The following is a 56855-nucleotide window of genomic DNA, read 5'->3' on the forward strand; positions in this document are numbered from 1 at the left end:
TCTGGCGGGCGCCCCCGCCGCGGCGGGCGGGGGGGGGGGGGGCGGGGGTCGGCGCGGGGGGTGTCGGGTGTCCGGCCCGTCGAGGTGGGGCCGCGGAGCCCCCCCCCCCCCCCCCCCCCCAGGACTCCCCAGGGGGCCGGAAGGTTGTACGGCCGGTGTCGGAAGAGGGTCGCGGGCGGTGTCGCCGATGCCGGTCTGGGGGCTCGGAGCCTCTGGCCGGGGGCGAGGGCGTGGCGGAGTCCGCCACGCCCTCACCCGATCTCCCGGGAGATCGCAGGGTCGTACGTGTCGCGCCCGGGATTCAGGCGACGCTGTTGAACTTCGTGCCCTCGCCCGCGTACAGCGACGTCGACTGACGGCTGAGGGGCGCGGTGGTGGAGCCCGTCGAGCGGTAGACGTACGTGCCGGCCGAGCCGTACCCGATCAGGTCGGGGCGGCCGTCGCCGGTGACGTCTCCCGCGCCGACGAGCTGGGAGAAGCCGCCCCAGCCGCCGCCGATCCTGATGCGGGGCGCGAAGGTGCCGTTGCCGTAGCCCAGGTGGAGCCACAGCACGCCGGCGGTGTCGCGGGCGACGAGGTCCCCGGCGGCGGCGCCGGCGATGTTGCCGGTGGCGGTGATCTGGTTGTAGACGCCCCAGCCGCCGCCGACGCGGACGCGCGCGGCGAAGGGCGCGGTGGCGGAGCCGGTGCCCTTGTAGAACCAGAGGACGCCGGCGGCGTCGGTGGCGAGGAGGTCGGACCGGCCGTCGTTGTTGAGGTCGGAGCCGCCGGTGAGCTGCTTGTAGCCGCCCCAGCCGCCGCCGATCCGCACGCGGGCGGGGAGGGTGCCGTCGCCCTTGCCGAGGTAGTGGTAGAGCGTGCCCGAGCCGTCCAGGGCGATCAGGTCGCCGTGGGAGGTGCCGGCGATGTCGCCGACGGCCTCGATCTGCCGGTAGGTCCCCCAGCCCGTGCCGATCTTCGTCCGGCGGGCGGGCTTGGCCTGCCCGCCGACCGGCTGGTCGAAGAGGTCGTCCCGCCACAGGGCGCCGGAGGCGTCCCGGGCGATGACGTCGGTCGAGCCGTTGTCGTTGAGGTCGTGCGCGTTGGCCCGGCGCACGACCTGGAAGCTGCCCGAGATGCTCGCCGGGCCGCCGACGCCGTCGGTCGGTGCCGCGGTGGCCTTCCAGGTGTAGCTGCCGTTGGGGGCGCTGATGCCGTCCAGGATGCCGTCCCAGGCGAAGGCGAAACGGTTCCCCGGGAGGGGGGTGCCCAGGCGCTTGGTGAGCTTCCTGCCCGTGGTGACGTGCGTGAGGGTGACGTCCACGGTGGCGTTGCCCCGCGACAGGGTCCACTCCATGGGGAGCGTGGTGCCGGCCTTCTCGAAGTCGACGTGGGTGGCGACCCGGGCGTCGGCGAACCCCACGGCCATGACCCGTCCGGTGGTGACCTCCAGCGTGACCGCCGGGCGGGCGCCGCCGCTGCCGGAGATCCTGAAGAGACCGTCGCCGTCCGGGCCGAAGCCGCGTACGAGCAGGGAGCCGTCGGGGGCGTGGGCCACGCTGGAGAAGTTGTCCAGGACCTTGTACGGCTGGGCCGCCGCGTCGGTCAGGCTGCGCGCGTACAGCGGTCCGGGCGTCTCCGCGGTGGCGGTGCCCGGGACGCCGTAGAGGACGGTGTCCCCGACGATGCCCGCGACGACGGCCCGGGTCAGCGCGCCGGTCAGGGGGATGCGCGTGGTCGTGCCGGCGCCGAGCCGGTGTGCGCCGATCTCCCGGCCGCCGTCCTGTGCCGTGCGGACCCACGCCTCCCAGGAGGAGGTGAGGGCGCCGGTGGACGACTGGTCCCACTCGGGGGTGCCCGAGCTGCCGCCCCAGTCGAGGACGGAGCCGCTGCCGACGTTCGACCTGGCGTACCAGTACACGATCCGGTCGGTGGGGATGTACGGCTCGCGGACGCTGCCCAGGACGACGAAGTCGTTGCCGGCGGAGGCGACGACCTTGTAGGCGATGTTCTTGGGACGGGAGGAGAGCTTGTTCTTCCTGGTGACGCCGTTGGCCTTCGAGAGCTGCCACAGCTCGTGGTAGTCCCCGGTGGTCGACACGCTGACGAAGAGGTTCTCGCCGACCACGCCGACGAGCTCCGTGCTGCCGGACGGGAATTCGGCCCCGATGTTGAAGGACGCGCGCCAGGCGCCGCCGTTCCTCATGTCCCGTACGGAGAGGATGCCGCCGTCGCCCGTCACGAGGAGGTCGGAGTGGGTGTCGTAGCCGACGATGCCGGTGCCGACCGACGTCACCGATCCGTCGGCGTACGTGTGCCATTCCAGGATCGCGGTTCCGGCCGCGTCCTTCCGGGAGGTGAGGTAGCCGGTGTCACCGGCGCTGACGACCTCGGCGTCGACGGGCAGGTTCGTCGCCGTGGCGCCGGTGGCGCCCGCCACCACCGCCGGGACGGCCGCGACGGCCGGGACGGTGACGAGGGTCCCCGCCACGGCGGTGACCGTGGAGAGGGTGAGGACGGCGGCCGCGAGACGACGGCCGGAGGTGCGGGTGTGCTTCACGTTCGCTTCCCTGTTCGCTGTGCCCGGAAGAAGGACTGGGGTGTCGCCCGAAAGCGGGGCCATGCTCAGAAGACCGAGTTGAACGAGGCCGCGTCCGAGTGCACCGAGGTGAAGACCCCCGGCTTGAACGGGGCGGTCGCGCTGCCCGTGCCCGAGTAGAGCCGGGAGCCGGACGCCCCGACCGCGTACAGGTCGTTCAGGCCGTCGCGGTCGAGGTCGCCGGCGCCGACGAGGGACGTGAAGGAACCCCAGCCGCTGCCGATCCGCACGCGGGCGGCGAAGCCGCCGCTCCCGTTGCCCTGGTGGAGCCAGAGGACGCCCGCGGTGTCGCGGGCGACGAGGTCGCCGTGGGCCGAGCCCGCGATGTTCCCGACGGCGGTGATCTGGTTGTAGGCGTTCCAGCCGCCGCCGACCCGGACCCGGGCCGCGAACGCGCCGTCCCACTTGCCCGTTCCCTTGTAGAACCACAGGACGCCGCCGGTGTCGACGGCGAGGAGGTCGGGCCTGCCGTCGCCGTCGAGGTCGCTGCCGCCGGTGATCTTGTTGTACGCGTTCCAGCCGGCGCCGATCCTCGTGCGGGCCGCGAAGGTGCCGTCGCCCTTGCCCAGGTACTGCCACAGGACACCGGAGGCGTCGCGGGCGACGACGTCCGCGGCCGGGCCGCCCGCGATGTTGCCGACGGCCTCCAGCTGGTTGTAGATCTGCCAGCCGGTGCCGATCCGGGTCCGCCCGGACGAGTAGACCTCCGAGGAGGACGGGGTCTTCACGGTGTCGTCGCGGAACAGCCCGCCCGCGGCGTCGCGCGCGAGCAGGTCCGGGCTGCCGTTGTCCGTGTGGTCGTGCAGGCCCGTCTTGCGCAGGACCTTGAAGGTGCCGGTCCGGACGAGGTCCGGTCCGATGCCGTTGAGGGGCTTGGCCCTCAGCTCCCAGACGTAGGCGCCGCTGGGCGCGAAGCCGGCGGAGTCGCCGACGTTCTGGGTGACGAGACCGCCCCAGTTCATGGTGACGGTGCTCGTCGCCCTGACCTGACCGTCGTAGCCGGAGAAGGCCAGCTCCGCCTTCTTGCCGGTGGCCACGTGACGCAGGGTCGCGGTGCCCTGGGCGTTGGACCGGTTCAGGGTCCAGGCGAGCGTCGCCCGGCCGCCGGAGGCGTCGAGGTCGACCGTGCCCGGGACGAGCGCGGACGTGACGTCGAGCTGCGTCTTCCTGCCGGTGGTGGCGACGAGGGAGGCGACCGGGGTGCCGGACCCGTCCGGGGCGATCCGGTAGACGCCCTCTCCGGCCGCCACCGAGCCGCCGCGCACGAGGACGGACCCGTCGGGGGCCGTCACCATCGAGTCGACGTGGTCGAGGAGCCTGACCTGGGTGTTCGGGGAGGTGAGGGAGCGGGCGGTCAGCGGGTACTGCGTCGACGGGTCGGTGGCGCTGCCGCCGCCCGGCTGCCCGGTCACCGCCCAGCCGCCCACGAGGGCGAGGTCGAGCGGGGCTCCCTGGATCGTCGCGCCGAGCGGCACGGTGGTCCGGTCGCCGCCGCCGCGCGGGACGGTGACGAGCTGCGCGCCGGTGCCGGTCGTGTTCTCGACCCAGGCGAACCGGTCGGCCGTGAGGTAGACGCCGGTCCTGGGCGCCTTGGTGCCCACGGGGACCGTCTCCGTGATCGTGCCGGTGGCGAGCTCGACGGCGGCGAGGTGGAACTCGGCCTCGGCACCGGTGCCGCGCCGGTACTGGAGCAGCGCCGTGCCGTCGAGGGTGGCCGCGACGCGCACGTCCCGCGCGTCGAACGGGAGCGCCACGTCACGGGTGGTCGGCGAGGTCGAGTAGCCGCTGGGCCGGCTCATGAGGAAGGCGTCGAGCGCCCCGTTCGAGTCGACGGCGGTCATGACGAGGGACTGCCCGGACACCCCGGCGAGGGAGTAGCGGGAGTCGCCGTTCGTCAGCCCGATCGGCCGGGCACCCGGATCGGCCATGTCGTACAGCGTGTAGCTGGACTCGGTGTCCTTGCGGCCGACGACGTAGTCCGAGCGGCCGCCGGAGTACTGGGTCCGGCCGTCCAGGATCTTCGTGGTGCCGTCCGCGTAGCTCGTCCAGCGGTACTCGGACGTGAAGTCGGGGAAGGTCCGCCGGCTCAGGAAGCCGGTGCTGCCCGCGCTGACGAGGCGGATGTCGTCCGCGACGGTGACCGCGGTCGCGGAGGCCGCGCTCGTGGACGCGCCGACGGGCGCGGGGGCGGCGGTCGCCGGGGCCGTGGTGAGGGCCGCGCCCGCCGTGACGGCGAGGACGACCGTGACGGCGGCGGTGAGACGGCGCCGGGGAACGTGGTTCAGAGACACGTGCGAGTCCTTCGAAGGAGGGCGGACGGACGGGGCGCGCCTGTGGCGGGGCACCCCGGTGGTGCGTCTGCTCGTGCGACGTCGGAAGGCGTCGGAAGGCGTCAGGAGGCGTCGGACGGCGCGCCGGGAGACGTCGGAAGGCACCGGAAGGCGTGACGAGGCGTCGGTGACGTCAGGCGGCGGGGCCGTACGGGCCGGTGGTGCCCGTCGGGATCGCGCCGGCCCGTACGGCCGCGAAGGCGTCGTGGAGCGTCACGACCTTGACGACGGCGACGGAGCGGGCGTCGCCGCTCGCCGGGAAGCCGGTCTTCGCCGTGGCCGGGCCGTGGCGGTGGGTCGTGTGCGTGGTGCGTGCTGCGTTCAAGGTCTTCCCCCGTGAGAACCGAACGTCGCACACGCGCTCGCGTGTGCGACGTTCGGTCAGACACTCGAAGGGATCAAGAGGTTGTACGCCGGGACGCCGAAATCCCGTCGGGAGAAGCGGGGCCGTCCGTTCCGTTCCGCCCGCCGCCGCGGCGGCCTGACCGGCCGGATCGTCCTACCGTCCCCGACGCTCCACCACGCCCCGTACGAACGCCGCCTGCCCCGCGTGCTGGAGGTCGTCCGCGATCACCGACACCAGGCGGACACCGAGGGTCACGGGCGGGTCCCAGCGGGTGTCGACGACACGGTCCAGGTCGGCGTTCGTGACCCCGTGGACCAGCTCCTCGGTGCGGGCGTGCACCGCGTCGTGGTAGCCGAGCAGCAGCTCCGCCGGGACGCGGACCGCGTCGACCTGCGCCCTCGTCTGCCCGTAGCCGGTGGCGTGCTCCGGGAAGGGCAGCCCGAAGCGGTCCGCCCAGCCGTCCGAGGTCCACACCTGCTCCGTACCGAAGGCGTCCGCGACGTGGTCGTCCTGGACGCGGGTGAGGTGCCAGACGAGCCAGGCGACCGAATTGGCGTCGGGATCGACGCGGGCGGCGAGCTCCTCGTCGGCGAGTCCCTCCACGGCCTCGTGGACGACCTCGCGGATCCGGCCGAACGCGTCGACCAGCAGACCGGCACTGTTCACGGCTGGTTCCTCTCCGCTCGTCCCCCCGCCTTCCACCGCTCCACCTCGGCCTCCACGTCGAACGGCCTCAGGTTCAGCGGGGGACCGGCCGGCGGCCGGGCGAGGGCTTCGGCGATCCTGGTGTTGATCTCCCCGAGGACGCGGCGGACCTGGCTCTCGGAGACCGCCGCGGCGACCGCCGCCTCCGCGTCCTCGGCCGCCTTGCGCAGGGCCAGGGAGGGTGGCAGCACGGACGCGCCCTCGCGGTGCATCTTGCCCTTGATCCACCAGAGCTCGTCGTACGGGGCCGAGTCGTCGGGGAGGGGCTTCCCGAAGCCGGACAGGGCGCGGAACTCGCCGCGCTCCGCCGCCTCGCGGATCTGTTTGTCGACGAACGACTCGAAGCTGACTCCGGGCGGCTTGCGTTCGGTCATGTGTCCAGCGTACGGAAAGGGCAGGAGCCCCGCTCGTGCCCTGGGGCACGGAGCGGGGCTCCTTGGGTACTGCTCTAGTCGTGCGCGTTCGCCGACCCGGGCAACTTAGGCCGGGGAGACGTTCTCCGCCTGCGGGCCCTTCGGGCCCTGCGTGACGTCGAAGGTCACGAGCTGGTTCTCCTCGAGCGAGCGGAAGCCGTTCGCGTTGATCGCGGAGTAGTGGACGAAGACATCCGGGCCGCCGCCGTCCTGGGCGATGAAGCCGAAGCCCTTTTCAGCGTTGAACCACTTCACGGTTCCGGTAGCCATGAGCCCTCCTATGGGCCAAAGGGTCGCCCTGCTCCAGAACCTGCAAACAAGTCTGAAAACTACAAAAGCCTGCGGGTCACATGCTCCGCAGGCTCTGTACTGCAAGGGAAACCAAACTGCAACTTGCGTTGAGCGTAGCACGCAGGACGCTCGGGGCGGTAGAGGGAAAGATCACGTCACCCGCATGTTTGATTCCGCTCCGTGTGCTGACACGTGTGCCCCGCCGATGCCCACACCGTGAGACGGGTCTAGCCTCGCGATGTGGACAAAGCAACCGACGACCACCAGCGCAGCCGGCCCCGCGTCGGACACATCCAGTTCCTGAACTGCCTGCCCCTCTACTGGGGCCTCGCCAGGACCGGGACGCTCCTCGATCTCGAGCTCACCAAGGACACCCCGGAGAAGCTCAGCGAGCGGCTCGTGCGGGGCGACCTCGACATCGGGCCCATCACCCTCGTCGAGTACCTCCGCAACGCGGAGGACCTGGTCGCGCTCCCCGACATCGCCGTCGGCTGCGACGGCCCCGTCATGTCCTGCGTGATCGTCTCCCAGCGCCCCCTGGAGGAGCTCGACCGCGCGCGCGTGGCCCTCGGCTCCACGTCCCGCACCTCGGTCCGCCTCGCCCAGCTGCTGCTGGCCGAGCAGTACGGGGTCGAGCCCGACTACTACTCCTGCCCGCCGGACCTGGGCCTGATGATGCAGGAGGCGGACGCCGCCGTCCTCATCGGCGACGCCGCCCTCCGGGCCTCCCTGCACGACGCGCCCCGGCTCGGCCTCCAGGTCCACGACCTGGGACTCATGTGGAAGGAGTGGACGGGCCTGCCGTTCGTCTTCGCCGTCTGGGCGGCCCGCAAGGACTACCTGGCGCGCGAACCGGAGACCGTCCACGAGGTCCACCAGGCGTTCCTGGCCTCCCGCGACCTCTCCCTCGAAGAGGTCGCCAAGGTCGCCGAGCAGGCCGCCCGCTGGGAGACCTTCGACGCCGAACTCCTGGAGCGGTACTTCCGCACGCTCGACTTCCGATTCGGCCCCGAGCAGCTCGCGGGCGTACGGGAGTTCGCCCGCCGCACCGGCCCCACGACCGGCTTCCCCGCGGACGTCAGGGTGGAACTCCTGCCGCCCCCGGTGCGATAAGCGGCACGGCCGCACGGAATGGTGCGGGAAAGAAATACCGGTAGGTCCTCCCGCGCACCGGGCGGGCCTTTTCGGGTCGCTCCCGTTAATAGGGGGCGGCCCGGCCCCGGCGGACGGGTCCCGGACCGCCGGGGGACCGGCAAGCGGGCCGCGCCCGGAATTCACCGGATATTCGCCGGAGGCCCGTACGGACACCCTGCGGAAGCCGCCGGAAGCCCTGGCGTACGCTGGTTCGGTCGATCAGAACCCCTCCGAAAGGGACGCACCCGGTGACCGAGAAGGCCGAACTCCAGTCTGTTCTCGACCGCGCCGCCGCGGGTGGCCGGATCACCCCCGAGGAGGCGCTCGACCTCTACCGCTCGGCGCCCCTGCACGCGCTGGGCGCCGCCGCCGACGCCGTGCGCCGCCGCCGGTACGCGGGGACCGAGCACATCGCGACGTACATCATCGAGCGGAACATCAACTACACGAACGTCTGTGTGACGGCGTGCAAGTTCTGCGCGTTCTACGCCGCCCCCAAGGACACCAAGAAGGGCTGGACCCGGGACCTCGACGACATCCTGCGCCGCTGCGCGGAGACCGTGGAGCTCGGCGGCACCCAGATCATGTTCCAGGGCGGCCACCACCCGGACTTCGGGGTCGAGTACTACGAGAAGCACTTCGCCGCCATCAAGAAGGACTTCCCGCAGCTGGTCATCCACTCCCTCGGCGCCTCCGAGGTCGAGCACATGGCCCGCATCTCCGGCGTCTCCGTCGAGGAGGCGATCACCCGCATCCACGCCGCCGGTCTCGACTCCTTCGCGGGCGCCGGCGCCGAGCTGCTCCCCGAGCGGCCGCGCAAGGCCATCGCCCCGCTCAAGGAGAGCGGCGAGCGCTGGCTGGAGATCATGGAGATCGCCCACAAGCTGGGCGTCGAGTCCACCTCCACCATGCTGATGGGCACCGGCGAGACCAACGCCGAGCGGATCGAGCACCTGCGCATGATCCGTGACGTGCAGGACCGGACGGGCGGCTTCCGGGCCTTCATCCCGTACACGTACCAGCCCGAGAACAACCACCTCAAGGGCCGCACGCAGGCCACGCTCTTCGAGTACCTGCGGATGATCTCGATCGCCCGCCTCTTCCTCGACAACGTCGCCCACATCCAGGGCTCGTGGCTCACCACGGGCAAGGAGATCGGCCAGCTCACCCTGCACTACGGCGCGGACGACCTCGGCTCGATCATGCTGGAGGAGAACGTCGTCTCCTCCGCGGGCGCCAAGCACCGCTCCAACCTGCGCGAGATGATCGACATGATCCGCACGGCGGACCGCGTCCCGGCGCAGCGCACCACGACCTACGAGCACATCGTGGTCCACGACGACCCGGCGAACGACCCGGTCGACGAGCGCGTCGCCTCGCACATCTCCTCCACGGCGATCGAGGGCGGCACGGCACACCCCGAGCTGAAGCTCCTCGACGCCCGCTGAGACGCGCGTGCCGACCCTCCACGTCGCCGAGGCGACGCCCGGGCTCGCCGTCCTGGTGGACGGCCCGCTCGTCGCGGCCGTCGGCCCGTACGACGAACTGGCCGAGGCGCACCAGGACGCCCGGCTGCGCCGCTGGCCGGGCATCCTCACGCCCGGCCTGCTCAACCCGTACGCCCCCGAGCTCCTGGAGCGGACCTACCACCCGGACCCGCGCGAGGCCGACACGTACGGCACCGCGCCGGTCACGGGGGAGCGGGCCGCGGAGATCCTCCGCGCCGACCCCGCCCGGCTCGGCGCGAGCGCGCGGCGCGGGGTCCAGCGGATGCTGGCGCACGGCACGGTCGCCGTCGCCGGGGAGCTGCGCGCCCGGGGCGCGGTCGACGCGGTGCGCCGCGCGGGCCTCGCGGTCGGCCGGCGTCCCGAGGTCCTCCCGGGACCCCCGGCGCTGTCGCCCGTACCCCTGATCCTGCTGCCGCGCCTGGCCCCCGGCGGCCCGGCCCGCTTCGCCGTCTTCGACGTCCCCGACACGGCGGCGCTGGTGCGCCGGGGAGCGTCGACGTGCGTGGCGACGGTGATCGACGGGCGGCTGGTCTACCGGTCGCGCTGAGCCCCCTCGCGGGGGGCCGTCCGGTCCCGCGCCGTGCTCCGCCGGGCGGGCCCGCTCCGGGCGGCCGGGGCCCGCCTGCCAGAATGGGCGGATCCGTCCGCACCCGATCTTGCGAGGCCGAACGCCGGTGACCCGAGCATCCCTGGACAAGCAGCCGCACGAAGTCGCCTCCATGTTCGACGACGTGGCGGCCAACTACGACCTGACCAACGACGTGCTCTCGCTCGGCCAGGACCGGCGCTGGCGCAAGGAGGTCGCCCGGGCGGTCGACGCGCGCCCCGCGCAGAAGATCCTCGACCTCGCGGCCGGTACGGCCACCTCCTCGCAGCCCTTCGCCCGCGCGGGGGCGTACGTCGTCCCGTGCGACTTCTCCCTCGGGATGCTGAAGGTCGGCAAGAAGCGGCACCCCTGGATGCCGTTCACCGCGGGCGACGGCATGCGGCTGCCCTTCAGGGACGACGTCTTCGACGCCGTCACGATCTCCTTCGGGCTGCGCAACATCCAGGACACCGAGCAGGCGCTCCGCGAGCTGTACCGGGTGACGAAGCCCGGCGGCCGGGTGGTGATCTGCGAGTTCTCGCACGCCACCTGGGCGCCCTTCCGGACGGTGTACGAGGAGTACCTGATGCGCGCGCTGCCGTCGGTGGCCCGGGCGGTCTCGTCCAACCCCGACGCGTACGTGTACCTCGCCGAGTCCATCCAGTCCTGGCCGGACCAGCCCACGCTCGCGGGCCTCCTGCGGAAGGCCGGCTGGTCGAACGTGGCCTGGCGGAACCTGACCGGCGGCATCGTCGCCCTGCACCGCGGCTTCAAGGCCTAGGGAGTGTCGTGTCGGACGGGCCGGGCTCGCGCGCCCGGCCCGATCGACAGGACACCCTCCCCCGGCGACTACTTGGCGTACATGCCGTAGCCGCCGACGCCGGTGTACACCGAGTCCGCCACCTTCCGGTGGACGAAGGCGCCGCTCAGCCGGTCCGTCGGCGGGGTGTTCACGACCGGGCCCGTCGCCGTCCGCGTCACCAGGGTGGTGGAGCCGCCGCCGTCCAGGTTGATGGCGTCGATGATCCCGAGGTCGGGGTCGCTCAGGAGGGTGGCGAAGTCCCGCAGGTAGGCGCCGTCCTCGTTGGCCTCCTTGTACACACCGTCCTCGGTGGTCTCGCCGCTGAGGGTGGCGAGCACCGGGCGGCCGTAGACGTTGGTGCCGAGCGCCGTGCGCGAGTCGATGCAGATCTGGGTGGTGCCGTTCCTGCCCGTCCGCTCCTCGCTGCACGACTGGGGCAGCTCCGTGGGGATCGCCCCGTTGCGGAGCAGCTGGTGGAAGGAGCTGACGACGTCGACCGAGTCGTCCAGCGGGATGTCGCGGTCCAGGGTGACGTCGTGGAGCTTCTGGTCGATCGTCACGCGGTCGTCGACGGCGAGCCGGTCGCGGAGCCACTGCGCCCCGGTGCCGATGCCCTGGATGATCCGGCCGCCCGCCGGGACGACGGTCCCGCCGCGGCCCTCGCGGACCTTGGTGACGACGCCGTGCGCGTCGATGGCGACCTCGAAGCCGGCGTCGGTGGTGGCGACGACCTTCGGGTCGGTGCCGGGCCTGGGCACGGGAAGGCCGTAGTCGTCGGTGAACACGACGATCTCGTCGGGGTCGGTGTAGACGTACGGCTTCGCGCTCACCAGGGTGTCCTCGGCGTCGCGCGCGCAGTGCGTGGGCCGGCCCGGGGTCCGGTTGAAGTCGTCGATCCGTACGGTCTCGCCGGAGGGCCCGATCAGCTTCAGGTCGGTGCGGAGCTTGGTGATGTACGGGGTGCCGTACTGGATCACCGCACCGGTGCTGCCCTTGCCGCCGGTCCAGCAGCTGGAGCTGTGCAGGACGCCGTCGGTGGCCGAGACGCTGGAGTGCACCGGGATGTCCGCGCCGGAGCCGGCGGGTTCCAGCTGGAACAGGCCGCCGTTGACGCCCGCGTACGGGTGGCGGGTCGGGGCGGAGACCTGGGCGAGCTGGTCGATCACCTTCTCGGCCGCTCCGTCGCTCGCTCCGACGGTGCTCTCCAGGGTGAGGGCCCCGGCGGTGGGATCGATCTCGACGATCTGGAGGATGCGGGGCCTGACGCGGTTGTCGGGGCTCGTTCCCGTCTGGAGGTCGACCTTCTCGGTCCAGGTGGTGCGGGTGACACCGGCGGCGATCCTGACCGTGGAGGTCTTCGTCCACAGGGCGAGCGGGTCGGCCGCCGGCTGTTCGGCGTTCGCGGCGGGGGAGGTGAGGGTGAGGGCGGCGCCGAGCGCGGCGGCCACGGCCGCCCAGGGCCGGAGGCGGTTCCTGGTCACTGGCATTCCGCCGTTCCGTTGACGAGCTCGTGCGACTGGACGGTCCTGACGAACGGCTCGGGGATGGTGGTGCTGTCGCCGCGCAGGACGACGTACGCGCCGTACTTCCTGGAGTCGGCCGGGTCGGTCCAGCTGCCGGTGAACGTCGGCTCGGGGTAGAAGCAGACGTGCTTCCGCGTCCGGTTCCAGACGGACTTGGGCGCGGCCGCGGCGCCGTAGCTGTTCCCGTAGTTCTGGGTGGCCGCGTCGGTCTTCGGGAGGTGGACGGTCATCGGGCCGCGGCCGTTGGGTCCGGTGAACGTGCAGACCCGGTTGTCGGGGCAGCGCTCGTAGCCGGTGAAGCAGCGGGCGCGGGCCGGGACCAGCTTGTGGGAGCGGACGGCGCCGGCCTCGTAGGCGTCCTTGTTGGCCGGCTTGACGGTCTGCAGGACGCCGCCGTACTGGGGGTCACCGTAGACGCAGGCCCAGAGGGCGGTGTTGTTCTTCGCCGAGAGGGCCTTGCCGTCCCAGGCCGGGTCGTAACTCTCCAGACTCTGCCGGTCGGTGAAGTCCCGCCGCTCGCCGGTGCCGTCGGCGCCGGAGTAGAGGCAGAACGTGGCGGCCGGGCAGTCGTCGAAGGGGAGCGGATCGGCGTTCGCGGGGAGGACGAGGAAGGCCGCGCTGAGGAGGGCGAGGACCGCCGTCACCAGAGAGCCCCGTCGTATGTGTGCGCGAGTAAGGGTCACGGAAGGTGATCTTGCAGTGAGGGGTGGCCCTCCGGCCAGTAGATTCCAGGCCCCCATAGACTGCCCGGGTACGTCCGTACCGCCCCCTGCCGTCGAGTCTCCGGGAGATCCGCCGTGACCGAGAAGCCCCTCTCCGAGCACAGCGCTGATGTGATCGTCGTCGGGGCGGGCCCGGCCGGCTCCACCACCGCGTACTACCTGGCCAAGGCCGGACTCGACGTCCTGCTCCTGGAGAAGACCGCGTTCCCCCGCGAGAAGGTCTGCGGCGACGGCCTCACCCCCCGCGCCACCAAGCAGCTCGTCTCCATGGGCATCGACATCTCCGAAGAGGCCGGCTGGCTGCGCAACAAGGGCCTGCGGATCATCGGCGGCGGAGTCCGGCTCGAACTGGACTGGCCGGAGCTCGCCTCGTACCCGGACTACGGACTCGTCCGCAAGCGCGACGACTTCGACGAGCAGCTGGCCCGCCAGGCGCAGAGGGCCGGCGCCCGGCTGTACGAGCGCTGCAACGTCGGCGCGCCGGTCATCGACGACCGCACGGGCCGGATCACCGGTGTCCACGCGAAGCTGGGCGAGGAGAAGCGCGAGGTCACCTTCCACGCGCCGCTCGTCGTCGCCGCCGACGGCAACTCCACCCGGCTGTCCGTGGCGATGGGCCTGCACCGGCGCGAGGACCGCCCGATGGGCGTCGCCGTGCGGACGTACTTCACCAGCCCCCGCCACGACGACGACTACCTGGAGTCCTGGCTGGAGCTGTGGGACCGGCGCGGCCCGCAGGACCGGCTCCTGCCCGGCTACGGCTGGATCTTCCCGATGGGCGACGGCACGTCCAACGTCGGCCTCGGCATCCTCGACTCGTCCTCCGCCTTCAAGGAGCTGGACTGGCGCGAGGTCCTGAAGGCCTGGTGCGCCTCCATGCCGGAGGACTGGGGCTACACCCCGGAGAACATGACGACGCCGATCCGCGGCGCCGCCCTGCCGATGGCCTTCAACCGCCAGCCGCACTACACCCGGGGCCTGCTGCTCGTCGGTGACGCGGGCGGCCTCGTCAACCCGTTCAACGGCGAGGGCATCGCCTACGCGATGGAGTCGGGCCAGATCGCGGCCGACGTCATCGTCCAGGCGCACGCCCGCGCGACCCCGGCCCAGCGCGAGCTGGCCCTGCGGAACTACCCGCAGATCCTCAAGGACACCTACGGCGGGTACTACACGCTGGGCCGCGCGTTCGTTAAGCTCATCGGCAACCCGAAGATCATGAAGCTGGCGACCCAGCGCGGTCTGACCCACCCGCTGCTGATGAAGTTCACGCTGAAGATGCTGGCCAACCTCACCGACCCCACGGGCGGCGACGCGATGGACCGCATCATCAACGGCCTCTCGAAGGTGGCCCCGAAGGCCTGAACGACCTGCGGTGGTCCGTCGGGGACACCCCGACGGCGCGGGTGAAGTGGCGGCGCAGGTTGGCCGCCGTACCGAGTCCGGTGTGGTCGCCGATCTGCTCCACGGGCAGGTCGGTCGACTCCAGGAGCGTCTGCGCGCGGGCCACCCGCTGCTGGAGCAGCCACTGCAGTGGGGTGGTGCCGCAGGCCTCCTGGACCCGTCGGTGGAAGGTCCGCGGGCTCAGCCGGGCCCGCCGGGCCAGCAGGTCGACGGTGGGCCTGGCCTCCGGCACGATGGGCCGGCACGACCAGGCGGCGGGCGAGCTGTCCGGCGACGCCCGCGCCGAGGTCCTTGCGGACCAGGTGCAGACAGAGGTCGAGGGCGGCGGTGGCCCCGGCGCTGGTGAGGACCGTGCCCTCGTCGGTGTAGAGCACCGCTCCTCGGCCTCATGTGGTCGGTCTTCGGCGGCTGGCGTCCAGGTGGCGACCATCGGCCATCTGCTGCACGCGGGTGAGGTGCGGGGCGTCGACGGGCGGCTGCCGCGGCTGCACCTGGAGCTGATGCGGAGCGCGGTGGAGGCGGGTCACGGCGGCGACAGCTACGCCCGGATCATCGAGGTCTTCCGCACGTAGGGCAGAACGCCCCCGAAGGGGCGGACAGGGCGAAAGCCGTCACTCCCCCGAGGAGTGACGGCTTTTCACCGTGAAGGCGCAATCAGAGGATGCGGACCGCGCCGGAGGGCGTGTCCCAGTCCATCGTGTGCTCGACGACACCGCTGGACGGGTTCTGCGCGCCGACGTACTTGCCGCCGCCGACGTAGATCGCGACGTGGTACGAGCCGCTGCGGCTGCCCCAGTACAGGACGTCGCCGGGCTGGAGGTCGCTCAGCGAGACGGAGGTGCCCATGCTCGACTGCTCGTACGAGATGCGCGGCAGGTCGATGCCGGCGGCCTTGTAGGCGGCCTGCACCAGGCCCGAGCAGTCCCAGGAGTTGGGGCCGGTGCCGCCGGAGACGTACGCGTCGCCGATCTGCGCCCTGGCGAAGGCCACGATCGCGGCGGCGGAGCCGGAGGGGGCCTGCGTCCGGCTGTCGTTCTGCGAGGCGGTGGAGCCGCTGTCCGACGACGAGGAGCCGCTGTCGTTCGACGTGCTCGTGCTGGAGAGCTGGGTGCGGGCGGAGTCGCGGGAGGCGCGCTCCTCGGCCTCCTTGCGCTCCTGCTCGGCCTTGAGGCGGGCCTTCTCGGCACGCTCGGCCGCGGCCTTGCGCTCGGCCTCGGCCTTGGCCTTCTTGGCCTCCTTGGCGGCGCTCTGCAGCGCCGTGTCCTCGCGGGACTGGAGGCTCTGGTCGAGGGCCTCCTGCTGGGAGGCCTCGGCGGAGGCGGCGACGGCGCTGGCGAGGCCGGTGACGCCGTCGAGGGAGCCCAGGGTGGGCATTTCGATGGTCTCGGTCACCGGCTCGGCATTCGCCGGCCCGGCAGCACCGGCCACCGCGATGGTGCCGAGGACGCCACCGGCAACTCCGGCGCGGAGCGCGAGCTTCGAGGCGCTGCGGCGGGGCTTCCGGTGGCTGGGTATGTGAGCGGTGTGGGACATGGGTACAACCGCTATCAGGGCATCACGGTTCCCTTCAAGAAACGTGGGTTGCGCCACAGTTACGTTCGGAGTCTGTGAATCCGCTTCCGTGGCAGCCTTATTGACGCCGTAACGGGCAAATCGGGCACGGCTCATCCGGCCCTTGATCACGGGTTTTCGTTGAAAAGCCCGAATTGCCCGACGCTTACCACCTCTTGACACCGATGGCCAAGCTCTCTTCTTTTGGGCTTCCCGTGAAGTGACGCAGGTCACATCCGCGTCTCGCGCGAGCTCGTGAAAGCGCGCACGCGTCCACCTCTGTACGCCGGACCCCCCGACCGGGCGACGGGCGGATCCTTTATCACCCGGGTGCGTCCATCGCCAATTTGCCTGTAGTGGCCAACACTTGATAGTGCGACACCCCCTCCGAGCAGCGATTTCCGGTCCGGATGTCACATCTGGTGATCACCTGGGTGCTTCGCGCAACAAGATCACCGCTCATCCGACTTCATGATCCTTCGTCAGGTGGCGGAGATCACAAAGTCCTTGCTGTACCCCGTGTCGCAGATCACAGAGGGGCGGGCATAAGATGCGGGGCAGCCGGGCTTGTGAACTGCCTCACATGGGGGCGATCTTTCATGGCCCGGCGGTGCGGTCCAACGGTCAAGGACGACTGGAAGGAGCGAGGAGCGTGAATGCGTACGCGCCCGTCCTCGTGCTCGGTGCCCTGGGTGCGGGGTTTGCGATCTTCTCCGTGGTCATGGCCACGCTTATCGGGCCAAAGCGGTACAACAGGGCAAAGCTTGAGGCGTACGAGTGCGGCATCGAACCGACGCCCACTCCCGCCGGAGGCGGTCGCTTCCCGATCAAGTACTACCTGACGGCGATGCTCTTCATCGTCTTCGACATCGAGATCGTCTTCCTCTACCCCTGGGCCGTCACCTTCGACGCCCTGGGGCTTTTCGGGCTCGTGGAGATGCTGCTCTTCGTGCTCACCGTCTTCGTCGCCTACGCGTACGTGTGGCGGCGCGGCGGCCTGGAATGGGACTGAGGGGCTGAGGGGCACCTATGGGACTCGAAGAGAAACTCCCGAGCGGCTTTCTGCTGACGACGGTCGAACAGGCCGCGGGCTGGGTGCGCAAGGCGTCCGTGTTCCCCGCGACCTTCGGCCTCGCCTGCTGCGCCATCGAGATGATGACCACCGGAGCAGGCCGGTACGACCTGGCCCGCTTCGGCATGGAGGTCTTCCGCGGCTCACCGCGCCAGGCCGACCTGATGATCGTGGCCGGCCGGGTCAGCCAGAAGATGGCGCCCGTCCTGAGGCAGGTCTACGACCAGATGCCCAACCCCAAGTGGGTCATCTCCATGGGCGTCTGCGCCTCCTCGGGCGGCATGTTCAACAACTACGCGATCGTGCAGGGCGTCGACCACATCGTGCCGGTCGACATCTACCTGCCCGGCTGCCCGCCGCGTCCGGAGATGCTCCTGGACGCGATCCTCAAGCTCCACCAGAAGATCCAGTCCTCGAAGCTCGGCGTGAACGCCGAGGAGGCGGCCCGTGAGGCGGAGGAGGCGGCGCTCAAGGCACTGCCGACCATCGAGTTGAAGGGTCTGCTCCGGTGAGTGACGAGACACCCAACCCCGAGAAGGAGCTGAGCGGGCAGAACCTGCCCGGCCAGCGCGGGGACCACGGCGAGGAGGTCCGCGTCCAGCGCGGCATGTTCGGCGCCGACAAGGGCGGCGACACCTCCGGCTACGGCGGACTCGTCCGCTCCGTCCGGCTCCCCGGCCCGGCCGCCCGCCCGTACGGCGGCTGGTTCGACGAGGTCGCCGACGAACTCGAAGGCGCGCTGGAGGAGCAGGGGCTCCTCCCGGAGAACGCCATCGGGAAGACGGTCGTCGACCGCGGCGAGCTCACCTTCCACATCGAGCGCGAGCACCTGGTCCGCGTGGCCCGCACCCTGCGCGACGACCCGGCGCTCCGCTTCGAGCTCTGTACCGGCGTCTCCGGCGTGCACTACCCCGGCGACAAGGGCCGCGAGCTGCACGCCGTCTATCACCTGCGCTCGCTCACCCACGGGCGGCTGATCCGCCTGGAGGTCTCGGCCCCGGACAGCGAGCCGCGCATCCCCTCGCTCGTCGCGGTCTACCCGACGAACGACTGGCACGAGCGCGAGACGTACGACTTCTTCGGCATCGTCTTCGACGGCCACCCCGCCCTCACCCGGATCATGATGCCGGACGACTGGCAGGGCCACCCGCAGCGCAAGGACTACCCCCTCGGCGGCATCGCCGTCGAGTACAAGGGCGCCCAGATCCCGGCTCCGGACCAGCGGAGGTCGTACAGCTGATGTCCACCGAACACGCGTCTCCGCGGGAGACCACAGAGGGCGCCGTCTACACGGTGACCGGTGGCGACTGGGAAGAGGTCGTCCAGTCCGCCGCCAAGGCCGACGACGAGCGCATCATCGTCAACATGGGGCCCCAGCACCCGTCCACCCACGGCGTGCTCCGCCTCATCCTGGAGATCGACGGCGAGACCGTCACCGAGGCCCGCTGCGGGATCGGCTACCTCCACACCGGCATCGAGAAGAACCTCGAGTTCCGGACCTGGACGCAGGGCACCACCTTCGTCACGCGCATGGACTACCTCACCTCGTTCTACAACGAGACGGCGTACTGCCTCGGCGTGGAGAAGCTCCTCGGCATCACCGAGCAGATCCCGGACCGCGCCAGCGTCATCCGCGTCCTGCTCATGGAGCTCAACCGGCTCTCCTCGCACCTGGTGTGCATCGCCACCGGCGGCATGGAGCTCGGCGCCACCACGATCATGATCTACGGCTTCCGGGACCGCGAGATGATCCTGGACCTGTACGAGCTGATCACCGGCCTGCGCATGAACCACGCGTTCATCCGCCCCGGCGGCCTCGCCCAGGACCTCCCGCCCGGCGCCGTCGACGCCGTGCGCGAGTTCGTGAAGACCATGAAGAAGAACCTGCCGGAGTACGACAAGCTCGCCACCGGCAACCCCATCTTCAAGGCCCGCATGCAGGACGTCGGCTACCTCGACCTCACCGGCTGCATGGCCCTCGGCGCCACCGGACCGATCCTCCGGTCGGCGGGCCTCCCGCACGACCTGCGGAAGACCGACCCGTACTGCGGCTACGAGAACTACGACTTCGAGGTCCCGACCGCCGACACCTGCGACTCCTACGGACGCTTCCTCGTCCGCCTGGAGGAGATGCGCCAGTCCCTCCGGATCGTCGAGCAGTGCCTCGACCGCCTGGAGCCCGGCGACGTCATGGTCGGCGACAAGAAGATCGCCTGGCCGGCGCAGCTCGCCCTCGGCACCGACGGCCTGGGCAACTCCACCGACCACATCGCGAAGATCATGGGCACCTCCATGGAGGCCCTGATCCACCACTTCAAGCTGGTCACCGAGGGCTTCCGGGTCCCCGCCGGCCAGGCCTACGCGGCCGTGGAGTCCCCCAAGGGGGAGCTCGGCGTGCACGTCGTCTCCGACGGCGGCACCCGCCCCTACCGGGTCCACTTCCGCGACCCGTCCTTCACCAACCTCCAGGCCATGGCCGCGATGTGCGAGGGCGGCCAGGTCGCCGACGTCATCGTCGCCGTCGCCTCCATCGACCCCGTGATGGGAGGCGTCGACCGATGACCGACCAGATCAGTCTGGGCATGCCCCAGCTCCCCGCCCCCGCGTACCCGGCGGACGTCCGCGCCCGCCTGGAGGAGGACGCCCGGGAGATCATCGCCCGCTACCCGGACTCCCGCTCCGCGCTCCTGCCGATGCTGCACCTCGTGCAGTCGGAGGAGGGGCACGTGACCCGCACCGGCATGCGGTTCTGCGCCGAGCTCCTCGGCCTGACCACCGCCGAGGTCACCGCGGTCGCCACCTTCTACACGATGTACCGGCGCAAGCCCTCCGGCGACTACCAGGTCGGCGTCTGCACCAACACGCTCTGCGCGGTCATGGGCGGCGACGCCATCTTCGAGGAGCTCAAGCAGCACCTCGGCGTCGGCAACGACGAGACCACCGAGGACGGCAGCATCACCCTCGAACACATCGAGTGCAACGCCGCCTGCGACTTCGCGCCCGTCGTGATGGTCAACTGGGAGTTCTTCGACAACCAGACGCCCGAGTCCGCCAAGAAGATGGTCGACGACCTGCGGGCCGGACGCACCGTCGAACCCACCCGCGGCGCCCCGCTGTGCACCTTCAAGGAGACCGCCCGCATCCTCGCCGGCTTCCCCGACGAGCGCCCCGGCGCCGTCGAGGCCACCGGCGGCGCGGGCCCCGCCTCCCTCGTCGGCCTCCGACTGGCCAAGGGCGAGACCCCGAACCACCGAATCGTCCACCCGCGCGGTGAGGCAGCCAGTCAGGAGGGGGAGTGATGACCTTGGCCGCCGAGATCAACAACAGCAGCCCCGAGAAGCTGCTCGCACCCGTCCTCTCGGCCTTCTGGGACCAGCCCGACTCCTGGACCCTGGAGACCTACGAGCGGCACGAGGGCTACCAGGGCCTCAAGAAGGCCCTCGCGATGAGCCCCGACGACCTCATCGCGTACGTCAAGGAATCCGGCCTCCGCGGACGCGGCGGCGCCGGCTTCCCCACCGGCATGAAGTGGCAGTTCATCCCGCAGGGCGACGGCAAGCCGCACTACCTCGTCGTCAACGCCGACGAGTCCGAGCCCGGCACCTGCAAGGACATCCCCCTCCTCTTCGCCAACCCGCACTCCCTCATCGAGGGAATGATCATCGCCTGCTACGCGATCCGCTCCGAGCACGCGTTCATCTACCTGCGCGGCGAGGTCGTCCCCGTCCTGCGCCGCCTCCACGAGGCCGTCCGCGAGGCCTACGCGGCCGGCTACCTCGGCCGGAACATCCTCGGCAGCGGTCTGAACCTCGAACTCACCGTGCACGCCGGCGCCGGCGCGTACATCTGCGGCGAGGAGACCGCCCTGCTCGACTCGCTCGAAGGGCGCCGCGGCCAGCCCCGGCTGCGCCCCCCCTTCCCCGCGGTCGCCGGTCTGTACGCCTGCCCCACCGTCGTGAACAACGTCGAGTCCATCGCCTCGGTTCCCGCGATCCTGAACAAGGGCAAGGACTGGTTCACCTCGATGGGCAGCGAGAAGTCCCCCGGCTTCACGCTGTACTCGCTCAGCGGGCACGTCGCCTCGCCCGGCCAGTACGAGGCCCCCCTCGGCATCACCCTGCGCCAGCTCCTCGACATGAGCGGCGGCATGCGCCCCGGCCACCGCCTCAAGTTCTGGACGCCCGGCGGCTCCTCCACCCCCATGTTCACCGACGAGCACCTCGACGTGCCCCTCGACTACGAGGGCGTCGGCGCCGCCGGATCCATGCTCGGCACCAAGGCGCTCCAGTGCTTCGACGAGACCACCTGCGTCGTCCGGGCCGTCACCCGCTGGACCGAGTTCTACGCCCACGAGTCCTGCGGCAAGTGCACCCCCTGCCGCGAGGGCACGTACTGGCTCGTCCAGCTGCTCCGCGACATCGAGGCCGGCAAGGGCAAGATGTCCGACCTCGACAAGCTCAACGACATCGCCGACAACATCAACGGCAAGTCGTTCTGCGCCCTCGGCGACGGCGCCGCCTCGCCGATCTTCTCCTCGCTGAAGTACTTCCGCGACGAGTACGAGCAGCACATCACGGGCAAGGGCTGCCCCTTCGACCCGGCCAAGTCGACCGCCTGGGCGGACAACCACAAGGAGGTGACCGCATGACCGTCATCGCGTCCACCCCCAGCGGCGGCGGCAGCGCGCCCGTACCGCCCGAGGACCTCGTGACGCTGACCATCGACGGCGCCGAGATCTCCGTCCCCAAGGGGACGCTGGTCATCCGCGCCGCCGAACAGCTCGGCATCGAGATCCCGCGGTTCTGCGACCACCCGCTCCTCGACCCCGCCGGCGCCTGCCGCCAGTGCATCGTCGAGGTCGAGGGCCAGCGCAAGCCCATGGCCTCCTGCACCATCACCTGCACCGACGGCATGGTGGTGAAGTCCCAGCTGACCAGCCCCGTCGCCGAGAAGGCCCAGCACGGCGTGATGGAGCTGCTGCTCGTCAACCACCCGCTGGACTGCCCCGTCTGCGACAAGGGCGGCGAGTGCCCCCTGCAGAACCAGGCCATGTCCCACGGACAGGCCGAGTCCCGCTTCGAGGGCGTCAAGCGGACGTACGAGAAGCCCGTCCCGATCTCCACCCAGGTGCTGCTCGACCGCGAGCGGTGCGTCCTGTGCGCCCGCTGCACCCGCTTCTCCAACCAGGTCGCGGGCGACCCCATGATCGAGCTCATCGAGCGCGGCGCGCTCCAGCAGGTCGGCACCGGCGAGGGCGACCCCTTCGAGTCGTACTTCTCCGGCAACACCATCCAGATCTGCCCCGTGGGCGCCCTCACCTCGGCCGCCTACCGCTTCCGCTCCCGCCCCTTCGACCTGGTCTCCTCGCCGTCCGTCTGCGAACAGTGCGCCGGCGGCTGCGCCACCCGCACCGACCACCGGCGCGGCAAGGTCATGCGGCGGCTCGCCGCCGACGACCCCGAGGTCAACGAGGAGTGGATCTGCGACAAGGGCCGCTTCGGCTTCCGGTACGCCCAGCAGCGCGACCGGCTGACCACCCCGCTCGTCCGGAACCAGGAGAACGGTGAGCTGGAGCCCGCCTCCTGGCCCGAGGCCCTGGAGGCCGCCGCCCGCGGACTCGTCCGCGGCCGGACCGGCGTCCTGACCGGCGGCAGGCTGACCGTCGAGGACTCCTACGCGTACGCCAAGTTCGCCCGGGTCGCCCTCGACACCAACGACGTCGACTTCCGGGCCCGGATCCACTCCGGCGAGGAGGCCGACTTCCTCGCCTCCGCCGTCGCGGGCCGGGGACGCGACCTGGACGGGTCGGGTGTCACCTACACCTCCCTGGAGGCCGCCCCGGCGGTGCTCCTCGTCGGCCTGGAGTCCGAGGAGGAGGCCCCCGGCGTCTTCCTGCGGCTCCGCAAGGCCTGGCGCAAGCACGGCCAGAAGACCTACGCCGTCGCCCCGTTCGCGACCCGCGGCCTGGAGAAGTCGGGCGGCATCCTGCTGCCCGCCGCCCCCGGCACCGAGACCGAGTGGCTCGACGCCCTCACCTCCCGGGTCGGCCTCTCCGAGGACGGCGCCGCCGCGGCCGAGGCCCTCCGCCAGGAGGGTGCCGTCCTCGCCGTCGGCGAGCGGCTCGCCGGCGTGCCCGGCGCGCTCACCGCCGCCCTGCGCGCCTCCGCCGCCACCGGCGCCCGCCTCGTGTGGATCCCGCGCCGCTCCGGCGAGCGCGGCGCCGTCGAGGCCGGCGCGCTCCCGGCGCTCCTGCCCGGCGGCCGGCCCGCGACCGACCCCCGCGCGCGGGAGGAGGTCGCCGCCGTCTGGGGCGTCCGCGAACTCCCGCACCGCTACGGCCGCGACACCGGCCAGATCGTCGAGGCCGCCGCGGGCGGCGAGCTCGGCGCGCTGCTCGTCGCCGGCGTCGAGGTCGCGGACCTGCCGGACCCGGCCCGCGCACGCGAGGCCCTCGACGCGGCCTTCGTGGTCTCCCTGGAGCTGCGGCCCGGCGAGGTCACCGACCGGGCCGACGTCGTCCTGCCCGTCGCGGCCGTCGCCGAGAAGCCCGGCACCTTCCTCAACTGGGAGGGCAGGGCCAGGCTGTTCGAGGCCGCGCTGAAGCCCGAGCAGATGACCCGGCCCCTCGCGCCGACCGACGCCCGGGTGCTCCACATGCTGGCCGACGCCCTCGACGTCCACCTCGCCCTGCCCGACCTGCGGTCCGCGCGGCGGGAGCTGGACCGGCTCGGCGGCTGGACCGAGGAGCGGGCCTCCGAGCCCACCGCGCACGCCGTGCCCGCGCCCCGGCCCGGGGACGGGGAGGCCGTCCTCGCCGGACACCGCCTCCTCCTCGACCTCGGCAGGCTCCAGGAGGGCGACACCGCGCTGGCCGGCACCCGGCACGCGGCGGTCGCCCGGCTCTCCGCCGCCACCGCCGCCGACACCGGCGTCAAGGACGGCGACGTCCTGGAGGTGACCGGCCCCGCGGGCTCCGTCACCTTCCCGCTCCAGGTCACCGAGATGCCCGACCGCGTCGTCTGGCTCCCGCTGAACTCGGCCGGCCGCGGCGTCCTCTCCGACACCGGCGCCCACCCCGGCGACCTGGTCCGCATCGGCCCGGCGACCCCGCAGGAGGTGCAGGCATGACCACGCCGCTCGCCGCCGAAGACCTGTCCATGTTCGGCACGGACCCCTGGTGGCTCGTGCTGATCAAGGCCGTCTTCTGCTTCGCCTTCCTGATGGTCACCGTGCTCTTCTCCATCGTGTGGGAGCGCAAGGTCGTCGCCTGGATGCAGCTGCGCATCGGCCCCAACCGGCACGGCCCCTGGGGCATGCTCCAGTCCCTCGCGGACGGCATCAAGCTGATGCTCAAAGAGGACGTGATCGTCAAGAAGGCCGACAAGGTCGTCTACGTCCTCGCCCCGATCATCGCCGCGATCCCCGCCTTCATGGCGATCGCCGTGATCCCCTTCGGCCCGGCCGGCAACGAGGTCTCGATCTTCGGCCAGCGGACCGCGATGCAGCTCACCGACCTGCCGATCGCGATGCTGTACGTCCTCGCGGTCGCCTCCGTCGGCATCTACGGCATCGTCCTCGCGGGCTGGTCCTCCGGCTCCACGTACCCGCTGCTCGGCGGCCTCCGGTCGTGCGCGCAGATGATCTCGTACGAGATCGCGATGGGCGCGGCCTTCGCCTCGGTCTTCCTCTACTCCGGGTCCATGTCGACCTCGAAGATCGTCGAGGCGCAGGCGGACCGCTGGTTCGTGATCCTGCTGCCGGTCTCGTTCATCATCTACATCGTCACGATGGTCGGCGAGACGAACCGCGCCCCGTTCGACATGCCGGAGTCCGAGGGCGACCTCGTCGGCGGCTTCAACACCGAGTACTCGTCCATCAAGTTCGCGATGTTCATGCTCGCCGAGTACGTGAACATGGTGACGGTCTCGGCCGTGTCGGTGACGCTCTTCCTCGGCGGCTGGCGGGCCCCGTACCCGGTCTCCACCTTCTGGGAGGGCGCGAACCACGGCTGGTGGCCCATGCTCTGGTTCGTCATCAAGGTGCAGCTGCTGCTGTTCTTCTTCATCTGGCTCCGCGGCACCCTGCCCCGCGTCCGCTACGACCAGCTGATGAAGCTCGGCTGGAAGGTCCTCATCCCGGTCGCCGTGGTCTGGCTGATGCTGGTCGCCACCGTCCGCGCGCTGCGGAACGAGAACATCGCGTTCTCCAACATCGTGCTGTACGTGGCCGGTGCCGTCCTCGCGCTGCTGCTGCTGTCGTTCCTGGTCGACGTGTTCCGCGACCGGAAGACGAAGGCGGCCGGGGCGGGCGCCGCGGAGGAGACCTCCTTCGACCCGATGGCCGGCGGCTTCCCCGTACCGCCCAAGCCCGGACAGTCCCTGCCGGCCGTGCCCCGGCGCAGGCCCCGGCGCGACCGGGACCTCGTTGTCAGCGGCGCCCCCGATACTGCTACTGCGAGTGATGGAAAGGAGACGGACGGTGTCTGATTTCCAGAATCCGGTGGCCGGCTTCGGCGTGACCTTCAAGGCCATGTTCAAGAAGCGGCTGACCGAGCAGTACCCGGAGCAGCAGAAGACGACGGCGCCCCGCTTCCACGGCCGGCACCAGCTCAACCGTCACCCCGACGGTCTGGAGAAGTGCGTCGGCTGCGAGCTGTGCGCCTGGGCCTGTCCCGCCGACGCCATCTACGTCGAGGGCGCGGACAACACCGACGAGGAGCGCTACTCGCCGGGCGAGCGGTACGGCCGCGTCTACCAGATCAACTACGCCCGCTGCATCCTCTGCGGACTGTGCATCGAGGCGTGCCCCACGCGCGCGCTGACGATGACGAACGAGTTCGAACTGGCCGACTCCTCCCGCGAGAACCTGATCTACACCAAGGAGCAGCTCCTCGCGGGCCTGGAGGAGGAGATGGTCGACTCGCCGCACGCGATCTTCCCGGGCATGACCGAGCAGGACTACTACCGGGGCCTGGTCACCGGGGCCGCACCCGGCACGGTCCGTCAGGTCGCCGTCTCCAAGGGGGAGAAGGGCGAGCCGGAGGGGGCGGAGGCATGAGCGCGAACCTCGCGGCGTACACGACGTCCACCGGTGAGGCCTTCCAGTTCTGGGTCCTCGGCACCGTCGCCGTCGTCGGCGCGCTGTCCACGATCCTGATGAGGAAGGCCGTGCACTCGGCGCTCTCGCTCGCCGGGACCATGATCGTCCTGGCGGTCTTCTACCTCGCCAACGGCGCGTACTTCCTCGGCATCGTCCAGATCGTCGTCTACACCGGCGCGATCATGATGCTCTTCCTCTTCGTCGTCATGCTGGTCGGTGTCACGGCCGCGGACTCGCTGAAGGAGACCATCAAGGGGCAGCGCTGGTGGGCCGCCGCCTGCGGCCTCGGCTTCGGCATCCTGCTGGCCGCCGGCATCGGCAACGCCTCGCTGACGGAGTTCGCCGGCCTCGGCGCGGCCAACAGCGCCCACGGCGGGAACGTCGAGGGACTCGCCGCCCTCATCTTCACCAAGTACGTCTTCGCCTTCGAGATCACCGGCGCGCTGCTCATCACGGCGGCCGTCGGCGCGATGGTGCTCACCCACCGCGAGCGCACCGAGCGGGCCCGCACCCAGCGCGAGCTCTCCGAGCAGCGCGTGCGCGAGGGCTCGCACGTGCCGCCGCTGCCCGCCCCCGGCGTGTACGCCCGGCACAACGCCGTGGACATCGCCGGTCTGCTGCCCGACGGCACCCCCGCCGAGCTCACCGTCATGCAGACCCTGCGCAAGCGGGGCCAGATCCGGGACGTGTCCACCGAGGCGATGGCCGACCTCAAGGCCCTGGAGCAGCGCTCCGAGGAGCGGCTCGGCCGGGACCGGGACGAAGAGGAGGCCACCCGGTGAATCCCGTCAACTACCTGTACCTCGCCGCCCTGCTGTTCACCATCGGTGCGGCCGGGGTGCTGATCCGGCGCAACGCGATCGTCGTCTTCATGTGCGTGGAGCTCATGCTCAACGCCTGCAACCTCGCGTTCGTCACGTTCTCCCGCATGCACGGCAACCTCGACGGCCAGATCATCGCGTTCTTCACGATGGTCGTCGCCGCCGCGGAGGTCGTCGTCGGGCTCGCGATCATCGTGTCCGTCTTCCGTGCCCGCCACTCGGCCTCGGTCGACGACGCCAGCCTGATGAAGCTGTGAGGGGCTGACCGTGGAAAATCTCATTGCGCTGCTCATCGGCGCGCCCCTGCTCGGCGCGGCGGTGCTGCTCCTCGGCGGGCGGCGGCTCGACCGGTACGGGCACTGGATCGGCACGGCCCTCGCGGCCGTCTCGTTCGCGCTCGGCCTGGCGCTCTTCGCCGACATGCTCGGCAAGAGTGCCGACGACCGGGCCCTGCACCAGATGCTCTACACCTGGATCCCCGTCGAGGGCTTCCAGGCGGACATGGCCTTCCAGCTCGACCAGCTGTCGATGACCTTCGTCCTGCTGATCACCGGGGTCGGCACGCTCATCCACGTCTACTCCATCGGCTACATGGAGCACGACGAGCGCCGCCGCCGGTTCTTCGGCTACCTCAACCTGTTCGTCGCGGCGATGCTCCTGCTCGTCCTCGCCGACAACTACCTGCTGCTGTACTTCGGCTGGGAGGGCGTCGGCCTCGCCTCGTACCTCCTGATCGGCTTCTGGCAGCACAAGCCCACCGCGGCCACCGCCGCGAAGAAGGCCTTCCTGGTCAACCGGGTCGGCGACATGGGCCTCTCGATCGCCATCATGATCATGTTCACCACCTTCGGCACCTTCGCCTTCGGGCCGGTGCTCGCGGCGACCGACCAGGCCTCCGAGGGCAAGCTGACCGCGATCGGCCTGATGCTGCTCCTCGCCGCCTGCGGCAAGTCGGCCCAGGTACCGCTGCAGTCCTGGCTCGGGGACGCGATGGAGGGCCCGACCCCGGTCTCGGCCCTCATCCACGCGGCCACGATGGTGACCGCCGGTGTCTATCTGATCGTCCGCTCCGCCGACATCTTCAACGCCGCGCCGGACGCGCAGCTCGTCGTCACCGTCGTCGGCGCGGTCACGCTCCTCTTCGGTGCGATCGTCGGTTGCGCGAAGGACGACATCAAGAAGGCGCTCGCCGGTTCGACGATGTCGCAGATCGGCTACATGATCCTGGCGGCCGGCCTCGGCCCCATCGGCTACGTCTTCGCGATCATGCACCTGGTGACGCACGGCTTCTTCAAGGCCGGGCTCTTCCTCGGTGCCGGATCCGTCATGCACGGCATGAACGACGAGGTCGACATGCGGAAGTACGGCGGCCTGCGGAAGTACATGCCGGTCACCTTCATCACCTTCGGCCTCGGCTACCTCGCGATCATCGGCTTCCCGGGCCTGTCCGGCTTCTTCTCCAAGGACAAGATCATCGAGGCGGCCTTCGCCAAGGGCGGCACCGAGGGCTGGATCCTCGGCTCGGTCACCCTGCTCGGCGCGGCCATCACCGCGTACTACATGACCCGCGTGATGCTGATGACCTTCTTCGGCGAGAAGCGCTGGCAGCCCGACGAGAAGGGCGAGCCGCCGCACCCGCACGAGTCGCCGAAGTCCATGGTGATCCCGATGGTGCTCCTCGCCGTCGGCTCGGTCGCCGCGGGCGCGCTCTTCGAGTTCGCCGGGTTCGTCGAGTGGCTGGAGCCGGTCACCGGCTTCGAGCACGGCCACGCGCCGATCAGCGCCGCGGCCGTCACCACCGCCACCGTCGCCGTCATGGTGATCGGCGTCGGCCTCGCGTACCTCCAGTACGGCCGCAAGCCCGTCCCCGTGGTCGCCCCGCGCGGCTCGCTCCTCACCCGGGCCGCCCGCCGCGACCTGCTCCAGGACGACTTCAACCACGCGGTCTTCGTCACCGGCGGCACGCACCTGACGCGCTCGCTGGTCTATGTCGACCACAGCCTGGTCGACGGCGTCGTCAACGGCACCGCGGCCGCGGTCGGCGGACTCTCCGGCCGGCTGCGCAAGCTCCAGAACGGCTACGTCCGCTCGTACGCGGTCTCCATGTTCGGAGGTACGGCGGTGCTGATCGCCGCGACCCTGCTGATGAGGGCGGTGTAACCACCATGTCCTTCCCGCTCCTTACGGTGACGGCAGCGGTGCCGGCGGTCGGTGCGATCCTCACCGCCGCCGTCCCCGCGGCTCGCCGCACCGCAGCCAAGTGGCTGGCGCTGACCGTCTCGCTCGCCACGCTGGTCCTGGCCGGGGTGGTCTGGGCCCGGTTCGAGCCCGGCGGCGACCGCTACCAGCTGGTCGAATCCCACTCCTGGATCAAGGACTTCGGCGTCCGGTACGAGCTCGGGGTCGACGGCATCGGGGTGGCGCTCATCGCGCTCACCGCCCTGCTGATCCCGTTCGTCGTCCTGGCCGGCTGGCACGACGCCGATCCGCTGGAGACCTCCTCGAAGCGGTGGCGGCCGACGCAGGGCTTCTTCGCCCTGATCCTCATGGTCGAGGCGATGGTGATCCTCTCCTTCGAGGCCACCGACGTCTTCCTCTTCTACATCCTCTTCGAAGCCATGCTCATCCCGATGTACTTCCTCATCGGCGGCTTCGGCGACCGCGCCCACAGCGGCTCCGACGAGAACGCGGCGGCCCAGCGCTCCTACGCGGCGGTCAAGTTCCTGCTCTACAACCTCGTCGGCGGCCTGATCATGCTGGCCGCCGTCATCGGCCTCTACGTGGTCGCGGGGAACTTCTCGCTCACCGAGATCGCCGAGGCCCGGGCCAACGGCTCCCTGGAGATGGCGACCAGCACCGAGCGGTGGCTGTTCCTCGGCTTCTTCTTCGCCTTCGCGGTGAAGGCGCCGCTCTGGCCGCTGCACACGTGGCTGCCGAACGCGATGGGGGAGGCCACCGCCCCGGTCGCCGTCCTCATCACCGCCGTCGTCGACAAGGTCGGCACCTTCGCGATGCTCCGCTTCTGCCTCGGCCTCTTCCCCGAGGCGAGCAAGTGGGCCACCCCCGCGATCGTCGTCCTCGCGCTCATCAGCATCGTGTACGGCGCGCTGGTCGCGGTCGGCCAGCGGGACATCAAGCGCCTGGTCGCCTACGCCTCGATCTCGCACTTCGGCTTCATCATCCTGGGCATCTTCGCGATGACCACCCAGGGCCAGTCCGGTGCCACGCTCTACATGGTCAACCACGGCATCTCGACGGCCGCGCTGATGCTCGTCGCCGGCTTCCTGATCTCCCGGCGCGGCTCGCGGCTCATCGCCGACTACGGCGGCGTGCAGAAGGTCGCCCCGGTCCTCGCCGGAACCTTCCTGATCGGCGGCCTCGCGACCCTGTCGCTGCCCGGACTCGCGCCGTTCGTCAGCGAGTTCCTGGTCCTGGTCGGCACGTACGCCCGGTATCCGGTGGCCGGGATCATCGCCACCACCGGCATCGTCCTCGCCGCGCTCTACACCCTCGTCCTGTACCAGCGGACGATGACCGGGCCGGTGAAGGAGGAGGTGCGGGCGCTGCCCGACCTGAAGGCGCGCGAGCTGGCCGTGGTCGTCCCGCTGATCGCCGTCCTCATCTTCCTCGGGGTCTTCCCGAAGCCGCTGACGGACGTCGTCAACCCGGCCGTGGAGCACACCATGTCCGACGTCCAGCAGAAGGACCCCCAGCCCCAGATTCAGAACGTGGAGGCGGCCAAGTGAGTTCCATGGCTGTCCACAGCTTGTGGACGACAGCTGCCGAGCCGCTGGACAAGATCCCGGCGCCCCACATCGAGTACACGCAGCTCTCGCCCGTGCTCATCGTGCTCGGCGCCGCGCTCGTCAGCGTCCTCGTCGAGGCCTTCGTGCCCCGCAGGGGCCGCTACCACAGCCAGGTGTTCCTGTCCGTCCTCGCGCTCGTCGCCGCCTTCGCCGCCATCGTCGGCCTGGCGGCGGGCGGATACGGCTCCACCAAGGCCCACATCGCGGCCATGGGCGCCATCGCCGTCGACGGACCCGCCCTCTTCCTCCAGGGCACCATTCTGCTCGCCTCCCTGGTGGCGGTCTTCACCTTCGCCGAGCGCAGGCTCGACCCGGCCGACCACGGCCACAAGGTCGACTCCTTCGCCGCCGAGGCCGCCGCCGTCCCCGGCAGCGACCAGGAGAAGGCCGCCGTGAAGGCCGGGTTCACCACCACCGAGGTGTTCCCGCTGGCGCTCTTCGCGATCGCCGGCATGCTGGTCTTCCCGGCCGCCAACGACCTCCTGACGCTCTTCGTCGCCCTGGAGGTCTTCTCCCTCCCGCTGTACCTGCTCTGCGCCGTCGCCCGCCGCAAGCGGCTGATGTCGCAGGAGGCGGCCGTCAAGTACTTCCTGCTCGGCGCCTTCTCCTCGGCCTTCCTGCTCTTCGGGATCGCCCTGCTCTACGGCTACGCGGGCTCCGTCTCGTACGCCACCATCGCCCGTGTCGTCGACGGCTCCATCGGCTCCGTCGACCCGGCGCTCGCCGACACCATGGGCAACGACGTACTGCTGCTCATCGGCTTCGCGATGGTCCTCATGGGACTGCTCTTCAAGATCGGCGCCGTGCCGTTCCACATGTGGACCCCGGACGTCTACCAGGGAGCCCCGACCCCGGTCACCGGCTTCATGGCCGCCGCCACCAAGGTCGCCGCCTTCGGCGCGCTGCTCCGCCTGCTGTACGTGGTGCTCCCCGGCCTCACCTGGGACTGGCGGCCGGTCATGTGGGGCGTCGCCGTCGTCACCATGCTCGGCGGTGCGATCGTCGCCATCACCCAGACCGACATCAAGCGCCTCCTGGCGTACTCGTCGATCGCGCACGCGGGCTTCCTGCTCGCCGGTGTCATCGCCGCCACCCCGAGCGGGATCTCGTCCGTCCTCTTCTACCTGGGGGCGTACTCCTTCGTGACGATCGGCGCCTTCGCCGTCGTCACCCTGGTCCGGGACGCGGGCGGCGAGGCCACCCACCTGTCCAAGTGGGCCGGTCTCGGGCGTCGTTCGCCGCTCGTCGCGGCGGTCTTCGCGGTCTTCCTGCTCGCCTTCGCCGGCATCCCGCTGACCTCCGGCTTCTCCGGGAAGTTCGCGGTCTTCAAGGCGGCGGCGGACGGTGGCGCGGGCGCCCTCGTCGTGGTCGGTGTGATCTCCTCGGCGATCGCCGCCTTCTTCTACATCCGGGTCATCGTGCTGATGTTCTTCAGCGAGCCGAAGGCGGACGGCCCCACGGTCGCCGTGCCCTCGCCCCTGACGGGCATCACGATCGCGGCGGGCGTCGCGGTCACCGTGGTCCTCGGCCTCGCCCCCCAGTACTTCCTGGACCTGGCGAACCAGGCGAGCGTGTTCGTGCGGTAGCGCGGACCGCGCGCGCGAAGGGGCCCGGCTCGGGGGCGAGCCGGGCCCCTTCGCGGTCCTGACACGGCGCGCGGGGCGTGGCATCGTGGACGCGCCTATTGGTCTGTACCTCTTGGGGAGGGGGTCCTGTGCGCGGGACCACGGTCTTACCCGGGGCGCCCAGCGCCGTGCCCCGGGACGGAGAGCCGCCGGTGCACCGGCTCGAACTGCGACGCCCGGGCCAAGTGCCCTTCGCCGCCGGGGGATTCGACGCCATGGGGCCGATGTCCCGGGCCGACTATCCGCACCGGCACACCTTCTACGAGATCGTCCACGTCGTGGACGGCACGGGCACCCACGTGCTCGACACCGAGCGCCACCCCGTCCGGCCGCCGCAGCTCGGGGTCATCCTCCCCGGACAGGTGCACCGATGGGAGGGCGTACGCGGACTCGAAGGGTCGCTGGTGCTCTTCACCCCCGAGTTCCTCGTGGGCGGGGTGGGCGACGAGGAGCTCCTCCGGCGGCTCGGGGACCGGCCCTGGGTGGGACTCGACCTCGCCGCGCACGAACGGACCTCCCGGCTGATGGAGGAGCTGGCCGACGAGTACCGGCGCGGCGACGACGGCTTCGCGGGGGTGCTGCGGTCGCTGCTGCACGTGCTGCTCGTGCGGGCCGCCCGGGTGCCCGGGGAGCGCGCGGCGCCCGCCCCGCCGCGGGGGCTCGCCGAGGAGTTCCTGGCCCTCGCCGGCCGGGCCGCCGCCGAGGGGGTGTCCGTACGGGAGTGCGCCGGGCGGCTCGGAGTGTCCGCGGGACATCTGAACGAGGCCGTGCGGTGCGCCACCGGCCGGACGCCCGCCGCACTGCTGCGGGAGGCGCGGGCCCGGGAGGCGCAGCGGCTGCTGGTCTCCACGCGCCTGTCCGTGCGGCAGGTGGCCGCGCGGGTCGGCTTCGACGACCCCGCCTACTTCTGCCGCTTCTTCCGGCGGGAGGTCGGGCACAGTCCGGGCGACTTCCGAAAACACCACGACCGCCCGGTTCCGTCCCTCGAAGGCGGCGGCGGGGGCTCGTAGGTTCGTGCCGATCCCAGCCCCCCACCCGAGGAGCCAGGCACATGGACAGCGAGACCAGCACCGGGCACGTCACCCGCAAGGCCGTGCTGAGGGCCGCGGTCGCGGCCGGCATGGCCGTACCCGCCGTACTCATGGGCGTCCCCGCCCTCGCCCGGACCCTGACCGACGGCGCGGCGCCCCTCGACCTCACCCCGGACTGCGACGACGGCGACGACCCCACCCCGCCGCAGATGGAGGGGCCCTACTTCAAGCCGTCCTCCCCGCTGCGCAGCAGCCTCCTGGACGGCCCCGGCACGCGGCTGACCGTCAGCGGCTACGTCTTCGGGCGGGCCTGCCGGCCGATATCCGGGGTCCTGCTGGACTTCTGGCAGGCCGACACCAACGGCGCCTACGACAACACCGGGTTCAAGTTCCGCGGGCACCAGTTCACCGGCGCCGACGGCGGCTTCACCCTCACCACGATCGTCCCCGGGCTCTACCCGGGCCGCACCCGCCACCTCCACGTCAAGGTGCAGGCGCCCGGACGGCCGGTGCTCACCACCCAGCTGTACTTCCCGAACGAGCCCCGGAACAACACCGACTCGCTCTTCGACGCGCGGCTGCTGATGACCGTCCGGGACGGCGGCGGCGGCCGGGAGGCCGCCTTCGACTTCGTGCTCGACGTCCCGCAGGACCCGGGCCCGACGCCGACACCGACGTCGACCGCGACCACCGCCCCGCCCGGCGGTACCTGGACCGCCGGACGGGCCTACAAGGCCGGGGACGCCGTCACCTACGGCGGCCGGGGCTACGCGTGCCTCCAGGCGCACACGGCCCAGGCCGGCTGGGAGCCGCCGAACGTCCCCGCCCTCTGGCGGGCCGTCTGAGGCTCAGGCCGAGGGCACGATCCGGCCGCGGACCTCACCGAGGGTCACCCGGGTGCCGTCCGGACCCGGGGCCCAGGCGGTGAGGACGACCTCGTCGCCGTCCTCCAGGAACGTCCGCTTACCGCCCGGCAGTTCGAGGGCGTCGCGGCCGTTCCAGGTGAGCTCCAGGAGCGAGCCGCGCTGGTTGACCTCGGGCCCGGAGACCGTGCCGGAGCCGTACAGGTCGCCCGTGCGGAGCGAGGCGCCGTTCACCGTCATGTGGGCGAGCTGCTGGGCCGCCGTCCAGTACATGGAGGAGAACGGCGGCTCGGCCACCACCTCGCCGTTGATCTCCACGGAGATCCGCAGGTCGAAGCCGCCCGGCTCCTCCTCGGCCGCGTCGTCCAGGTACGGCAGGAGGGGGAGGTCCCGGGCGGGCGGTGCCGTGCGGGCCGCGTCCAGGGCCTCCAGGGGCGTCACCCACGCCGAGACCGAGGTCTGGAACGACTTGCCGAGGAACGGGCCCAGCGGCACGTACTCCCAGGCCTGCACGTCCCGCGCGGACCAGTCGTTGAGCAGCGTCAGACCGAAGACGTGGTCCCGGAAGTCCGCCAGCGGGACCGGCTTCCCGAGCTCCGACGGGGTGCCGACCAGGAAGCCGACCTCCGCCTCGATGTCCAGCTTGACCGAGGGGCCGAAGACCGGGGCCGGGTCGGACGGGGCCTTGCGCTGCCCCGAGGGGCGCACGACGTCGGTGCCGGACACCACGATCGTGCCCGCACGGCCGTGGTAACCGATCGGCAGGTGCTTCCAGTTGGGGGTGAGCGCGTCGCCGTCGGGGCGGAAGATCTTCCCCACGTTCGTCGCGTGGTGCTCGCTCGCGTAGAAGTCGACGTAGTCCGCGACCTCGTAGGGCAGGTGCAGCGTCACCGCGTCCAGCGGGTGCAGCAGCGGCTCGATGTCCGCGCGGTGCGCGGGCACCGTCACCCAGGCCGTCAGCGCCCGGCGGACGTCGCGCCAGGCGGTCCGCCCGGCCGCGAGGAGCGGGTTGAGGCTCGGCTGCGCGAGCAGCGCCGCGTACGGGGAGCCGAGCGCGTGCGCCGCGGCACCGGCGTCCAGGACGTGCCCGCCGATGCGGACGCCGAGCCGGCGCCGCCCGGGCTCGTCGGCGGTGGAGAAGACGCCGTACGGGAGGTTGTGCGGGCCGAAGGGATCGCCCTCGGCCAGGTCGAGCGGGCTGTGCTCGGACATCGGTGCGTGCCTCGCTTTCCACGTGTGTGGGGGACACGTTACGGGTCGGGCCGCCGGGCGCGGATGACATGGATCACACAGAAAGTGCGGCCTCCGTGGGCAACTGTCCACGTATGGGGGGGTTGTGTCGCGAGAGCGTCCGGAACACCCCCGCGAGCTGCGGAAACAGGGCTGCCGTCGGCCTGATTCCGGCCCTACGATCACGGTGGTGTCGCGCCGCGTGAAGGAACCGCGGGCGCGCGCCCACCACATTCTTCGCAGTCTTTCTCTGACCAGGAAAAGGTCCACAACGTGAAGATCCGTCGCATTCTGGCGACCGCCGTGGCCGCAGCCGTGACCACCCCGGTCGTGTTCCTCTCGGCCGCCCCGGCGTTCGCCGACACCAAGCCGACGTCCGCGCCCTCGCAGAAGCCCGCGGGCCACGAGGACGACCCCGAGGACGACATGCCGTCCCTCGATGAGCTGAAGGCCGCCGTCGCCGCGGCGCAGAAGGCGTACGACGAGGCCGTCGCCGAGGTCGCCGCGGCCAAGGCCGACATCGAGGCCCGGGAGAAGGCCGACCACCCGCTCAGGGTCGCCGCCGACGCCGCGAAGAAGGCCGCCGACGAGGCCGCCGCCGCGAAGACCGCCGCCGACGAGGCGCTCGCCAAGGCCGAGAAGGCCGTGGCGGACCTGCCCGAGACGGCGACCGACGAGGACAAGAAGGCCGCCGCCGACGCGGTCACCGCCGCGAAGAAGACCGCCGACGAGGCCGCCGCCGCCAAGACCGCCGCCGACGCCAAGGCCAAGGAGGCCCAGAAGGCCCTGGCGGACGCCGACGTCGAGGCGTGGCGGGTGCTCGGCCTCGCCCAGAAGGTCGAGAAGGCCGCCAAGAAGGACCTCGACGACGCCAAGGAGGAGCTCGCCTTCTACGAGGAGATCGGGGAGGAGTGCACGGAGGACCCCGCGGTCAAGGTCAAGCTGACCGGACCGAAGCAGGTCACCGCCGGCCAGCCCACCGTCTTCTCGCTCCGCGTCACCAACACCTCCGACCACGCCCTGGACGTCGTCAACGCCTACGCGAACGCCATGCGGCAGCCCGCGGCCGGCGAGGAGATCGACGAGGACACGGACTTCTCCAAGCTCGTCCTCCCGCTCGAGTGGTCCTCCGCCGACGCCCCGGAGTGGACCCGGTTCACCGAGGAGTTCGACTCCATCGAGGTCGGCAAGCTCGCCAAGGGCGCCAGCTACGACGTGAAGCTCCGCCTCACGGTCGACGCGAAGGCCGCCGCCGGCAAGGGCATGGTCTTCGGTTACGGCGAGTACGAGAACAACGACGGCAGCTGCGGCGTCGGCGACGACTTCGCGAACGTGACCTTCGACATCCTCGCCGCCGACAAGGGCGACAAGCCCACGCCGAAGCCGTCGGAGACGACCGCGACGCCGACCCCGGCTCCGAGCGCCACCACCGGTGGCAACGCGAACACCACCCAGCAGGGCGGTTCGTCGAACACCCCCGTGAACGGCACCCTCGCCGCCACCGGTGCGAACGACACCCTGCCGCTCGGCTACGCCGCGGCCGGGGCCGTCGCCCTGGGCGCCGGCGCGCTGGTCGTCGCCCGCCGCCGCAAGGCCGGCGCGCAGGCGTAACCCCTGACCGGTCCCCCGTACGGCGTGAGTTCAGCCCGCCGTACGGGGGATCCTCTTTTCCCAGGTCCGGTGGAAGACGACCTCGCCGCCCTCCTTGCACACCACCTCGTTCTCGGTGAGGAAGGCGTCCGCGTCGCAGGAGATCTCCGAGCGGGTGTCGATCGTGACGTCCCAGGCGAGCTCGGGGCGGTGCAGCCGGACCGACCACTCCGAGCGGGTCCGGGCGGACAGCGGGCCGCTCTCGTCGATCGTGTACGTCTCCACGGCGTCCTCGGTGAACTCCAGGCCGTCCGGGTACACGCGCGTGCCGCCGTACTTCGGGTCGACCTCCAGGGTCCACTCGCCCCTGGCCACGTCCCGGACCACCACGCGCTCCGGGCGCGGCTCCTCCAGGGTCCGCGGGTAGACCACCCCGAGGGGCGGGGACTGCTCCGGCTCCTCCCACGTGACGGCGTCCTCGGTGGGCGCGCGGACCGGGAGGGTGAGGGACGAGCCGGCCGGGTCGAGGGTGAAGCCGGCGGCGTCGGGCTGGGGCCAGATCCACGGCCAGTACGTGGAGGAGACGGCGAGGCGCACCCGGTGGCCGGGCGCGAAGGCGTGCCCGATGCCGTTCAGCTCGAAGTCGAAGCTCTCCGTCTCGCCGATCTGGGCCTCCACGGCCCGGTCGCGGCCGTAGCGGGCGGAGAAGTTCAGGGCGCCCCGGGTGACGAGGGTGGAGGAGCCGTCCGGGGCGATGTCGCAGAGCCGGGCGATCACCTGGCCGGTGGGGGCCGCCGAGCGCAGGGCGAGGCTCACGGAGGGCCGTCCCAGGATCCGGAGGGGGCCGCCGTCCTCGGGGACGGGGAAGTCGAAGCAGGCCGAGTGGGCGTCCTCGTCGCGCTGGTCGGGGGGCAGGTCGGCGTCGTTGCCGAAGGGGAAGAAGCGGCCCGCGTCGAGGCCGGTCTGCTGGGGCGAGTCGACGACGACCGGGGCGCCCTGGAAGCCGTACGTGACGGGGGTGACGTGCGGGGAGGGCCAGGCGGGGTCGGTGACCCAGCGGCCGGGCAGCTCCTCGTAGACGGTGGCCGGCGGGTGCGAGTCGCTGATCCAGGAGCGCAGCAGCGGCTCGGCCATCACGTCGTTCTCGGCGTCCTTGAGGTGGTGGTCCCACCAGCGCAGGGTCTCCTGGAGGAAGCCGATCGCCGGTCCCGGCGGCAGGCCGCGGTCGGGGTACTGGTGGGACCAGGGGCCGATGATGCCGCGTACCCGGTCCTGGGGGAGGTGCCGGGCGAGCCGCAGGACGGTGTCGCGGTAGGGGTCGTGCCAGCCGCCGACGGCGAGGACGGCGGCCCGGATCGCCCCGTAGTCCTCGCAGACGCTGCCGTGCTTCCAGTACGCGTCCCGGGTCTGGTGGGCGAGCCAGGTGTGGATGAGCGGCTCGACGGCCTCCAGGCGCCTCAGCCACAGCTCGCGCCACTCCTCGCCCGCGTACAGCGGGTCCGGGGGCCGGGAGACGAAGGCGAGCATGGTGGCGGCCCAGGCGTGCATGTCGACGCCCAGGACCGAGCCGCCCATGTAGTGGACGTCGTTGTCGTAGCGGTCGTCGGTGGAGCAGACGGTGACGACCGCCTTGAGCGGTTCGGGGGCGAGGGCGGCGATCTGGAGCGAGTTGAAGCCGCCCCAGGAGATCCCGAACATGCCGACCCTGCCGGTGCACCAGTCCTGCTCGGCGAGCCAGTTCACGACGGCGACGCCGTCGGCGAGCTCGACGGGGTCGTACTCGTCGCCGGGGAGGCCCTCGCTGTTGCCGTGGCCGCGGACGTCGACCCGTACGGAGGCGTAGCCGTGGCCCGCGTACCAGGGGTGGCGCTGCCAGTCGCGGGGGGCGGTCCAGTCGGTGAGGCGGTACGGCAGGTACTCCAGGAGGGCCGGTACCGGCTCGTCGGTGAGCGGGCGCCACACGCGCGCGTACAGCCTCGTCCCGTCGGGCAGCGGGATGCGGATGTCCTCGTGGCGGGTCTCGTACGGGAAGTCGGTACGGATCTTCGTCATCAGGTCACCTCAGTGGACGGGGTGCATGGTGCGGCGCAGCCAGGGCGCCAGGGCGATCACGACGAGGCCGGCGACGACGGCGACGGCGCCGTTCACGCCGAAGTAGACGGGCTTGGAGACGTCGTCGTAGAGCTTCACGGTCTGGGCCTGGATGCCGTTGGCGAGGGCGAGCGAGAGGAACCAGAGCGACATCGTCTGGCTGGAGAAGGCCTTCGGGGCGAGCTTGCTGGTCGCGGACATGCCGGAGGTCTCCAGGAGCACGTCGCCGAGGCCGAGCAGCAGGTACGAGCCCACGATCCACCACGCGGCCATCTGGTACGTGTCGTCGGCGTGCCCGGAGGTCGGCAGGACCATCAGCAGGAAGGAGAGGCCGCCGAGGATCACGCCGTAGGCGATCTTGTTGGAGGCGTGCGGCTGGCGGTGCCCCATCCGGGCCCAGACGGCGGCCACCACGGGGGCGAGGAGGACCTCGAAGGCGCCCAGGGCCGAGGCGTACCAGCTCGCCGGGAAGTCGAAGCCGAGGATGGTGGTGCGGGCGTTCGTGGAGGCCAGCAGGATCATCGTGGAGTACGCCTGGAAGAGGATGAAGTTGAACACCACCGAGGCCAGGAAGAGCACGATGTACGGCCTGAGGCGGCCGCGCTCCTCGGCCGTGACCCGGGGGCTGGTGAACATCACCCAGAAGTAGACGACCGGCGCGATCACCGAGATCACCGTCAGCACGTCCACGAACCGGTCCATGGTGAGCCAGCCCGCGAGCGCCAGGGCCGTGGCGAGGGCGGCCGTGACGACGGCGCCGACGATCATCAGCCTCACCGCGCGCCGCATGGCCTCGGGGGCGAGCGCGAACTCGGCGGAGTGCTTGCGCCCGGCCAGGTGACGGCGGCCCGCCACGTACTGGATCAGGCCGAGGGTCATGCCGAGGGCGGCGGCGGAGAAGCCCCAGTGGTAGCCCTTGTGGTCGGCGAGCCAGCCGGTGATCAGCGGGCCCGCGAAGGCGCCGATGTTGATCGCCATGTAGTAGAGCGCGAAACCGGCGTCGCGGCGGTCGTCGTCCGTGCGGTACAGCTTGCCGACCATCGTCGCCACGTTCGGCTTGAGCAGTCCGGTGCCGGCGCTGATCAGGCCGAGCCCGACCCAGGTCATGGCGGCGCTCGGCACCGCCATGGCGTAGTGCCCGCAGGCGATCAGGATCCCGCCCCACAGGACCGCGCGGTACGAGCCGAGGATGCGGTCGGCGAGCCAGCCGCCGGCCACCGAGACGAGGTAGACGAGGGTGCCGTAGGCGGCGGCGACGGAGGCCGCGTTGCCCGGGTCCATGCCGAGGCCGCCGTCGGCGGCCGTGGCGGCGAAGTAGAGGACGAGGATGGCCTGCATGCCGAGGAACGAGAACCGCTCCCAGACCTCCAGGCCGGAGAGCGTCAGCAGGCCCCGGGGATGTCCGAGGAAGGCGCGGTCGTCCTCGGGGGGAGGCTGTTCGCCGTTCGTATCGGTGTCGATCGTTGTTCGGGACAAAACGCTTACTCCTGGTCGTATGAGCTGATCCCGAACATACCGGGGGCGACGGGAAGGCGCCCACGGTGATCGAAAGGTGACCGGATACGCTGGCTTGAGTGAATCGAGCGACACATCGACAATCCATGTGATCGTCAACAGTCCATGTGAACAATCCGTGTGATCGTCAGCAGGCGTCAGCAGACAGGAGACCCCCTCGTGACCGTCGTCGGGCCGTTCGGTCTTAGCGTGCGGGACCAGGCTCTTGAGGCCGATGTCCAGACCGGTTTGGCGGCCGTGGAGGCGGGCCTCCTGGACGCCACCAAGAGCGATGTCCCCTTCATCACGGAGGCCGCGCAGCACCTCGTGCTCGCCGGGGGCAAGCGGTTCCGCCCCCTGCTCGTGATGCTCGCCGCCCAGTTCGGCGACCCCTACGCGCCGGGCGTCGTGCCCTCCGCCGTGGTCGTCGAGCTCACCCACCTGGCCACGCTCTACCACGACGACGTCATGGACGAGGCCGACGTCCGGCGCGGCGTCGACAGCGCCAACACCCGTTGGGGCAACTCGATCGCCGTCCTCACGGGTGACTTCCTCTTCGCCCGCGCCTCGCACACGCTCGCGGACCTCGGTCCCGAGGCCGTACGCATCCAGTCCGAGGCGTTCGAACGGCTCGTGACCGGTCAGATCCTGGAGACCGCCGGTCCGACGGACGGCCGCGACCCCGTCGACCACTACCTCGACGTCCTCGGCGGCAAGACCGGCTCCCTCGTCGCCGTCGCCTGCCGCTTCGGCGCCATGATGTCCGGCGCCGACGACAGCATCGTCGACACCCTCACCCAGTACGGCGAGCGGCTCGGCGTCGCCTTCCAGCTCGCCGACGACGTCCTCGACATCGCCTCCGACTCCCACGAGTCCGGGAAGACCCCCGGCACCGACCTCCGCGAGGGCATCCCGACCCTCCCCGTCCTCCGCCTGCGGGCCGCCGCGGCCGCCCACGGGCGCCCGGAGGACCTGGAGCTCGTCGCCCTGATCGACGGCGACCTCAGCGACGACGAGCGGCACGCCGAGGCCCTGCGGCGGCTGCGCGCCCACCCCGCCCTGGAGCAGGCGCGCCGGGACACCGTGCGGTACGCCGAGGAGGCGCGCGCGATGCTGGCGCCGCTGCCCGAGGGGTACGCGAAGGCGGCCCTGGCCGAGATGTGCGACGCCGTGGTCCACCGCGCGGGGTAGGCCTTCTCAGGGTCGGGTCATCCCGAAGCAGTACGTGAGGTTGATCCCGGGGTCTGACGATTCCGCGCCGCCGCCTTGGTGAGATGGAGACATCATCCACAGGGGCAGCACGGCACGGAGGTAGCGGAGACCATGGCAGAGACCCGTAAGGCGAGCCGGTTCATCGTCCCGGTCGCGGTGGCAGGAGTGGCCGCGGCGACCATCGGGCTCGTCCCGGCGCTGGCGGCGTCCGGCGACCCGGACCTGCCGGAGATCACGGCCCAGCAGCTGATCGAGAAGATCGCCGCATCGGACACCCAGACCCTGTCCGGCACGTTCAAGATCTCCACCGACCTGGGCCTGCCGTCCCTCGGCGGCCTGGCGTCCGGCCTCGGGGGCCTGGGCGGCGGCGGCTCCTCGTCGGCCGACCCGTCCGAGAAGCTCACCGAGCTCGTCTCGGGCAGCCACACGCTGCGCGTGGCGGCGGACGGCCCGGAGCGCCAGCGGCTGACCCTGCTCGACGGCTCCGACGAGTACAGCCTGATCCACAACGGCGACGACGTCTGGGGCTACGACAGCAAGTCGAACGAGGCCTTCCACGAGAAGGGCGCGGGGTCCGGTGCCCCCGAGGAGGAGCAGAAGCTCCCCAGCACGCCCAAGGAGCTCGCCGACGAGGTCCTGAAGGCCGCGGGCGACACCACGTCGATCACGGTCGGCGGGACGGCGAAGGTGGCCGGCCGGGACGCGTACCAGCTGGTGATCAAGCCGAAGCAGGCCGGTTCGACGGTCGAGTCCGTGAAGATCGCGGTGGACGCGGCGAACGGCACCCCGCTGAAGTTCACCCTCTCCTCGGTCGAGGGCGGCAAGCCGGTCGTCGACGCGGGCTTCACGAAGATCGACTTCGGCCGGCCCGCCGCCTCCGAGTTCACCTTCAAGGCGCCGAAGGGCGCGAAGGTGACCGAGGGCGCCGCCCAGAAGGCGGCGGAGGAGTCGGGCGACGACCTGCCCGAGGGCTTCGAGGGGGGCTTCCCGGGCCTCGGGAAGGGCTTCGGGGGCTCCGGCGAGGGTCTGAACGTCATCGGTGAGGGCTGGACGAGCATCGCGAAGATCGACACGGGCGCTCCGGCCCCGAAGACCGACGAGGCGCCGAAGGAGATCCAGGGCTTCCTGGACTCCTTCGGCGACAAGGTCACCGGGAAGTTCGGCTCCGGCACCGTCTTCAGCACGAAGCTGGTGAACGCGCTCCTCACCGACGACGGCAAGGTCTACGTCGGCGCGGTGACGAAGGACGCGCTGGTGGACGCGGCGAACTCCGGCAGGTAACGCCGGCGGGAATCGCCGGAGTTGGGACCCCGGGCGGGTCGGGGGCGAAATTCACCGACCCACCCGGGAGCTCTCTGCGCCTCGCGGGAGAGGTGTTACGGGAAGGTCAGCTTGAAGCCGCTGATGTATCCCGTGTCGACCGAGGCCTTGTCCTGGACGCGGAGCTTCCAGGCGCCGTTGGCGACCTCCGAGGAGGCGTTCACGGTGTAGGTGGTGTTGATGTTGTCGGCGCTGCCCCCGGCCCGGTTGCTGAGGCTGTAGACGGAGCCGTCGGGGGCGATCAGGTCGACGACCAGGTCACCGATGTAGGTGTGGACGATGTCCACGCCGACCTTGAGGGTGCTCGGCGCGTTGCCCGTGATGCCGGTGACGTTGACCGTCGAGGTGACCGCGGCGCCGTTGTCCGGGATGGAGACGTCGGCGGTGTTCTCGAAGACCGTGCCGGTCGGCGGGGTCGTGGTCCCGGTGGACAGGTTCCAGATCGCGTACGCGATGGCGTCGGCGTTGCGGTCCAGGGCGGTGTCGTTGATGTTCGCCGTGGTGTCGCAGGACGCGTGGTAGCAGCGGTCGAAGGCCTGGCCGGCCGTGCCGCCCCACTTCTGCGCCTGCGCCGCGGTCTTGGTGTAGTCGGCGCCGGAGAAGAGCCCGCCGACGGGGATGCCCACGTTCTTGAAGGGCGCGTGGTCGGAGCGGCCGTCGCCCTCGGTCTCGATCTCGGTGGGGATCCCGAGCCCGGCGAAGTAGGTCTTGAAGGTCTGCTCGATCGTGGGGTCGTCGTCGTAGACGAAGTAGCCCGGGTTGGGCGAGCCGATCATGTCGAAGTTCAGGTAGCCGCTGATCTTCGACCGCTCCGCGGCGGGCAGGTTGTTGACGTAGTACTTCGACCCGACGAGCCCGAGCTCCTCGGCGCCCCACCAGCCGAAGCGCAGGTGCTTCGTCGGCTGGAGCTGGGCGCGGGAGACGGCGAGCGCGGTCTCCAGGGTCGCGGCGGACCCGGAGCCGTTGTCGTTGATGCCGGGGCCCGCGGTGACCGAGTCCAGGTGCGAACCGGCCATGAGGACCTGGTTCGGGTCGCCGCCCGGCCAGTCGGCTATCAGGTTGTAGCCGGTGGCGCCGCTGGAGGTGAAGGTCTGCAGGGTGGTCGTGTAGCCGGCGGCGTCCAGCTTCGCCTTCACGAAGTCGATCGAGGCCTTGTAGCCGGTGCGGCCGTGGGCGCGGTTGCCGCCGTTGGCGGTGGCGATCGACTGGAGGTCCGCCAGGTGCTGCTTGACGTTGGCGAGCGGGATGTCGGGCGCGGCGACGGCCGCCTGCGACCCGGCGGAGGCGGTACCGGTCAGTCCGCCGAGGGCGAGCGCCGCGAGGGCGGCGGCCGCGGTGATGCGTCTGGGCACGGAGATGTTCATGTGGGGGCTCCGGATTCCGAACGGGGATGGGACGGAACGTGCGAGACGCCTCGGGCGTGGGTGCCACGAGGCGCTGGAGCTGTGCGGGTGCGCGGTTGTTCAGTTGTGCGGTCGTTCGGTCGTGCGTGCTGAATGTTCAGTGAGAGTTTGACTCCGCGTCAAGAGCGGAAACCGGTCAGGTGTGTTCGCTCACCGGACGAGCGCGTCCGTCGCGGCCTCCCGGACCCGGGCGTCGGGGTCCCGCCCCAACTCCCGCAGCAGGTGCGGGACTCCGGGGGTCGACCAGTACGCCACCGCCTCGACCAGCGCGATCCGGACCGCCGGGTCGGGGTGCCGGGCGAGCCCGGAGAGCCGCGCCAGCGGGCCGCGCCGCCGCATCCCGTACCCGTGCAGGGCCTCGCGCAGCGCCGCCGTGTCCCCCCGCGCCTCCGCCGCCTCCACGCGCGCGAGGAGCACCCGGGGCGGGGGCGGCGGCCCGTCCAGGGGGTGCGGGCGGCGCTCCGCGAGCCGCCGTGAGCCGTAGCCCCCGCGCTCCCGGCAGCCGAAGCAGAGGCAGGGCGCGGTGCCGTGGGCGCCGGGCCGGTAGCGCCAGCCGTTGACCTGCCGCACCGCACGGATGTGGCGCACCTCGGCGGGGGTGACGGACCGCGCCAGGAACACCTCCCAGCCCCGGGCGTCCGGGGCCGCGGCCACCCGCCGTACCGCCTCCGCCGCCGTCACGCGGGCCGGCTCGCGGTCGCTGTACCGGCCGACGCCCACCGGCTCCTCGTCCGGGAGCCGCACCTGCACGGCGACGAGGCCGCGCGGCCCCGGCCGCCGGGACAGCTCGCGCAGCCACTGGTGGGTGAGGGTGTACGAGGGGAGGACCGGGAAGAGGAACACCCCGCGCCACTCGCCGCGCCCGGCGGCCCGGACCCCGGAACGGCGGACACGCGCCGCGTGCGCGCCGGGGGTGAGGTGGACGAAGGTCGCCATGGGGGTCATCGCTCCTGGTCGCGGGGGTTCGGTCCGGGCTCGCTGGGGGTCATCGCCGGGCGGTCCAGGATCTCGATGTACGCGATCCGGCCATGGACGACGTCGAGGTTGAGCATCCCCTCGCGACGAGTTCGGGGTACACCTCGCGGACGAGCGGCGGTTCGGAGGGCGGGCCGTCGCCCGGTGACGTGCTGCTCATGCGGGGGAGTCTGGCGGCCCGGCGGGCGATCGGCATCCGGATTTTCCGCCGGTGGCGTGACCCGGGGACGAGCCGGGACGGCGTGGGACGGACGGCGGGGGGCTCCAGGCACTAGGGTCGGGCTCCCTCGACCCCCCGCCCCGAAGGAGCGCACGCACATGAAGATCGCCGTACTGGGAACGGGCGAGGTCGGGCGCCGTCTCGCCACCAAGCTGGTCTCGCTGGGGCACGAGGTGGCCATGGGCTCCCGTACCGCCGACAACGCCGACGCCGCCAAGTGGGCCGGGGAGCACGGCGGGACGCACGGGACCTTCGCCGACGCGACCGGTCCCGCCGAGCTGGTCGTCAACGCCACGGGCGGGCTCGTGTCCCTGGCCGCCGTCGAGGCCGCGGGCGCCGCGAACCTGCGCGGCAAGGTCCTGATCGACGTGTCCAACGCGCTCGACTTCTCGGAGGGCTTCCCGCCCAAGGTCGGCCTGCCCGACGGCAGGAGCGTCGCCGAGCACCTGCAGGGCGCCTTCCCGGAGGCGCGGGTCGTCAAGACGCTCAACACCATGACCAACACCGTGATGGTCGAGCCCGGCCGGGTCCCCGGGCACCACAACGTCTTCCTGAGCGGCGACGACGCCGACGCGAAGGCCGTGGTCGCCGAGCTGCTCGCCTCCTTCGGCTGGGCCGCCGACCGGATCATCGACCTCGGCGACCTGTCGAGCGCCCGCGCCACCGAGCAGCTCATGCCCCTGTGGCTGCGGCTCTACGGGCTGCTCGGCACCGGGGACTTCAACTTCGGTGTCGCGGGCGGCTGAACCCGCAGGTGGTCCAGGAGGCCCTCCGCCTCCGGGTAGGGCGTCTCCCGGGGGAGGAGCCGGCCGGCCGCCTCCAGGTCTCCGGACCGGACCAGGCCGTGGACCTCGTGGGCGAGCGCGGTCACGTCCGTGACGGAGACCGTCCACTCGTCGGCGTACCGCCGGGAGGCCTCGCCCGACAGGCCGAGCTGCAGTGAGCGGTACGGGAGCGGCCGCAGGTGCGCGTCGCGCTCGGGGTCCCACTGGACCCGGGCCGACGCCTCCCTCAACTGCCGCTTCCAGGAGGCCTGGTCGGTGTGGACGCCGCGCTCGTAGTGGGAGAGGCAGGCGTTCCGCAGGGCCCACTCGAAGCCCTCGCGGGTGATCTCCACGGCGAGGACGGTCTCCTGGCCCTCCTTCGTCCCCCAGCCGCAGCGGTACATCATCCACAGGAACGACGGCTTGATCCACGTCATCCGGTCCCGCTTCCACGCGGCGGGGAAGCGGCCGTCACGGGCCGCGGGCAGCCCGATCCCGGGCCGGTACGCCTGGTAGACGGTGACCGTGCGGGCAGTGTGGAGCGCGCGGATCCGGTACTTCGGTTCTTCCATGCGCCCCAGGGTGCGGGGGGACCGCCGGGCGCGGCCACCGGATTTCTCAGGACACCCCCGCCGCCTCCCGCGCGTCGTACGCCTCCCGGGCCACCGCGATCTCGTTCTGGTGCTGCTCGGTCCAGGTCACCAGGGACCGGATCGTGGTGTGCAACGTGCCGCCCAGAGCCGTCAGTTCGTACTCCACGCGTGGCGGGACCACCGGGTGCACGGTCCGCTTCACGAGGCCGTCGCGCTCCAGCTGGCGCAGCGTCACCGTCAGCATGCGCTGGCTGACGCCGTCGATCTCCCGCTTGAGCTCGGTGAACCGCAGGACGCGTCGGTCCAGCAGCGCGATGACGAGCAGCGACCACTTGTCGGCGACCCGGTCGAGGATCTGCCGCACCTCGCAGTCCTCGCGCGTGTCCCACTGGAAGGGGTCGGGGTCGCCCGCGCTTCCGTAGGTTCCCTCGCAGTGACTCGGGTACTTCGAAGTGCCTTCTTCCATGGCACCCGATCCTCCCGCAGGCTGCAGATGGTTACAAGAGGGAACCGACCCTCGCTTCCGTAACCGGCCACCCCAACCCGTCACGTCCTGGAGACAGTTGTGTCCGTACGCGCCTGGAGTCTGCTCCTCGTCCTCTGCGGGACGATCTTCCTCGAAGGCATCGACGTCGCCATGCTCGCCGTCGCCGTCCCCACCGTCCGCGCCGACCTCGGCCTCAGCACCGGCACCGCCGCCTGGGTCATGTCCGCCTACGTCCTCGGCTACGCCGGCTTCACCCTCCTCGGCGGCAGAGCCGCCGACCTGCTCGGCCGGCGCCGGATGTTCCTCGGCTGGCTCGCCGTCTTCCTCGTCTTCTCCGGCCTCGGCGGCCTCGCCGACGAGGGCTGGACCCTCATCCTGGCCCGCTTCGTCACCGGCGTCGCCGCCGCCTTCATGACCCCCGCCGCCCTGTCGATCATCACCACCTCGTACGAGGAGGGCCCGCAGCGGAACCAGGCGCTCCTCGTCTTCGCCGGCACCGCCGCCGGCGGCTTCTCCCTCGGCCTCGTCATCGGCGGACTCCTCACCCAGCTCGGCTGGCGCTGGGTCTTCTTCGCCCCCGTCCTGCTCGCCGCCGCGATCCTCGTCGCCGCGCTGCGGCTCATCCCGAAGGAGCCCCGCCCGGCCCGCGGGAAGGGCGGCTTCGACCTCGCCGGGGCGCTCACCGCCGCCGGGGCCATGCTGCTCCTCGCCTACGGCGTCGTCCGCCTGGAGCACGGGCTCGACGGCTGGACCGTCACGGCCGCCGCGATCGCCGGCGGGCTCCTCCTCGCCGGGCTCTTCGTCGCCGTCGAGCGCCGCGCCGCCGTCCCGCTCGTCCGCCTCGGCATCCTCGAGCGGGCCTCCCTGATCCGCGCCGACCTGGGCGCCCTGCTCTTCGTCGGCTCCTTCTTCGGCTTCCAGTTCGTGGCCACCCTCTACCTCCAGGAGCTGCGCGGCTGGTCGTCCCTGGAGACGGCGCTCGCCCTGCTCGTCATGGGCTGCGACGCGGTCCTCGCGCCGACGCTGACCCCCCGGCTCGTGGCCCGCTTCGGCAACGCCCGGGTGATCCTCGGCGGCTTCGTCCTCGCCGTCGTGTCGTACGCGCTGTTCCTGCCGGTCGGGCCGGACTGGTCCTACGCGGCGATGTTCCCGACGCTGCTGCTCACCGGGATCGCCTTCGCCCTCGCGTACGGACCGCTCACGATCGCCGGCACCGACGGCATCGCGGAGGAGGACCAGGGGCTCGCGAGCGGGCTGCTCACCACGGCCACCCAGTTCGGCTCGGCGGTCGGCATCGCGGCCGTCACGGCGGTGTACGGCATCGCGGGCGGCGGCATCGGCGGCTTCCGGGCGGCGCTCGTCGTGCCCGTGGTGATGGTCGTACTGGGCGCCGTGATCTCGGCGACGGGGGTGCGGGCCGAGCGGCGTGCGGGGGTCCCGGAGGCTGCGACCGAAGTCACGGTCTGAACGCCCCGGTACGCACCTAATGTGGAGGGATGAACGAATCGCCCGTCTGCCCGCTGGCCGACGTCGCCGCCACGTACATGCCCCGGCTCTCGGAGTTCTCCGTCGAGCCGGGGCTCGTGGCCGCCGTCGACCAGCACGCGGCGGCCGTGTGCGACGCGCTGCTCCCGGCCCGGCGCGGCCCGGAGGGCAGGACCGTGCGCCGGGAGGAGCTCGCCGACTACGTCCTCGGCTTCACCGACCGGCTCTCCGAGGCCGAGTGGACGGAGCCCGCCGGCCACGACTTCGCGACCCTGCGCCTGACGGCGGTGTGCTGGCTGATCCGGGAGCACGGCCTGCTGGCCGTGTGACGACCGCGGTCGGGGCGCGGAGTCCGGGGCGCGGAGTCCGGGGCGCGGAGTCCGGGGCGCGGAGGTCAGGGGGCGGAGGTCACGGGGGCCGCGGGAGCGGTCTCCGCGCGGGACGCGGCGGCGGCCGCCTCGACCGCCGCGCGGCTCTTCCGGGCGGTCCGGAGCGCGTCCCAGGTGAGGAGCGTCAGGGCCAGCCAGACGAGGGAGAAGCCCGCCCAGCGCTCCGGCGGCATCTCCTCGTGGAAGTACACGACGCCGAGCAGGAACTGGAAGGTCGGCGCCAGGTACTGGAGCAGGCCGAGCGTCGACAGCGGGACGCGGATGGCCGCCGCGCCGAAGCAGACCAGCGGCACCGCCGTGACGATCCCGGTGGCGGCGAGCAGCGCGGTGTGGCCCGCGCCGTGCGAGCCGAAGGCCAGGGTGCCCCGGGTGCCCAGCCAGACGAGGTAGCCGAGGGCGGGCAGGAACTGCACGGCGGTCTCGGCGGCGAGCGACTCCAGGCCGCCGAGGTTGACCTTCTTCTTCACCAGGCCGTAGACGGCGAAGGAGAACGCGAGCGTGAGCGAGATCCAGGGCGGCCGCCCGGCACCCGCCGCGAGGACCACCACGGCCGAGAACCCGACGCCGACCGCCGCCCACTGCACGGGGCGCAGCCGCTCCTTCAGGACGAGGACGCCGAGGGCGATGGTGACGAGCGGGTTGATGAAGTAGCCCAGGGAGGCCTCGACGACGTGGCCCGTGTTCACGGACCAGATGTACAGGCCCCAGTTCACGGTGATCACGGCGGCGGCGACGGTGATCAGACCGAGCTTGCGCGGGCTGCGCACGAGCTCGGGTATCCAGCTCCAGCGGCGCAGCGCGAGCAGCGCGATGCCGACGAAGGCCAGGGACCACACCATCCGGTGGGCGAGGATCTCGACCGCGCCGGCCGGCTTGAGGAGCGGCCAGAAGAGCGGGACCAGTCCCCACATGCCGTAGGCGCCGATCCCGTAGAGCAGTCCTGCTCTTCCCTCGTTCTTCTCGGTCTTCACCCGGACCTCCCGCCCTGTGCCGCGCTGTCCTGTCGAAGGTAGCGCCGCACGGGGCGGGTTGTCATGCCCGTACCGGCATACGGTCATGACAACGTTACGAGGCGGCCAGCGCCTCCCTGATCGACTCGGCGACCGGGGTGGTCGGGCGGCCGATCAGACGCGCCAGGTCTCCCGTCCGCAGGGCGAGCGCGCCGAGCGCCGCGGCCCGGTCCACGTCGACCAGGATCTCGGCGAAGGGCCCCGGGACCCCGGCGCCGGTGAGGATCTCCAGGTGGGTCGCGGCGGGGACGTCGCTGTAGACGATCTCCCGGCCGGTCTGCCCGGCGATCTCGGCCGCGTACTCGGCGAGGGACCAGGCGGTGTCGCCGCTCAGCTCGTACACCTTGTTCCGGTGCTCCTCGGCCGGGCCGGTCAGGACGGCGGCCGCGGCGGCGGCGTAGTCGGCGCGGGAGGCGGAGGCGATCCGGCCCTCGCCGGCATTGGCCACGACGGCGCCGTGGGCCAGGACCGGGGCGAGGTTCGCGGTGTAGTTCTCGGAGTACCAGCCGTTGCGGAGGAAGGTGTACGGCAGGCCGGACGCCAGGATCAGCTCCTCGGTCGCCTTGTGCTCGTCGGCGAGCGTGAAGTCGGCCGCCGGGCCGCCGAGGACGCCGGTGTACGCGAGCTGGGCCACGCCCGCCGCCTTGGCCGCGTCGATCACGGCGCCGTGCTGCGCCACGCGCCGGCCGACCTCGCTGCCGGAGATCAGGAGCACCCGGTCGCCGGCCTCGAAGGCCTCCGCCAGGGTCTCCGGGCGGCTGTAGTCCGCGATCCGCAGCTCGATCCCGCGCTCCGCGAGGTCGGCGGCCTTCTCCTTGTCGCGGACGACGGCGGCGACGGACCCGGCGGGGACGGCGGACTCGCCGCCGAGGAGGGCGTCGATGACGAGACGGCCGAGCTGGCCGGTGGCTCCGGTGACGACGATGCTCATGGTGCTTCCTTCTTCCCGTGGGGCGTGCGGTGGGCGATGCACTCACCGTACGGCGGGCGCTAACCTTTCGTAAGTACCCACTTTGAAGTAAGGTACTGGTATGGGAGTAAGTGATAAGGCCCCGCACGCCCTGCCGCAGCCCGTCGTGGTGGACGCCATGTGCCCCGAGCGCCGCGTCCTGGAGCACGTCACCAGCCGCTGGGGCGTCCTCATCCTGATCGCGCTGGGGGAGCGCTCGTACCGCTTCAGCGAGCTGCGCCGGGCGATCGGCGGCGTCAGCGAGAAGATGCTCACGCAGACCCTCCAGACCCTGGAGCGCGACGGCTTCGTCCACCGCGACGCCAAACCCGTCATCCCGCCGCGCGTCGACTACAGCCTGACCGCACTGGGCGCGGAGGCCGCCCGCCGGGTCTCCGAGCTCGCCCGGTGGACCGCCGGCAGCCTCGACGCGGTCGAGGAGGCGCGCGTGCGTTACGACACGGTCCGGGAAGCGTCCCAATGATGGTGTAAGCGGGGCGAGTTGGTCCTCGCGTGCGTACGATCTCCCTCACCGACCGGGGGATCGTGCGGCGACCGTGGGGGAATCGTGAGGGACACGTACGGAAGAGTGCTGCGCGCCGGTGCCGTGGCTGCGGCGGGCGGGCTGCTCCTGGCGGGCTGCTCGTCGGGAGGCGGCGGGGACGACGCGCGACCGTCCCGGGCGACACCGAGTGCCCCCGCGTCCGGGACGCCGACCACGTCCCCCACACCGGGCTTCACCCCGGATCCGAAGAAGGCGCCGCGCGACGCGGCGGACGCCGAGCGCATCGCCCTCGCGATCGTGGGGAGACCCGACGACTGGGGACCCGACTTCGTCGGGCGCAGCCCGCTCCTGAGCGCCCCCGGCTACTGGCCGGTCCTCGACACGGACTGCACGTGGGAGGCCGGGACCCTGCCCCGGACCGTCCTCTACAGCGTCACCACCTACAGCGAGATCCCCGCCGCCGACGGCAAGGGACCCCTGCGCGTCGCCGCCACCGTCACCGTCCACCGCACCGCGGCCGACGCCGAATGGGAGATGGCCGCGACCCTGGAGGAAGCGCTGCGCTGCCCGGAGCAGCAGCTGCGCCAGGGCGAACGCATCACCGACCTCAAGTCGCTCGGCGTCCCCTACGGCGCCGACGAGAACCTGGACACCGTCATGGAGCAGGGTTCGTACCTCGCCGACGCCTTCAAGGGACCGCAGTCCTACAGCTGGCAGCAGCTGCGCATCGGGCAGGTGAGCGTCGCCGCCGTCGTCAAGGGAGCCCCCGGACGTGCCCCGGCGGAGGGCACCACCGCGCAGATCCGGGTCAGCGGCCTCATGCAGGCGCGCGCCAAGACGCAGTTGGGAGCCCAGTCGTGAGCCCGATGGCCGATCCCGAGCCCGGCGCGCTCCAGCCGCTGCTTCCCGCCGACCCGTCCACGATCGCCGGCTACCGCCTCCTCGGCCGGCTCGGTGCCGGCGGCATGGGCGTCGTCTACCTCGGCCGCACCGACACCGGCGAGCTCGCCGCCGTGAAGGTCACCCACGGCGACCAGGCCGACCAGCCCGACTTCCGCGCCCGCTTCCGCCGCGAGGTCGAGGCCGCCCGCCGGGTCTCCAGCCCCTGGGCCGTGCCCGTCACCGGCGCCGACCCGGACGCCCCCGAGCCGTGGATGGCCACCGCCTTCGTACCCGGACCGTCCCTCGGCGAAGCCGTCCGCGCGCACGGGCCGCTGCCCGAACGGAGCGTACGGATCCTCGGCGGCGCCGTCGCCCGCGCCCTCGCCGCCGTGCACACGGCCGGGCTCGTCCACCGGGACGTGAAGCCCGGCAACGTCCTCCTCGCCGTCGACGGGCCCCGGCTCATCGACTTCGGCATCGCCCGCGCCACCGGGGAGACCGGGCTGACCGCGACCGACATGGTCGTCGGCACCCCCGGCTTCCTCGCCCCCGAGCAGGCCGAGGCCCGCGCCGCCGACATCGGACCCGCCGCCGACGTCTTCGCGCTCGGCTGCCTCCTCGCGTTCGCCGCGACCGGCCGCCCGCCGTTCGGATCGGGCGCCCTGGACGCGCTCCTCTACCGGACCGTGCACGACGAGCCCGACCTCGCCGGGCTGCCGGAACCGCTGACCGGTCTCGTACGGCAGTGCCTCGCCAAGGACCCCGCCGCCCGGCCCACCGCCGACGAGATCGCCGCCCGGCTCACCGAGGACACCCCCGGCGCCGCCGCCGACTGGCTGCCCGCCCCCGTCGTCGCCACCATCGCCGCCCGCTCGGCGGCCATGCTGGCGCTCCCCGACATCGACGCGACCGCGCCCGGCACCGACCCCGCCGCCCCGGCCGGCTCCAGCAGACGCGGCTTCCTGCTGCTCGGCGCCGGTGCCGCAGTGCTCGCGGCGGGCGGCGGCGCGTTCGCGCTGTGGAACTCCGGACGCGACGGCACCGACGACGGGAAGAACCCCGCACCGAAGCCCCGGAACACCTGGGCCATCGGCGTCCTCGCCGACCTCTCCGGACCCGCCCGGGAGATCGGCCGGGCCCAGGAGCGCGGCGCCCGGCTCGCCGTCGAACGATTCAACGCCGCCCACCAGGGCAAGCCCTTCACCCTCGAACTCAAGGTCTCCGACGACCGGGGGGACAGCACCGGCGCCCTCGCCGCCGCCCGGCGGCTCACCACCGACCCCTCCGTGCTCGCCGTCCTCGGCCCCACCTCCGACTACACCGGCATCGCCGCGCTCCCGGCCTTCGAGGAGGCCGGTGTGCCGCTGCTCACCACCTCGGCGGGCTACAACCTCTTCACCCTGCGCGGTGAAGGCGGCGGCGTGCCGAACACGACCGTCCTCCGCGCCATCCCGCAGCACTTCATCGCCGGCGTCTACCTCGCCTACTCCGCGACGCTCCAGCCGCGGGTCCGCCGCCCCGGAGTCCTCCAGGAGCGCACCGACGACCAGTACGGCTGGCAGTACACCAGCGGCGTCGGCTTCGGCTTCAAGCAGGCCGGCATCACACCGCACTTCCGGGTCGTCCCGGGCCGGGCCACCGACTACCGTTCGATCATCGGGGAGATGATCGACGCCGGCATCGACGCCTACGTCCACAACGGCGTCCGCTCCACCGCCGTCCTCGCCGCCCGCGCCCTGAAACAACTCGGTTTCACCGGGCCCCGGTTCACCGGCCAGCACGTCTTCGGTCCGGAATTCCTGAAGGAGGCGGGGAGCGACGCCGAGGGCTGGACCGTCTGCGCGCCCGTCATGGACCCCGTCCAGCGGGCCGCCGACCCGAAGCAGAAGCCCGCCGACCGCAAGCTCGCCCAGGACTTCCTCGACGCCCACCGCAAGCGCTACGGCACCGCCCCGGCCTTCTACACCGGCGAGTCCTTCGACGTGGTCGGCATGGTGACGTCCTGGCTCGCCACGAGCGCCGGCAAGGGACCGCTCACCCGCAAGGGCCTGTGGGAGGCCCTGCGGAAGCAGAAGTACACCGGGGCCATGGGCGGCTACCAGTTCCGTGACAACGGCGAGCTCAACGGCATCGGAACCTTCCGCTACGGCGTCCAGAACGGCGCCTACACGTACCTCGGTCCTGCCCCCGCCGAGCCCGAGATGCCCAAGAAGGCCTGAGCGTGCAGCCGCTGAAGAAGGCCGACCCCTCCTCCCTCGCCGGCTACCGCCTCCTCGGGCGGCTCGGCACCGGCGGCATGGGCGTCGTCTACCTCGCCCGGTCCTCGGGCGGCGCGCTCGCCGCGCTCAAGCTCATCCGCGCCGAGCACGCCGCCGACCCCGGCTTCCGGGCCCGCTTCCGCCGCGAGGCGACCGCCGCCGAGCGGATCACCGGCCGCTGGGTCGTCCGGGTCCTCGGCGCCGACCCGGAGGCCCGCGAGCCGTGGCTGGCCACCGAGTACGTGCCCGGGCCCTCCCTCGCCGAGGCCGTGGCCCTGCACGGCGCCCTGCCTGAGCCCACGGTCCGCGCCCTGGGCGCCCGGCTCGCCGACGCCCTCGACGGCCTGCACACGGCAGGGCTCGTCCACCGCGACGTCAAGCCCGGCAACATCCTGCTCGCCCTCGACGGGCCCCGGCTCATCGACTTCGGCATCGCCCGGGTCAGCGGTGCCACCGCGCTCACCGCCACCGACGCGATGATCGGCACCCCCGGCTTCCTCGCCCCCGAACAGGCCCGGGTCACCGGCGCGGCCGACGTCGGACCGGCCGCCGACGTCTTCTCGCTCGGCTGCGTCCTCGCCTACGCGCTGACGGGCGAACGCCCTTTCGGTACGGGCGCGGTGGCGGCCGTGGTCTACCGCACCGTCCACGAGGAGCCCGACCTCGACGACGTGCAGGACACCCTGCTCCCGCTCGTCACCGCCTGCCTCGCCAAGGACCCCGCCGACCGGCCCGGCGCCGCCGAGGTACGGGACGCCCTCGGCCCGTACGAGGGGCCGGCGGCCGGGAACTGGCTGCCGCCCGGCCTGCCCGCGCTGATCGCCCAGCGGTCGTCGCGGGTCCTCGACCTGCCGGTCGCCGACCCGACCATGCTCAACCCCGGGGAACCGCACCGGCCTTCACGCCGCCGCTTCCTCGCCCTCGGCGCGGCCGGGGCCGTCGCGGGCACAGGCGGCGTCACCGCGTGGCTGCTCCGCCGCGACCCGGTCGGCGGCACGGGCGGCGAGACCGTACGGACCGCCTACACGCTCGGCGTCCTCACCGACCTCAGCGGCCCGACGAAGGCCGACGGGCGCGCCCAGGAACACGGGCTGCGCCTCGCCGCCGAGACCTTCAACGCCCGCGCCGACCGGCCCTTCGACCTGGTGCTCAAGGTGGCAGACGACGCGGGCGACCCGAAGCGGGCCGCCGCCGGGGCCCGCGCCCTCCTGGAGAACCCGGGCCTCGTCGCCGTCCTCGGCCCCACGACCGCCGAGACCGCCAAGGCGGCGGCGGACGTGCTCGTGGATCCGAGGGTGCCCCTGCTGGGCCTGGTGCCGTCGGTCGAGATCGGGGACATCCGAGGCCAGACGGACGAGATGCGCACGTACTTCGAGGTGCGGCCCAGCGCCGAGGCGATGATCGTGCCCTTCGGCCGCTATCTGAGCGAGCACCGCCTGGGCCGCACCGCCGTCATCGAGGACCGGGCCGCCGGCACCTACAGCTGGAGCGTCACCCAGAGCGCACGGAACTCGCCCCCCGCCGGAGGCACGGTCACGGTGCACCGGGTCGCGGCGGACACCGAGGACTTCGCCCCGGCGGTCCGCGCGGCACTCGCCACCTCGCCGACGGGGCTGTACTACATGGGGACGTCGCCGCGCCGGGCCGCCCTGTGCGCCAAGGCCCTGCGGCAGCAGGGCTACCGGGGTCCATGCGGAAGCGTCGAGGCCGCGCTCGGGCCGGAGTTCCTCGCCGTCGCGGGCCCGGCCGCCGAGGGGTGGTACTTCGGGACGGGCTACACCGATCCCGACA

General features: G+C 71.9%; 50 protein-coding genes and 1 pseudogene (1 of these 51 cut by a window edge). 32 read left to right on the plus strand and 19 right to left on the minus strand.

The genetic code is table 11. The features are described from left to right. Positions 1–301: 301 nt before the first annotated feature. The 6 genes from ACFV2S_RS25960 to ACFV2S_RS25985 all read right to left on the minus strand — a co-directional run bounded on the left by ACFV2S_RS25960 (position 302) and on the right by ACFV2S_RS25985 (position 6642). A complete protein-coding gene (locus ACFV2S_RS25960) occupies positions 302–2539 on the minus strand; it encodes an FG-GAP repeat domain-containing protein (RefSeq protein WP_385563654.1) in 2238 nt (745 codons plus the stop codon). Between the two features lie 65 nt (positions 2540–2604). Continuing rightward, entirely contained in the window at positions 2605–4869 is a 2265-nt protein-coding gene (locus ACFV2S_RS25965) for an FG-GAP repeat domain-containing protein (protein WP_385563657.1), read from the minus strand. A gap of 172 nt (positions 4870–5041) precedes the next feature. Next, positions 5042–5233 carry a hypothetical protein gene (locus ACFV2S_RS25970; RefSeq protein WP_385563660.1) on the minus strand — a complete coding sequence of 64 codons (192 nt, stop codon included), beginning with the start codon at positions 5231–5233 and terminating at the stop codon, positions 5042–5044. 174 nt (positions 5234–5407) lie between these two features. Further along, on the minus strand, positions 5408–5920 hold the full coding sequence (locus tag ACFV2S_RS25975) for a DUF664 domain-containing protein (RefSeq protein ID WP_385563663.1): 513 nt from the start codon (positions 5918–5920) through the stop codon (positions 5408–5410). Next, positions 5917–6333: a DUF1992 domain-containing protein gene (locus tag ACFV2S_RS25980; protein WP_385563666.1), complete on the minus strand. Its 417-nt coding sequence runs from the start codon at positions 6331–6333 to the stop codon at positions 5917–5919. The genes ACFV2S_RS25975 and ACFV2S_RS25980 overlap by 4 nt, the downstream gene beginning before the upstream one ends. 105 nt (positions 6334–6438) lie before the next feature. Next, on the minus strand, positions 6439–6642 hold the full coding sequence (locus ACFV2S_RS25985; protein ID WP_015035453.1) for a cold-shock protein: 204 nt from the start codon (positions 6640–6642) through the stop codon (positions 6439–6441). A 261-nt stretch (positions 6643–6903) separates the two neighbouring features. Here ACFV2S_RS25985 and ACFV2S_RS25990 point away from each other — a divergent pair, with 261 nt between their 5' ends. The 4 genes from ACFV2S_RS25990 (at position 6904) to ACFV2S_RS26005 (ending at position 10672) form a co-directional block, all read left to right on the plus strand. After that, complete coding sequence (locus ACFV2S_RS25990) at positions 6904–7776, plus strand: menaquinone biosynthetic enzyme MqnA/MqnD family protein (RefSeq protein WP_383792599.1); 873 nt, start codon at positions 6904–6906, stop codon at positions 7774–7776. A 269-nt stretch (positions 7777–8045) separates the two neighbouring features. Next, on the plus strand, positions 8046–9245 hold the full coding sequence (gene mqnC, locus ACFV2S_RS25995) for a cyclic dehypoxanthinyl futalosine synthase (protein ID WP_385563670.1): 1200 nt from the start codon (positions 8046–8048) through the stop codon (positions 9243–9245). A 7-nt stretch (positions 9246–9252) separates the two neighbouring features. Further along, a complete protein-coding gene (locus ACFV2S_RS26000) occupies positions 9253–9852 on the plus strand; it encodes a hypothetical protein (RefSeq protein WP_385563673.1) in 600 nt (199 codons plus the stop codon). A 127-nt stretch (positions 9853–9979) separates the two neighbouring features. Beyond that, a complete protein-coding gene (locus ACFV2S_RS26005; RefSeq protein ID WP_385563676.1) occupies positions 9980–10672 on the plus strand; it encodes a demethylmenaquinone methyltransferase in 693 nt (230 codons plus the stop codon). A 68-nt stretch (positions 10673–10740) separates the two neighbouring features. Here the strand turns inward: ACFV2S_RS26005 and ACFV2S_RS26010 are convergent, their stop codons facing one another. Both ACFV2S_RS26010 and ACFV2S_RS26015 read right to left on the minus strand, forming a co-directional pair. After that, positions 10741–12180, minus strand: a complete 1440-nt coding sequence (locus ACFV2S_RS26010; protein WP_385563678.1) for a phosphodiester glycosidase family protein — start codon at positions 12178–12180, stop codon at positions 10741–10743. Continuing rightward, positions 12171–12860 carry a peptidase inhibitor family I36 protein gene (locus ACFV2S_RS26015; protein ID WP_385563681.1) on the minus strand — a complete coding sequence of 230 codons (690 nt, stop codon included), beginning with the start codon at positions 12858–12860 and terminating at the stop codon, positions 12171–12173. Before ACFV2S_RS26015 ends, ACFV2S_RS26010 begins: the two co-directional genes overlap by 10 nt. Before the next feature lie 153 nt (positions 12861–13013). Between ACFV2S_RS26015 and ACFV2S_RS26020 the strand changes: the two genes are divergently transcribed. Then, positions 13014–14300, plus strand: coding sequence for a geranylgeranyl reductase family protein (locus ACFV2S_RS26020; RefSeq protein ID WP_385563684.1), 1287 nt, complete (start codon positions 13014–13016; stop codon positions 14298–14300). On the opposite strand, the pseudogene ACFV2S_RS26025 reads toward ACFV2S_RS26020, so the two are convergent. Next, positions 14266–14716 (minus strand): annotated as a pseudogene (locus tag ACFV2S_RS26025) (helix-turn-helix domain-containing protein); the annotation flags it as partial. The gene ACFV2S_RS26020 and the pseudogene ACFV2S_RS26025 sit on opposite strands and share 35 nt — an antisense overlap. Between ACFV2S_RS26025 and ACFV2S_RS26030 the strand changes: the two are divergent. Beyond that, a complete protein-coding gene (locus tag ACFV2S_RS26030) occupies positions 14642–14911 on the plus strand; it encodes a hypothetical protein (protein ID WP_385563781.1) in 270 nt (89 codons plus the stop codon). The pseudogene ACFV2S_RS26025 and the gene ACFV2S_RS26030 overlap by 75 nt on opposite strands. An 82-nt stretch (positions 14912–14993) precedes the next feature. Here the strand turns inward: ACFV2S_RS26030 and ACFV2S_RS26035 are convergent, their stop codons facing one another. Further along, on the minus strand, positions 14994–15872 hold the full coding sequence (locus tag ACFV2S_RS26035; RefSeq protein ID WP_383792625.1) for a C40 family peptidase: 879 nt from the start codon (positions 15870–15872) through the stop codon (positions 14994–14996). 670 nt (positions 15873–16542) lie between these two features. On the opposite strand from ACFV2S_RS26035, the gene ACFV2S_RS26040 reads away from it, so the two are divergent. The 16 genes from ACFV2S_RS26040 to ACFV2S_RS26115 all read left to right on the plus strand — a co-directional run bounded on the left by ACFV2S_RS26040 (position 16543) and on the right by ACFV2S_RS26115 (position 34189). Further along, complete coding sequence (locus ACFV2S_RS26040) at positions 16543–16902, plus strand: NADH-quinone oxidoreductase subunit A (RefSeq protein WP_019888619.1); 360 nt, start codon at positions 16543–16545, stop codon at positions 16900–16902. A gap of 17 nt (positions 16903–16919) precedes the next feature. Further along, positions 16920–17474, plus strand: coding sequence for an NADH-quinone oxidoreductase subunit B family protein (locus ACFV2S_RS26045; protein WP_030318842.1), 555 nt, complete (start codon positions 16920–16922; stop codon positions 17472–17474). Continuing rightward, positions 17471–18202 (plus strand): NADH-quinone oxidoreductase subunit C, encoded by a 732-nt coding sequence (locus ACFV2S_RS26050; RefSeq protein ID WP_383792628.1) that lies wholly within the window; start codon positions 17471–17473, stop codon positions 18200–18202. Before ACFV2S_RS26045 ends, ACFV2S_RS26050 begins: the two co-directional genes overlap by 4 nt. Then, positions 18202–19524 carry an NADH-quinone oxidoreductase subunit D gene (locus ACFV2S_RS26055; protein ID WP_383792631.1) on the plus strand — a complete coding sequence of 441 codons (1323 nt, stop codon included), beginning with the start codon at positions 18202–18204 and terminating at the stop codon, positions 19522–19524. Before ACFV2S_RS26050 ends, ACFV2S_RS26055 begins: the two co-directional genes overlap by 1 nt. Further along, the gene (gene nuoE / locus ACFV2S_RS26060; protein WP_383792634.1) at positions 19521–20261 is read left to right on the plus strand and encodes an NADH-quinone oxidoreductase subunit NuoE; all 741 of its coding nucleotides are present in this window, start codon (positions 19521–19523) and stop codon (positions 20259–20261) included. Before ACFV2S_RS26055 ends, nuoE begins: the two co-directional genes overlap by 4 nt. Beyond that, positions 20258–21610, plus strand: a complete 1353-nt coding sequence (gene nuoF / locus ACFV2S_RS26065; protein ID WP_385563689.1) for an NADH-quinone oxidoreductase subunit NuoF — start codon at positions 20258–20260, stop codon at positions 21608–21610. Before nuoE ends, nuoF begins: the two co-directional genes overlap by 4 nt. After that, positions 21607–24090: an NADH-quinone oxidoreductase subunit G gene (locus tag ACFV2S_RS26070; RefSeq protein WP_385563692.1), complete on the plus strand. Its 2484-nt coding sequence runs from the start codon at positions 21607–21609 to the stop codon at positions 24088–24090. Before nuoF ends, ACFV2S_RS26070 begins: the two co-directional genes overlap by 4 nt. Further along, on the plus strand, positions 24087–25448 hold the full coding sequence (gene nuoH, locus ACFV2S_RS26075; protein WP_385563695.1) for an NADH-quinone oxidoreductase subunit NuoH: 1362 nt from the start codon (positions 24087–24089) through the stop codon (positions 25446–25448). The genes ACFV2S_RS26070 and nuoH overlap by 4 nt, the downstream gene beginning before the upstream one ends. Then, positions 25423–26019 (plus strand): NADH-quinone oxidoreductase subunit NuoI, encoded by a 597-nt coding sequence (nuoI, locus tag ACFV2S_RS26080; protein WP_383789507.1) that lies wholly within the window; start codon positions 25423–25425, stop codon positions 26017–26019. The genes nuoH and nuoI overlap by 26 nt, the downstream gene beginning before the upstream one ends. Continuing rightward, entirely contained in the window at positions 26016–26843 is an 828-nt protein-coding gene (locus tag ACFV2S_RS26085) for an NADH-quinone oxidoreductase subunit J (protein WP_383789510.1), read from the plus strand. Before nuoI ends, ACFV2S_RS26085 begins: the two co-directional genes overlap by 4 nt. Then, the gene (gene nuoK, locus ACFV2S_RS26090) at positions 26840–27139 is read left to right on the plus strand and encodes an NADH-quinone oxidoreductase subunit NuoK (RefSeq protein ID WP_017239464.1); all 300 of its coding nucleotides are present in this window, start codon (positions 26840–26842) and stop codon (positions 27137–27139) included. Before ACFV2S_RS26085 ends, nuoK begins: the two co-directional genes overlap by 4 nt. A gap of 10 nt (positions 27140–27149) precedes the next feature. Continuing rightward, positions 27150–29042 carry an NADH-quinone oxidoreductase subunit L gene (gene nuoL, locus ACFV2S_RS26095; RefSeq protein ID WP_385563699.1) on the plus strand — a complete coding sequence of 631 codons (1893 nt, stop codon included), beginning with the start codon at positions 27150–27152 and terminating at the stop codon, positions 29040–29042. A 5-nt stretch (positions 29043–29047) separates the two neighbouring features. Then, the gene (locus tag ACFV2S_RS26100; RefSeq protein ID WP_383789516.1) at positions 29048–30628 is read left to right on the plus strand and encodes an NADH-quinone oxidoreductase subunit M; all 1581 of its coding nucleotides are present in this window, start codon (positions 29048–29050) and stop codon (positions 30626–30628) included. Continuing rightward, positions 30625–32274, plus strand: a complete 1650-nt coding sequence (nuoN, locus tag ACFV2S_RS26105; RefSeq protein WP_385563704.1) for an NADH-quinone oxidoreductase subunit NuoN — start codon at positions 30625–30627, stop codon at positions 32272–32274. The genes ACFV2S_RS26100 and nuoN overlap by 4 nt, the downstream gene beginning before the upstream one ends. A 254-nt stretch (positions 32275–32528) precedes the next feature. Next, positions 32529–33323, plus strand: coding sequence for a helix-turn-helix domain-containing protein (locus ACFV2S_RS26110; RefSeq protein WP_385563707.1), 795 nt, complete (start codon positions 32529–32531; stop codon positions 33321–33323). A 41-nt stretch (positions 33324–33364) separates the two neighbouring features. Further along, positions 33365–34189, plus strand: a complete 825-nt coding sequence (locus ACFV2S_RS26115) for a carbohydrate-binding protein (protein WP_385563710.1) — start codon at positions 33365–33367, stop codon at positions 34187–34189. 3 nt (positions 34190–34192) lie between these two features. Here the strand turns inward: ACFV2S_RS26115 and fahA are convergent, their stop codons facing one another. Beyond that, entirely contained in the window at positions 34193–35419 is a 1227-nt protein-coding gene (fahA, locus tag ACFV2S_RS26120) for a fumarylacetoacetase (protein WP_385563714.1), read from the minus strand. 291 nt (positions 35420–35710) lie between these two features. Here fahA and ACFV2S_RS26125 point away from each other — a divergent pair, with 291 nt between their 5' ends. Beyond that, complete coding sequence (locus tag ACFV2S_RS26125) at positions 35711–37048, plus strand: peptidase (protein ID WP_385563717.1); 1338 nt, start codon at positions 35711–35713, stop codon at positions 37046–37048. Between the two features lie 30 nt (positions 37049–37078). Here ACFV2S_RS26125 and ACFV2S_RS26130 read toward each other — a convergent pair whose 3' ends face one another. Continuing rightward, complete coding sequence (locus ACFV2S_RS26130) at positions 37079–39079, minus strand: CocE/NonD family hydrolase (RefSeq protein WP_383789534.1); 2001 nt, start codon at positions 39077–39079, stop codon at positions 37079–37081. A 9-nt stretch (positions 39080–39088) separates the two neighbouring features. Further along, on the minus strand, positions 39089–40594 hold the full coding sequence (locus ACFV2S_RS26135; RefSeq protein WP_385563720.1) for a peptide MFS transporter: 1506 nt from the start codon (positions 40592–40594) through the stop codon (positions 39089–39091). A gap of 198 nt (positions 40595–40792) precedes the next feature. On the opposite strand from ACFV2S_RS26135, the gene ACFV2S_RS26140 reads away from it, so the two are divergent. Continuing rightward, positions 40793–41803: a polyprenyl synthetase family protein gene (locus ACFV2S_RS26140; protein WP_385563722.1), complete on the plus strand. Its 1011-nt coding sequence runs from the start codon at positions 40793–40795 to the stop codon at positions 41801–41803. Positions 41804–41935: 132 nt separating this feature from the next. After that, the gene (locus ACFV2S_RS26145; protein WP_385563725.1) at positions 41936–43105 is read left to right on the plus strand and encodes an outer membrane lipoprotein carrier protein LolA; all 1170 of its coding nucleotides are present in this window, start codon (positions 41936–41938) and stop codon (positions 43103–43105) included. Positions 43106–43200: 95 nt separating this feature from the next. Here ACFV2S_RS26145 and ACFV2S_RS26150 read toward each other — a convergent pair whose 3' ends face one another. Both ACFV2S_RS26150 and ACFV2S_RS26155 read right to left on the minus strand, forming a co-directional pair. After that, on the minus strand, positions 43201–44508 hold the full coding sequence (locus ACFV2S_RS26150; RefSeq protein WP_385563728.1) for a M28 family peptidase: 1308 nt from the start codon (positions 44506–44508) through the stop codon (positions 43201–43203). Between the two features lie 189 nt (positions 44509–44697). Next, positions 44698–45483: a HEAT repeat domain-containing protein gene (locus ACFV2S_RS26155; protein WP_385563731.1), complete on the minus strand. Its 786-nt coding sequence runs from the start codon at positions 45481–45483 to the stop codon at positions 44698–44700. 357 nt (positions 45484–45840) lie between these two features. Between ACFV2S_RS26155 and ACFV2S_RS26160 the strand changes: the two genes are divergently transcribed. Continuing rightward, positions 45841–46488, plus strand: coding sequence for an NADPH-dependent F420 reductase (locus ACFV2S_RS26160; RefSeq protein WP_383789555.1), 648 nt, complete (start codon positions 45841–45843; stop codon positions 46486–46488). On the opposite strand, the gene ACFV2S_RS26165 is transcribed toward ACFV2S_RS26160, so the two are convergent. Next, on the minus strand, positions 46437–47078 hold the full coding sequence (locus ACFV2S_RS26165) for a DUF4291 domain-containing protein (RefSeq protein WP_385563734.1): 642 nt from the start codon (positions 47076–47078) through the stop codon (positions 46437–46439). The two genes, ACFV2S_RS26160 and ACFV2S_RS26165, sit on opposite strands and share 52 nt — an antisense overlap. 46 nt (positions 47079–47124) lie before the next feature. Then, a complete protein-coding gene (locus tag ACFV2S_RS26170) occupies positions 47125–47565 on the minus strand; it encodes a winged helix-turn-helix transcriptional regulator (protein WP_385563737.1) in 441 nt (146 codons plus the stop codon). A gap of 99 nt (positions 47566–47664) precedes the next feature. Between ACFV2S_RS26170 and ACFV2S_RS26175 the strand changes: the two genes are divergently transcribed. After that, positions 47665–49053: an MFS transporter gene (locus ACFV2S_RS26175; RefSeq protein WP_385563739.1), complete on the plus strand. Its 1389-nt coding sequence runs from the start codon at positions 47665–47667 to the stop codon at positions 49051–49053. A gap of 29 nt (positions 49054–49082) precedes the next feature. Continuing rightward, positions 49083–49400: a DUF6401 family natural product biosynthesis protein gene (locus tag ACFV2S_RS26180; RefSeq protein WP_385563742.1), complete on the plus strand. Its 318-nt coding sequence runs from the start codon at positions 49083–49085 to the stop codon at positions 49398–49400. 65 nt (positions 49401–49465) lie between these two features. Here ACFV2S_RS26180 and rarD read toward each other — a convergent pair whose 3' ends face one another. Beyond that, positions 49466–50371 (minus strand): EamA family transporter RarD, encoded by a 906-nt coding sequence (gene rarD, locus ACFV2S_RS26185; protein WP_385563784.1) that lies wholly within the window; start codon positions 50369–50371, stop codon positions 49466–49468. Positions 50372–50525: 154 nt separating this feature from the next. Then, positions 50526–51401, minus strand: a complete 876-nt coding sequence (locus tag ACFV2S_RS26190) for an SDR family oxidoreductase (protein WP_385563745.1) — start codon at positions 51399–51401, stop codon at positions 50526–50528. A gap of 100 nt (positions 51402–51501) precedes the next feature. Here ACFV2S_RS26190 and ACFV2S_RS26195 point away from each other — a divergent pair, with 100 nt between their 5' ends. The 4 genes from ACFV2S_RS26195 to ACFV2S_RS26210 form a co-directional block, all read left to right on the plus strand. Continuing rightward, positions 51502–51903, plus strand: coding sequence for a winged helix-turn-helix transcriptional regulator (locus tag ACFV2S_RS26195; RefSeq protein WP_385563748.1), 402 nt, complete (start codon positions 51502–51504; stop codon positions 51901–51903). Between the two features lie 84 nt (positions 51904–51987). Next, a complete protein-coding gene (locus tag ACFV2S_RS26200; RefSeq protein WP_385563750.1) occupies positions 51988–52785 on the plus strand; it encodes a hypothetical protein in 798 nt (265 codons plus the stop codon). Between the two features lie 5 nt (positions 52786–52790). Further along, positions 52791–55025, plus strand: a complete 2235-nt coding sequence (locus tag ACFV2S_RS26205) for a bifunctional serine/threonine-protein kinase/ABC transporter substrate-binding protein (protein WP_385563787.1) — start codon at positions 52791–52793, stop codon at positions 55023–55025. 2 nt (positions 55026–55027) lie between these two features. Continuing rightward, positions 55028–56855, plus strand: partial view of a bifunctional serine/threonine-protein kinase/ABC transporter substrate-binding protein gene (locus ACFV2S_RS26210; RefSeq protein ID WP_385563753.1) — the 5' portion only. It continues 341 nt past the right edge of the window; the window shows 1828 of its 2169 coding nt (coding positions 1–1828); the start codon lies at positions 55028–55030; the stop codon falls past the right edge of the window.

Origin of the sequence: Streptomyces sp. NPDC059695, from assembly GCF_042733785.1 — a bacterium.
Lineage (GTDB): Bacteria > Actinomycetota > Actinomycetes > Streptomycetales > Streptomycetaceae > Streptomyces.

What these genes read in the sequence shown, in the direction of transcription:
- ACFV2S_RS26070 (WP_385563692.1), top strand. Translation starts at nt 21,607, where the DNA reads ATGACCGTCATCGCGTCCACCCCCAGCGGCGGCGGCAGCGCGCCCGTA.
- rarD (WP_385563784.1), bottom strand. Translation starts at nt 50,371, where the DNA reads ATGTGGGGACTGGTCCCGCTCTTCTGGCCGCTCCTCAAGCCGGCCGGC.
- ACFV2S_RS26145 (WP_385563725.1), top strand. Translation starts at nt 41,936, where the DNA reads ATGGCAGAGACCCGTAAGGCGAGCCGGTTCATCGTCCCGGTCGCGGTG.
- ACFV2S_RS25980 (WP_385563666.1), bottom strand. Translation starts at nt 6,333, where the DNA reads ATGACCGAACGCAAGCCGCCCGGAGTCAGCTTCGAGTCGTTCGTCGAC.
- ACFV2S_RS26205 (WP_385563787.1), top strand. Translation starts at nt 52,791, where the DNA reads ATGGCCGATCCCGAGCCCGGCGCGCTCCAGCCGCTGCTTCCCGCCGAC.
- ACFV2S_RS26085 (WP_383789510.1), top strand. Translation starts at nt 26,016, where the DNA reads ATGAGCGCGAACCTCGCGGCGTACACGACGTCCACCGGTGAGGCCTTC.
- ACFV2S_RS26130 (WP_383789534.1), bottom strand. Translation starts at nt 39,079, where the DNA reads ATGACGAAGATCCGTACCGACTTCCCGTACGAGACCCGCCACGAGGAC.
- ACFV2S_RS26010 (WP_385563678.1), bottom strand. Translation starts at nt 12,180, where the DNA reads ATGCCAGTGACCAGGAACCGCCTCCGGCCCTGGGCGGCCGTGGCCGCC.
- ACFV2S_RS26055 (WP_383792631.1), top strand. Translation starts at nt 18,202, where the DNA reads ATGTCCACCGAACACGCGTCTCCGCGGGAGACCACAGAGGGCGCCGTC.
- ACFV2S_RS26160 (WP_383789555.1), top strand. Translation starts at nt 45,841, where the DNA reads ATGAAGATCGCCGTACTGGGAACGGGCGAGGTCGGGCGCCGTCTCGCC.
- nuoH (WP_385563695.1), top strand. Translation starts at nt 24,087, where the DNA reads ATGACCACGCCGCTCGCCGCCGAAGACCTGTCCATGTTCGGCACGGAC.
- ACFV2S_RS26100 (WP_383789516.1), top strand. Translation starts at nt 29,048, where the DNA reads ATGTCCTTCCCGCTCCTTACGGTGACGGCAGCGGTGCCGGCGGTCGGT.
- ACFV2S_RS26190 (WP_385563745.1), bottom strand. Translation starts at nt 51,401, where the DNA reads ATGAGCATCGTCGTCACCGGAGCCACCGGCCAGCTCGGCCGTCTCGTC.
- ACFV2S_RS25985 (WP_015035453.1), bottom strand. Translation starts at nt 6,642, where the DNA reads ATGGCTACCGGAACCGTGAAGTGGTTCAACGCTGAAAAGGGCTTCGGC.
- ACFV2S_RS26045 (WP_030318842.1), top strand. Translation starts at nt 16,920, where the DNA reads ATGGGACTCGAAGAGAAACTCCCGAGCGGCTTTCTGCTGACGACGGTC.
- ACFV2S_RS26170 (WP_385563737.1), bottom strand. Translation starts at nt 47,565, where the DNA reads ATGGAAGAAGGCACTTCGAAGTACCCGAGTCACTGCGAGGGAACCTAC.
- ACFV2S_RS26165 (WP_385563734.1), bottom strand. Translation starts at nt 47,078, where the DNA reads ATGGAAGAACCGAAGTACCGGATCCGCGCGCTCCACACTGCCCGCACG.
- ACFV2S_RS26115 (WP_385563710.1), top strand. Translation starts at nt 33,365, where the DNA reads ATGGACAGCGAGACCAGCACCGGGCACGTCACCCGCAAGGCCGTGCTG.
- fahA (WP_385563714.1), bottom strand. Translation starts at nt 35,419, where the DNA reads ATGTCCGAGCACAGCCCGCTCGACCTGGCCGAGGGCGATCCCTTCGGC.
- nuoI (WP_383789507.1), top strand. Translation starts at nt 25,423, where the DNA reads ATGGAAAGGAGACGGACGGTGTCTGATTTCCAGAATCCGGTGGCCGGC.
- ACFV2S_RS26180 (WP_385563742.1), top strand. Translation starts at nt 49,083, where the DNA reads ATGAACGAATCGCCCGTCTGCCCGCTGGCCGACGTCGCCGCCACGTAC.
- ACFV2S_RS26155 (WP_385563731.1), bottom strand. Translation starts at nt 45,483, where the DNA reads ATGGCGACCTTCGTCCACCTCACCCCCGGCGCGCACGCGGCGCGTGTC.
- nuoE (WP_383792634.1), top strand. Translation starts at nt 19,521, where the DNA reads ATGACCGACCAGATCAGTCTGGGCATGCCCCAGCTCCCCGCCCCCGCG.
- ACFV2S_RS26110 (WP_385563707.1), top strand. Translation starts at nt 32,529, where the DNA reads ATGGGGCCGATGTCCCGGGCCGACTATCCGCACCGGCACACCTTCTAC.
- ACFV2S_RS26035 (WP_383792625.1), bottom strand. Translation starts at nt 15,872, where the DNA reads ATGTCCCACACCGCTCACATACCCAGCCACCGGAAGCCCCGCCGCAGC.
- ACFV2S_RS26150 (WP_385563728.1), bottom strand. Translation starts at nt 44,508, where the DNA reads ATGAACATCTCCGTGCCCAGACGCATCACCGCGGCCGCCGCCCTCGCG.
- ACFV2S_RS26195 (WP_385563748.1), top strand. Translation starts at nt 51,502, where the DNA reads ATGGGAGTAAGTGATAAGGCCCCGCACGCCCTGCCGCAGCCCGTCGTG.